At 62.4% G+C, this 57,671-nt stretch carries 45 protein-coding genes and 2 tRNA genes (2 of these 47 running past the window's edge); 5 read left to right on the forward strand and 42 right to left on the reverse strand.

The window, feature by feature from the left end:
• The 14 genes from FG99_RS28540 to FG99_RS28600 all read right to left on the reverse strand — a co-directional run.
• Positions 1–265: the 5' portion of a hypothetical protein gene (locus FG99_RS28540; protein ID WP_172616479.1), read on the reverse strand. Its footprint begins 8 nt before the window's first position; 265 of the gene's 273 nt are visible here — the first part of the coding sequence; the start codon lies at positions 263–265; its stop codon lies beyond the left edge, outside the window.
• A 209-nt stretch (positions 266–474) separates the two neighbouring features.
• Positions 475–801 (reverse strand): LysR substrate-binding domain-containing protein, encoded by a 327-nt coding sequence (locus tag FG99_RS31735; protein ID WP_228757823.1) that lies wholly within the window; start codon positions 799–801, stop codon positions 475–477.
• Positions 802–954: 153 nt separating this feature from the next.
• Positions 955–2,199: an acetyl-CoA hydrolase/transferase family protein gene (locus tag FG99_RS28545; RefSeq protein WP_043273564.1), complete on the reverse strand. Its 1,245-nt coding sequence runs from the start codon at positions 2,197–2,199 to the stop codon at positions 955–957.
• Between the two features lie 63 nt (positions 2,200–2,262).
• Positions 2,263–2,541, reverse strand: a complete 279-nt coding sequence (catC, locus tag FG99_RS28550) for a muconolactone Delta-isomerase (protein WP_043273566.1) — start codon at positions 2,539–2,541, stop codon at positions 2,263–2,265.
• A gap of 16 nt (positions 2,542–2,557) precedes the next feature.
• Positions 2,558–3,856, reverse strand: coding sequence for an MFS transporter (locus FG99_RS28555; RefSeq protein ID WP_043273567.1), 1,299 nt, complete (start codon positions 3,854–3,856; stop codon positions 2,558–2,560).
• A gap of 194 nt (positions 3,857–4,050) precedes the next feature.
• Positions 4,051–4,938 carry an acyl-CoA thioesterase gene (locus FG99_RS28560; RefSeq protein ID WP_043273568.1) on the reverse strand — a complete coding sequence of 296 codons (888 nt, stop codon included), beginning with the start codon at positions 4,936–4,938 and terminating at the stop codon, positions 4,051–4,053.
• Between the two features lie 10 nt (positions 4,939–4,948).
• Positions 4,949–5,653 (reverse strand): 3-oxoacid CoA-transferase subunit B, encoded by a 705-nt coding sequence (locus FG99_RS28565; protein ID WP_043273569.1) that lies wholly within the window; start codon positions 5,651–5,653, stop codon positions 4,949–4,951.
• A 2-nt stretch (positions 5,654–5,655) separates the two neighbouring features.
• A complete protein-coding gene (locus tag FG99_RS28570; RefSeq protein WP_043273570.1) occupies positions 5,656–6,360 on the reverse strand; it encodes a 3-oxoacid CoA-transferase subunit A in 705 nt (234 codons plus the stop codon).
• Positions 6,361–6,543: 183 nt separating this feature from the next.
• Positions 6,544–7,245: an SDR family oxidoreductase gene (locus FG99_RS28575; RefSeq protein ID WP_034075626.1), complete on the reverse strand. Its 702-nt coding sequence runs from the start codon at positions 7,243–7,245 to the stop codon at positions 6,544–6,546.
• A 12-nt stretch (positions 7,246–7,257) separates the two neighbouring features.
• Entirely contained in the window at positions 7,258–8,310 is a 1,053-nt protein-coding gene (locus FG99_RS28580; RefSeq protein ID WP_034075625.1) for a cyclase family protein, read from the reverse strand.
• Positions 8,311–8,434: 124 nt separating this feature from the next.
• Positions 8,435–9,337 (reverse strand): LysR substrate-binding domain-containing protein, encoded by a 903-nt coding sequence (locus FG99_RS28585; RefSeq protein WP_023436188.1) that lies wholly within the window; start codon positions 9,335–9,337, stop codon positions 8,435–8,437.
• Positions 9,338–9,464: 127 nt separating this feature from the next.
• A complete protein-coding gene (locus FG99_RS28590) occupies positions 9,465–10,355 on the reverse strand; it encodes an MBL fold metallo-hydrolase (protein WP_023101136.1) in 891 nt (296 codons plus the stop codon).
• 45 nt (positions 10,356–10,400) lie between these two features.
• Positions 10,401–11,270, reverse strand: coding sequence for an alpha/beta fold hydrolase (locus FG99_RS28595; protein ID WP_023101137.1), 870 nt, complete (start codon positions 11,268–11,270; stop codon positions 10,401–10,403).
• 8 nt (positions 11,271–11,278) lie between these two features.
• On the reverse strand, positions 11,279–12,475 hold the full coding sequence (locus tag FG99_RS28600) for an acetyl-CoA C-acetyltransferase (protein WP_023101138.1): 1,197 nt from the start codon (positions 12,473–12,475) through the stop codon (positions 11,279–11,281).
• A 282-nt stretch (positions 12,476–12,757) separates the two neighbouring features.
• On the opposite strand from FG99_RS28600, the gene FG99_RS28605 reads away from it, so the two are divergent.
• Positions 12,758–13,996, forward strand: coding sequence for an OprD family porin (locus FG99_RS28605; protein WP_023101139.1), 1,239 nt, complete (start codon positions 12,758–12,760; stop codon positions 13,994–13,996).
• A gap of 249 nt (positions 13,997–14,245) precedes the next feature.
• On the opposite strand, the gene FG99_RS28610 is transcribed toward FG99_RS28605, so the two are convergent.
• The 10 genes from FG99_RS28610 to FG99_RS28655 all read right to left on the reverse strand — a co-directional run bounded on the left by FG99_RS28610 (position 14,246) and on the right by FG99_RS28655 (position 23,616).
• The gene (locus tag FG99_RS28610; protein ID WP_034075624.1) at positions 14,246–15,055 is read right to left on the reverse strand and encodes an HpcH/HpaI aldolase/citrate lyase family protein; all 810 of its coding nucleotides are present in this window, start codon (positions 15,053–15,055) and stop codon (positions 14,246–14,248) included.
• A 10-nt stretch (positions 15,056–15,065) separates the two neighbouring features.
• Positions 15,066–16,229, reverse strand: coding sequence for an acyl-CoA dehydrogenase family protein (locus FG99_RS28615; protein WP_023101141.1), 1,164 nt, complete (start codon positions 16,227–16,229; stop codon positions 15,066–15,068).
• Positions 16,230–16,274: 45 nt separating this feature from the next.
• Positions 16,275–17,102, reverse strand: coding sequence for an HTD2 family dehydratase (locus tag FG99_RS28620; RefSeq protein WP_034075623.1), 828 nt, complete (start codon positions 17,100–17,102; stop codon positions 16,275–16,277).
• Between the two features lie 231 nt (positions 17,103–17,333).
• On the reverse strand, positions 17,334–18,701 hold the full coding sequence (locus FG99_RS28625; protein WP_034075622.1) for a sensor histidine kinase: 1,368 nt from the start codon (positions 18,699–18,701) through the stop codon (positions 17,334–17,336).
• Positions 18,698–19,360 carry a response regulator gene (locus FG99_RS28630; RefSeq protein WP_034075621.1) on the reverse strand — a complete coding sequence of 221 codons (663 nt, stop codon included), beginning with the start codon at positions 19,358–19,360 and terminating at the stop codon, positions 18,698–18,700. Before FG99_RS28630 ends, FG99_RS28625 begins: the two co-directional genes overlap by 4 nt.
• 2 nt (positions 19,361–19,362) lie before the next feature.
• Positions 19,363–20,004 (reverse strand): tetratricopeptide repeat protein, encoded by a 642-nt coding sequence (locus FG99_RS28635; protein WP_034075620.1) that lies wholly within the window; start codon positions 20,002–20,004, stop codon positions 19,363–19,365.
• On the reverse strand, positions 20,001–20,807 hold the full coding sequence (locus FG99_RS28640) for an SDR family oxidoreductase (protein ID WP_034075619.1): 807 nt from the start codon (positions 20,805–20,807) through the stop codon (positions 20,001–20,003). The genes FG99_RS28635 and FG99_RS28640 overlap by 4 nt, the downstream gene beginning before the upstream one ends.
• The gene (locus tag FG99_RS28645; RefSeq protein ID WP_034075618.1) at positions 20,794–21,474 is read right to left on the reverse strand and encodes an iron-containing redox enzyme family protein; all 681 of its coding nucleotides are present in this window, start codon (positions 21,472–21,474) and stop codon (positions 20,794–20,796) included. The genes FG99_RS28640 and FG99_RS28645 overlap by 14 nt, the downstream gene beginning before the upstream one ends.
• An 8-nt stretch (positions 21,475–21,482) precedes the next feature.
• Positions 21,483–22,949 carry an AMP-binding protein gene (locus FG99_RS28650; protein WP_034075616.1) on the reverse strand — a complete coding sequence of 489 codons (1,467 nt, stop codon included), beginning with the start codon at positions 22,947–22,949 and terminating at the stop codon, positions 21,483–21,485.
• Positions 22,939–23,616, reverse strand: a complete 678-nt coding sequence (locus tag FG99_RS28655) for a thermostable hemolysin (protein ID WP_043273574.1) — start codon at positions 23,614–23,616, stop codon at positions 22,939–22,941. The genes FG99_RS28650 and FG99_RS28655 overlap by 11 nt, the downstream gene beginning before the upstream one ends.
• Before the next feature lie 205 nt (positions 23,617–23,821).
• On the opposite strand from FG99_RS28655, the gene FG99_RS28660 reads away from it, so the two are divergent.
• Together FG99_RS28660 and FG99_RS32340 are read left to right on the forward strand one after the other, a co-directional pair.
• Positions 23,822–24,442, forward strand: coding sequence for a tyrosine-type recombinase/integrase (locus FG99_RS28660; protein ID WP_043273575.1), 621 nt, complete (start codon positions 23,822–23,824; stop codon positions 24,440–24,442).
• A 255-nt stretch (positions 24,443–24,697) separates the two neighbouring features.
• Positions 24,698–26,338: an LA2681 family HEPN domain-containing protein gene (locus tag FG99_RS32340; protein WP_156060106.1), complete on the forward strand. Its 1,641-nt coding sequence runs from the start codon at positions 24,698–24,700 to the stop codon at positions 26,336–26,338.
• Between the two features lie 908 nt (positions 26,339–27,246).
• Here FG99_RS32340 and FG99_RS28665 read toward each other — a convergent pair.
• The gene (locus FG99_RS28665; protein ID WP_043273577.1) at positions 27,247–28,512 is read right to left on the reverse strand and encodes a tyrosine-type recombinase/integrase; all 1,266 of its coding nucleotides are present in this window, start codon (positions 28,510–28,512) and stop codon (positions 27,247–27,249) included.
• 477 nt (positions 28,513–28,989) lie between these two features.
• On the opposite strand from FG99_RS28665, the gene FG99_RS28670 reads away from it, so the two are divergent.
• A complete protein-coding gene (locus tag FG99_RS28670) occupies positions 28,990–30,132 on the forward strand; it encodes an STY4528 family pathogenicity island replication protein (RefSeq protein WP_023098851.1) in 1,143 nt (380 codons plus the stop codon).
• A 600-nt stretch (positions 30,133–30,732) separates the two neighbouring features.
• Complete coding sequence (locus FG99_RS28675; RefSeq protein ID WP_023098850.1) at positions 30,733–31,596, forward strand: integrase domain-containing protein; 864 nt, start codon at positions 30,733–30,735, stop codon at positions 31,594–31,596.
• Between the two features lie 49 nt (positions 31,597–31,645).
• On the opposite strand, the gene FG99_RS28680 is transcribed toward FG99_RS28675, so the two are convergent.
• The 17 genes from FG99_RS28680 to FG99_RS28760 form a co-directional block, all read right to left on the reverse strand.
• Positions 31,646–33,361, reverse strand: a complete 1,716-nt coding sequence (locus tag FG99_RS28680) for a DUF262 domain-containing protein (RefSeq protein WP_023098849.1) — start codon at positions 33,359–33,361, stop codon at positions 31,646–31,648.
• Between the two features lie 13 nt (positions 33,362–33,374).
• Positions 33,375–34,142 carry an HNH endonuclease gene (locus FG99_RS28685; protein ID WP_023098848.1) on the reverse strand — a complete coding sequence of 256 codons (768 nt, stop codon included), beginning with the start codon at positions 34,140–34,142 and terminating at the stop codon, positions 33,375–33,377.
• Positions 34,143–34,191: 49 nt separating this feature from the next.
• Positions 34,192–36,123 carry a chromosome segregation protein SMC gene (locus tag FG99_RS28690; protein WP_224786699.1) on the reverse strand — a complete coding sequence of 644 codons (1,932 nt, stop codon included), beginning with the start codon at positions 36,121–36,123 and terminating at the stop codon, positions 34,192–34,194.
• Position 36,124: 1 nt separating this feature from the next.
• Positions 36,125–41,113 (reverse strand): Eco57I restriction-modification methylase domain-containing protein, encoded by a 4,989-nt coding sequence (locus FG99_RS28695; RefSeq protein WP_023098846.1) that lies wholly within the window; start codon positions 41,111–41,113, stop codon positions 36,125–36,127.
• A 24-nt stretch (positions 41,114–41,137) separates the two neighbouring features.
• Complete coding sequence (locus FG99_RS28700; protein ID WP_023098845.1) at positions 41,138–43,927, reverse strand: helicase-related protein; 2,790 nt, start codon at positions 43,925–43,927, stop codon at positions 41,138–41,140.
• Positions 43,928–43,933: 6 nt separating this feature from the next.
• Positions 43,934–49,207, reverse strand: coding sequence for a DEAD/DEAH box helicase (locus FG99_RS28705; RefSeq protein ID WP_023098844.1), 5,274 nt, complete (start codon positions 49,205–49,207; stop codon positions 43,934–43,936).
• A 9-nt stretch (positions 49,208–49,216) separates the two neighbouring features.
• On the reverse strand, positions 49,217–50,317 hold the full coding sequence (locus FG99_RS28710) for a Fic family protein (protein WP_023098843.1): 1,101 nt from the start codon (positions 50,315–50,317) through the stop codon (positions 49,217–49,219).
• Between the two features lie 347 nt (positions 50,318–50,664).
• The gene (locus FG99_RS28715; RefSeq protein ID WP_043273579.1) at positions 50,665–51,876 is read right to left on the reverse strand and encodes a tyrosine-type recombinase/integrase; all 1,212 of its coding nucleotides are present in this window, start codon (positions 51,874–51,876) and stop codon (positions 50,665–50,667) included.
• A gap of 196 nt (positions 51,877–52,072) precedes the next feature.
• Positions 52,073–53,173, reverse strand: coding sequence for a redox-regulated ATPase YchF (gene ychF / locus FG99_RS28720; RefSeq protein WP_043273580.1), 1,101 nt, complete (start codon positions 53,171–53,173; stop codon positions 52,073–52,075).
• 24 nt (positions 53,174–53,197) lie between these two features.
• Entirely contained in the window at positions 53,198–53,782 is a 585-nt protein-coding gene (pth, locus tag FG99_RS28725; protein WP_043273581.1) for an aminoacyl-tRNA hydrolase, read from the reverse strand.
• 40 nt (positions 53,783–53,822) lie between these two features.
• Positions 53,823–54,434, reverse strand: coding sequence for a 50S ribosomal protein L25/general stress protein Ctc (locus tag FG99_RS28730; RefSeq protein ID WP_009617434.1), 612 nt, complete (start codon positions 54,432–54,434; stop codon positions 53,823–53,825).
• A gap of 106 nt (positions 54,435–54,540) precedes the next feature.
• Entirely contained in the window at positions 54,541–55,482 is a 942-nt protein-coding gene (locus FG99_RS28735; protein ID WP_024128138.1) for a ribose-phosphate pyrophosphokinase, read from the reverse strand.
• Positions 55,483–55,566: 84 nt separating this feature from the next.
• A tRNA-Gln gene (locus tag FG99_RS28740) sits at positions 55,567–55,641 on the reverse strand.
• A 58-nt stretch (positions 55,642–55,699) separates the two neighbouring features.
• Positions 55,700–55,774: transfer RNA gene (locus tag FG99_RS28745), tRNA-Gln, on the reverse strand.
• A gap of 32 nt (positions 55,775–55,806) precedes the next feature.
• Entirely contained in the window at positions 55,807–56,655 is an 849-nt protein-coding gene (ispE, locus tag FG99_RS28750) for a 4-(cytidine 5'-diphospho)-2-C-methyl-D-erythritol kinase (protein ID WP_043273582.1), read from the reverse strand.
• A 1-nt stretch (position 56,656) separates the two neighbouring features.
• Complete coding sequence (gene lolB, locus FG99_RS28755) at positions 56,657–57,280, reverse strand: lipoprotein insertase outer membrane protein LolB (protein ID WP_043273583.1); 624 nt, start codon at positions 57,278–57,280, stop codon at positions 56,657–56,659.
• An 8-nt stretch (positions 57,281–57,288) separates the two neighbouring features.
• Positions 57,289–57,671, reverse strand: the 3' portion of a protein-coding gene (locus FG99_RS28760) for a tetratricopeptide repeat protein (RefSeq protein WP_043273584.1). The gene runs 1,339 nt beyond the window's last position; 383 of the gene's 1,722 nt are visible here — the last part of the coding sequence; its start codon lies off the right edge, out of view; the stop codon is at positions 57,289–57,291.

Genomic DNA, 57,671 nt, shown 5'->3' on the forward strand with positions numbered 1-57,671 from the left:
GCAGGTTGAAGCGATGACCGCAGATCAGGCAGAGGTTGTTGGCGAGCACGTGACGATCCAACTGGTCGCCGAGCTGGGCACCCAGCGCACAACCGCCGACGCCACCGGTCAGGCCGCCGAGAATGGCGCCGGACAATGAGCCAAGGGTGATGCCCAACGGGCCGGCAATGGCGCCGACTGCTGCGCCGGTCTGGCCGCCAGCAAGAGCGGCTGATGCGCCGCGTGCGGCGCCACCGATCGTGCCGACCAAGGCACCGATCTTCATGGCGGGGTGCAGGGTTGCGATCTTGGGGGAGTTACAACGAGGACACTGCAATGACATGGCTGGAGAGCCTCCATGGTGGGTATGTCATGGCAGTGATGTAGGACTGAAATTATTTCGAATCTAATTGCTGTGTCGTAGAAAGCCCAACGCTGCCGGCCGTGGCCGGCAGCAAGCGGCCAAAAGCGGACGATTGCTGGCAGGTATTCAAGCTATGTCCCCAGGCCCTGGGGAAATAGCTTGGGGTTTGAGAAAGCCTGCTTAAGGTGGGCGTACACCAATCGCACCCGCTTCGATACAGGACCCTGCTGCGGGCGGTATATGAACAGATCCCATGGCGCAGGGGCGAGATCAGCCAAAACAGAAACCAGCTTTCCTGACCGCAGATGGGGCTCAGTCAGATAGGCAGGAATTTGGCCAATGCACATGCCTGCCAGGGTGGCTTCCAATTCCGTGTCAGGATCATTACAGATAAGAGCTGGCTGCCTGCCAACGGCAACCTTCACGGTGAACCGCGGAACCTGGTGTTGTCCCTGCATGGCAAGTGCCGAGGAGGGCAGTTGCCTGGGGGGGGGGCCGGCGTCAAGGCTCGTTTCCGAGCCTCAGCGGACATTCCTTCGAAGCTTCGATTTCTTCATGGCGGATTGCTGGGTCGTAAAAAGCGGAAGTCGACCGTCATGCCCCGCGCGAGCTTAGAGTTGTGCCTCCAGCGCCGCACGGTGTCGCGGGTGGGCGATTTCCAGCATGCATGCCACTCTTTCCCGAATAGTCTTGCCACGTAAGTCGGCGACGCCGAATTCGGTGACGATCAACCCGGCATCACTGCGCGGGATAGTGGCGGGGCCGTTGAGTCGGGCGACGATGCGGCTGCCGCTGCCTGCGGTGGAGGGCAGGGCGATGATGGGCAGGCCGCCTTTGGCGCGAGCAGCGCCGCGCAGGAAGTCCAAGGCGCCACCCACGGCGCCGACGTAGCTGCCGGCGGCGACTTCCGAGTTGATCTGGCCGGTGAGGTCGACCTCCACGGCGGAGTTGATCGCCACGAAGCGGTCCAGGCTGGCGAGCACGTCCGCGTCGTGGGTATAGGCGGTAGAGCGCAACTGGATGGCCGGGTTGTCGTGGGCGTAGTCGTGGATCACCCGGCTGCCCAATAGCACCCCGCCTACGCTGACATGCCGGTCGCGGCTCTTGCAGGCGTTGGTGATCACGCCGGCCTGCATCAGTTGCGCGACGCTGTCGCCCAGGCTGCCCGAATGCACACCCAGGTCTTGATGGGCGCGCAGAGCGCCGAGCACCGCGTCGGGAATGGCGCCGATGCCGATCTGCAAGGTGGCGCCGTCGTCGATCAGCTCGGCTATGTGCGCGGCGATACGGGTGTCCGCTTCGCGGATGCGCGCCGGGGGATTTTCCAGTGGAGGCCGGTCGGTGTGCAGGATGGCGTCGAGGTCTTCCTCGCCCAGTGTGCGTTCGCCGAAGGTGCGTGGCGCCTGCTGGTTCACTTCGGCAATGACCACCCGCGCGTGGTCCAATGCAGGCAGCAGGTATTCGTGGGCGATGCCCAGGCTGTAGCGGCCATTGGCGTCGGCGGGTGCCAGTTGCAGCATCAGCACGTCGATGCGCAGGGCTCCGCTGGCGATCAGCCCGGGCAGTTGCGAATAGTGGCTGGGCAGGATATCGAGCACCCCGGCGTTGCCCAGTTCGCGGTTGGCGCCGGCGCCGCAGTAGGCGAGGAAATCGACCACGTCGGCATGTTCGGGGCCACAGGTCCGGCTGCTGGCGATGCCGAGCATGACGCGGAAGCGGCCGATGCGCGCGCGTTGCTCCATCAGCGCCTGGGTCAGCGGCAGGGGTTCGGCGTTGGCCTGGCCCCAGAGTACGGTATCGCCGGGGCGGATCAGTTCACTGAGGTCGAGCGCGTCCGCTTGCAGCAGCATTGGCATGGCGTGGCCGCATCCTGAAAGTCGTGGGAAGACGGCGGCGGCCCGGAAGAGCCGCCGCCAGAGTCAGGCGATGGAGGAGGGGTGCCTGGCCAGCGGGGTGACCTGTATCGTCATGAAGGGGAACAGCGGAAGGCTGGAGAGCAGAGCGTGCAGCTCGTCGTTGCTCTCTAAGTCGAACACGCTGATGTTCGAGTACTGGCCGACGACGCGCCACAGGTGCGGCCATTTCCCCGAACGCTGGATTTCGGTGGCGCGGGCCTTCTCGGCGGCCTTGATCGCCTCGACTTCCTCGGCCGGGATATCGCGGGGAATGTTCACGTCCATTCTTACGCAGTACAGCATGGTGATTCCTCGGGTGTCAGAGTTTGCTCTGGGACAGTTGGGCGCCGCTGGAGGGCTCGCTTTCGCCGTCGTTCATGACCTTGGCGTCGACATCCTGCAGGCGTACGCCACGGGTTTCGGGCAGCAGCAGCACAGCGGTCACGGACAGTGCGTAGGCCACCAGGCAGAACGTGCCGATGGACTGCGCCAGGCCGATCTTCTCGGAGAGCACGCCGACGCCGGCGATGGACAGCGCGCCCAGGGATTTGCCCAGGTTGTAGGAGAAGCCCATGCAGGTGGTGCGCACATGGGTGGGGAAGAGTTCGCTCAGGAACGGGCCGAGCACCGCGAAGATGCCGGTGGCGAAAGCGCCCACGGGGAAGGCCATGGCCATCAGCAGTTCCGTACTCATCGGCACCAGCATGTAGACCACGGTGAAGATCCAAGCGCCGACGCTGAACAGCAGCAGGGCGGGGCGACGGCCGTAGCGGTCGGCGATCCAGGCGGTGACCATGAAGCCGGCGAAAGCGCCCGCGCACATGATCAGCATGGTGAAGATCACCGGGCCAGGCTTGAGCCCGCGCTCGGAGACCATCAGCGTCGGCAGCCAGGCCATGATGGTGTAGGCGGCGGCCTGCAGGCCGGTGACCAGTACGGCGGCCAGCAGAGTCAGGCGGATCACGGCGGGGCGGAAGGCGGAGAGCATCGAGGCCTTCTCTTCTACCTTGGCGGTGGCCTGCCGGTAGATCTCCGGATCCTTCACGTGGAGGCGGATGAACAGCACGAAGCCAGCCGGAATCACGCCGACCCAGAAGGCCACGCGCCAGGCCAGATCCTGCGGCAGCCAGGCGAGCAGGCCAGTCATGATCACCGCGGCGGCAGCCCAGCCCAGGGCGAAGCCGCTCTGCACGAAGCCCAATGCCTTGCCACGGTGTTCCGGGCGGATGACCTCGGCCATCAGCGCCGCGCCGACCGCCCACTCACCACCGAAACCCAGGCCCTGCAGGGTGCGGATCACCAGCATCTGCTCATAGCTCTGGGTGAAGCCGGCGATGAAGCCGAACAGGGTGAACCAGCAGATGGTGAAGATCAGGATGCGCACACGGCCATAGCGGTCGCTGAGGATGCCGGCGATCCAGCCGCCTAGGGAGGCCGAGAGCAGCGCGGCGGTGCCGACGATGCCGGCCTCGCCCTTGGAGATCTGCCAGACCGCCATCAGCGCCGGCAGCAGGAAGCTGAACATCTGCGCGTCGTAGGTATCCAGCGCCCAGCCGGAGAAGCAGGCCCAGAAGGTCTTGCGCTCCTGCCGGGAGCCGGTTTTGTACCAGTCGAACATGGTGATTACCGTCCTTATTGTTATTGGGTGTCGGTTCGCGGCGCGTGGCCGCGGTTGCAGCGTTTGGGTGGCGCTCGTCGTGCGAGCTGACCGCCAGGCGGGCGGGGGCTCGGTTCGTGAGGCGAGCATGCGGTAGATTGCTTCGCGCGCCCATTTGCCTTTGCGAAAGCCTGCCTTTCGATCGTGCTAAGCGGTCAGTCGGTCCTCGGTGAAGTCAGCAGGTCCTGGGCCATGCTGGCGATCAGGCGGCCGTCGCGGCGGTAGATGTGCGCCAGCGCCAGGCCGCGTCCGGCCAGGCTGCGGGTGGCCTGGCTGACGAACAGCAGCCAGTCGTCGCAGGCCGGTTCGGGGGTGTGGAACCACAGCGTGTGGTTGAGGTTGGCGACGTAGTGCCGTTGCCACAGCTCCCTCGCACCCGCAGGGGGTGTCAGGGCGCCGTTGAACCAGCAGTCGGAGAGATACGCAAGCGCCGCATGGTGCAGGCAACCTTCGGCCGTCAGCGGTTGCAGCAGGCGTACCCAGTAGGCGATTTCGTTCTGCGACGGTGTGCGGCCGAAGTACACCGCGGGATTCACCGGGCGGATATCCAGCAGTGGTTGCCCGGTGAAACGCACCTGCGCCGCCTCGCCCTGGCCGGGGTAGCGCTCGGCCAGTTCGCGCAGGTCCGGCAGGCTTTCCGGGGGCGGGACTTCGCGCTCTAGGCGTGGCGTCGCATCGATGCATTCGCCGGGGTGCTGGAAGGTCGCGTGGGCGCTGAGCACCAGCGCGGTGCCCTGCACGCCGTAGATGTGCCGGCTGGAGAAGCGCCGGCCATCCTGCAGCGCTTCCACCTTGTATTCCAGCGCGTCCTCGGGGCGCGCGCCCTGCAGGAAAGTGGCCTGCAGGGTACTGGGCACGCGGTGCGGCACGGTCTGCGCGGCGGCCCAGAGGGCCTGGCCGAGCAGTTGTCCGGCGTACACGCGGCCGTTGACGTTGCTGTCGTTGACGGTGGCACGGAAGGTGTCCTGTGGGCCGTCTTCCAGGCTCAGCAGCTGTGTCAGATCGCCCTGATCCCAGGCTCTTGCACGGTCGAAGGTGCTCACGGCGGCGTCCTCAGGTGGAGCTGCTCAGCGCCCGCTCGGCGCTCGGGCTCAAGGCCCGCGCAGGGCGGCTGCGCAGCGTGGAGAAGTCCAGCGGGATCGGCGTGACGGCCTGCAGCGCCTCGGCCGTGGTCTCGCCCGCCAGCTCGATGACCTGCACGCCCTCGGCGGTGATCTCCAGTGTGGCGAGGTCGGTGTACACGCGGCTGACGCAGCCGATGCCGGTGAGCGGGTAGGTGCAGTGTTCGATGAGCTTGCACGCTCCGTCCTTCGCCAAGTGCTCCATCATCACGAAGATACGCTTGGCGCCGATGGCCAGATCCATGGCGCCCCCGACGGCAGGGATGGCGTCCGGCGAGCCGGTGTGCCAGTTGGCCAGGTCACCGTTGGCCGCAACCTGGAAGGCGCCGAGCACGCAGATGTCCAGGTGGCCACCGCGCATCATGCCGAAGGAGTCGGCATGGTGGAAAAACGCCGCGCCCGGCGACAGGCAGATGGGCTCCTTGCCGGCGTTGATCATGTCCCAGTCTTCCTCGCCGGGCTTGGCACCGGTCCAGCGGCCGAGCACGCCATTCTCGCTGTGCAGGAAGATGTCCTTGTCCGCCGGCAGGTGGTTGGCCACCAGGGTCGGCAGGCCGATGCCCAGGTTGACGTAGGCACCTTCGGGGATGTCGCGGGCCACGCGGGCGGCCATGGCGTTGCGGGTCTGTTTGTCCATGCTCAACCTGCCTTGCTGCGGTGGACTTCACTGGGGGCGACGGCTCGGGTGCGCTGCACGATCCGTTTGACGAAGATGCCTGGGGTGACCACCTGCTCCGGGTCGATCTCGCCCAGGGCGCAGACACGCCCCACCGAGGCGATGGTGTGGCGCGCGGCCATGGCCATCACCGGGCTGAAGTTGCGCGCGGTCTTGCGGTACACCAGGTTGCCCCAGCGGTCGCCGACCTCGGCGTTGATCAGCGCGTAGTCGACGTGGATCGGGGTTTCGAACACGTAGTGGCGGCCGTCGATCAGGCGGGTTTCCTTGCCTTCGGCGAGCAGCGTGCCGTAGCCGGTGGGGGTGAAGAACCCGCCGATACCGCAGCCGGCGGCGCGCAGGCGCTCGGCGAGGTTGCCCTGGGGGACGATCTCCAGCTCGATTCTGCCGGCACGGTACAGTTCCTCGAACACGTGGGAGCCGACCATGCGCGGGTAGGAACAGAGAATGCGGCGCACGCGGCCGGCCTTGAGCAGAGCGGCCAGGCCGGTATCGCCCTGGCCGGCGTTGTTGCTCACCAGGGTGAGGTCGCACGCGCCCTGGGCGATCAGCGCGTCGATCAGGTCTTCGGGCATCCCGGCACCGCCGAAGCCGCCCACGGCGATGATCGCGCCGTCGGGAATCTCGGCCAGCGCCTGGGCGGCACTGGGGCAAAGCTTGTCGATCATGACTGCGGGTCCTTTTCGTTTTCATCGCGGCCGGATGCGGCCTTTTCCGGCCTTCATCGCGCCTGGAAACCAGCTTGCCAGCGCGCCCTGGGGGTCACAATTTCAATCTGCGGAAGGGGTGTTTAACCGCGGATTAACAAGCTGCTGGCCCGTTGATGAGGCGGGCCAGCGGGGTGATGCAGGTCAGACGGCGGCTACGCCGACGGTCATGCCGCCGCACACGTAGAGCACCTGGCCGGTGACGAAGCCAGCGCGTGCATCGAGGAAGAACGAGGCCGCCTGGGCGATGTCGTCCGGCACGCCCAGGCGCTTGACCGGCACGCTGTCGATGATCGCCCGGGTGCGCGGGCTGTCCGGCGGGTTGGCGCGTTCGAACAGCTCGGTGCGAATGGGGCCGGGGCCGATGGCATTGGCGGTGATGCCATGCCGGCCCAGCTCCAGCGCCCAGACGCGGGTCATGCCCAGCAACCCGGCCTTGGTGGCCGCGTAGGCACTGCGCAGCTCCTTGCCCAGCGCGGCGCGCGAGGACATGTTGAGGATGCGCCCGAAGCCGGCGGCCTTCATGCCCGGCAGCAGCGCCTGCATGCACTGCAGCGAGCAGCGGACGTTCAGCGCCCAGACGCGTTCCAGTTCTTCGAAGCTCTGCTCGTCGGCGGGGTTGGGGCAGACCATGCCGACGTTGTTCACCAGGCGGGTGATCGGGCCATCGGCCAGGACCTGTTCGAGGGCGGCGGCGGTGGCGCGGGTATCGCTCAGGTCGGCGATCAGGCCGTCGCCGATGCGGTCGATGATCACCGGCTCGAAGCCGTCCTCGCGGCAGCGTTGGGCGATGGCCGCGCCGATGCCGGAGGCGCCTCCGGTAATGAGCACGCGTTCTCTGGGCATAATGGAACTCCGTCAGACTGTGGCGATGGGGTTGAGCGGGGCGCCCACGGCGCCGGGCAGGCGCAGTGGCGGGGCGGTGAGCAGGAAGCGGTTGCGGCCATTGGCGCGCAGCCAGTTGGCCAGCGGCGTGAGGTGCCAGAGTTCACCCAGGTGTACTCCCAGCTTGAACAGGCAGTGGTGGTGCAGCGGCATCACCGAGCAGCAATCACCGGCATGGCCGGCGGGGAAGATTTCCACCGAGTAGTTGTCGGCGGCGATGGCCACCAGGTTGCTGTCGGTGATCCAGTTCAGCAGCCGCGAATCATGGCCGTCGAGCACGGCGGCCAGCCGATCCAGTTCCGTCGGGTCGGGGTTGCGGTTCATCCCCAGCAGGGCTTCGGCGTAACCGGTATGCAGGCAGACGATGTCGCCGGCCTCGACTTCCACGTTGTCGGCGTCCATCACCCGCATCAGCTCGTCGTAGCCGATGTGCGTGCGCTCGAGGCCGAAGTGGTGGTGCAGGTCGATCAGCACGCCGCGGCCCTGCACGCAGGTCTCGGCCATGCGCTCGATGCCCAGCGCGTGGGCGCAGGAGGTGCTGTGGGGCTTGATCGGCCCGGCGATACCGCAGTCCTGGAGGTCGCTGGGGCCTTCGATGTCGCCGCCAGCGCTGAAACCGTTGTAGTACAGCGGCTCGGGGACGCCGTCGTCATCGGCGTCGAACAGCGCGCCGACGTGGGAGAGCGCATCCCACTGGGTGGAGTACTGCAGGTGGAGGATCGCCAGATCATCGCTGAGCACGTCGGGGCGGCCTTCCTGGATCCACTGGTACTGGTAGTTCATGTTGACCCCGCCCTTGCGCAACAGCGGGCGCAGGATCGGCGGCAGGCGGTTGACGTTCATCGCGTTGCCGCCCGGGTAGTCCAGCGGCAGGCTGAGGCAGAAGGCCAGCCCCTCGCGCACTTCGGCGATGCCCTGCAGCACCTTCTGCGGCGTCAGCAGGTTCAGCCGGCCCCTCTGGTCGTCGGGGCCGAAGTCGCCCCAGTTCGAGCCCTCGGGGCGTTTCTTCCAACGTTGTTCGGCCATGGGTGGTCCTTGTCATTGTTGGTGGCGGAGCGCCCTGGAACGTGGCGCATCCTTGTGCGACAAGGCTCCCAGACTCGTTTGAGGTGGACAATTGGCCTCTTCGAAAGGGGGACTTAACCTGGGGTTAAGCCGCGCGGTAGCAGTCGATCAGGCTGTCGGCGAAGTCGCGGGCGAAGGCCGAGAGGCCGTCGAAGTCCTGGGCGCAGAGTTGGAAGGTGCGCACCGCCCAGGGGTCGAGCAGCTTGCACGAGCCGATTTTCTGGCTGCCCTTGAGCCGCTCGAAGCCGGCCTGGGGCACGATGGCGATGCCGGCGCCGGCCTCGACCATGCGGAAGATGGCATCGGAGCTGGCGACCTGCACGCGGATGGTCAAGGGGATGTGCAGCGCCGCCGCCGCGCGGCTGAGGAAGACGTGGATGGCGCTGCCTTCGAGCAGGGAGACGAAGGCGTATTGCAGGGCTTGCTTGAAATACACTTCGCCACCTTCGAGGATCGGGTGGCCTTCGGGGGCGATGACCATCAACCGGCTGCTCACCAGCGGCACGCTCTGCAGGCCGTCGGTGACCACGCTGCCGGAGACGATGCCCAGGTCCGCGCTGCCATCGCGGATGCAGCGCACGATGTCGTCGCTCAAGCGCTCGCGCATATCGATGTGCACGTCGGGGTGGGTCTTGAGGTATTCGCCCACCACTGGCGGCAGGTATTCGGTAATGGCCGTGGTGTTGGCCAGCAGGCGCAACTGGCCCTTGAGGCCTTCGGCGTACTGCTGCAGGTCGCCGGTGAGCATCTCCAGCTGGGAAAGAATGATGCGCGCGTGCTGCAGGTAGGTCTTGCCCGCGTTGGTCAGGGTCACGCCCTGTGGCGAGCGCTCCAGCAGACGCATGCCGAGGTTGTCCTCGAGGTTCTTGATGCGGTTGCTGGTGGCTGGCACGGAGAGGAAGGAGCGCTCCGCGCCGCGGGTGAGACTGCTGGTTTCCGCGATGTTGATGAACAGCCGGAAATCCGTGATATCGAAATGCATCGCCATGGTCAGGTACTTCTTGCCAAGTGGTATGCCACGGTACTGGCTGGTGAATGGCCTGCATAGACGGTGTTCGTCGCTCCGGCGCCGCCATGCACGGCCCGCGCCGCATGGGGCGGCGCGGGCAACGGGCTCACCAGTGAGCCGCCTCGAAGCGGAAGCCCTCGCCCTGGCGGCGGATGAAGCCGCAATGGGGCTCGCCGAAGTGCACCGGCAGGATCAGCGCGCCGGAGTCGGCGGCTTCATTGAGGAAGGCCAGGCGCGTCTGCCGGGCGGTGTCTTCCCAGATGCAGTAGCCGGAGTTGATGTCCGGGCGGACGATCTGCACCGGGCTGTGCAGGATGTCGCCGCAGAAGATGCCTTCCTCGTTGCCGGAGCGTACCTTGAAGATTACCTGGCCGGGGCTGTGGCCGGGCGCTGCCTGCACCTGCAGGCAGTCGGCGACTTCCTCGCCGGGGACCATCATCCGCGCAAGGCCGGCATCGACGATGGGCATCACGCTGTCGAAGAAGGATTCGCCGAACACGTCGATGACACCGCCTTCCTTGTTCTTGCCCTGGTGGCAGAAGTCGAAGTCGTCCTTGGGGAAGTGGTAGGTGGCGTTGGGGAAGGTCGGCTCCCAGCGCCCGTCCTTCCAGGTGGTGTTCCAGCCCACATGGTCGGCGTGCAGGTGGGTGATGACCACATGGGTGACTTTCTCCGGCGGCGCGCCGGCTGCAATCATCCACTCGCGCACCAGGCCGTTGAGCATGTTCATCCGCGCGATGCCCGGGCGCGGCTTGAAGTTGCCGACGCCGGTGTCGATCACCACGATCTCGCTGCCCACGTGCACGATCCAGAACTGGATGGTGACGATCAGCTTGTTCATGTGCGGAATCCAGTGGTTCGGCGCCATCAGCTCGCGGTGTTCTTCCAGCACCTGGCTGTCCATCTGTGGGAAGAGGAACGCCGGGTCGTGGGTGGGGCCTGCGTATTCGAGTATGCGGGTGACCTTGATGTCACCGATCTTGCGCGACTGCATCATGGGGCGTGGTTCCTCATTGTCGTTGTTCTGCTATCACGGTGTGCTTCAGGCGGCATGGCCACTGGCGCCGACGCGGTGCTGCGGGTGCTCGATGAACGCCCGGTAGAGCGTCGAGCCGGACAACCCGGCGCACACATAACCGCGCACCAGCGCGGCGACCAGTCGGGGGCTCTGCAGCGGCATGAAATGCCCGGAGGCTACCTGCAAAGGCTCGATCTGTGCAGCGCATCGGGCCAGGCGGTCTATTTCTGACGGGGGCCGCAGGGCGTCGTATTCGCCGGCCACCAGCAGGGTGCGTTGCGGAAGGCGGGGCAGGTCGTTTTCCAGTTCCAGGCCGGCCAGCATGGCGAAAGTTGCGGCGAAGCCCTGGGGATCGGCGGCGCGCCAGCGCAGGCGGAAGGCGTCGAAGCGCCCGGCATCGGTGCGCAGCGGGGCAGGCCAGGTTTTTTCCAGCAGTGCCGGCACCAGTTCGCCCAGGCCTTCTTCACGCAACGCGGCAGCGCGCCGGCGGGTGGCATCGCGAGCCGAAGCGGCGACCCCGCAGGCCGGCGCCAGGCCGATCAGCTGCTGGCAGCGCCCGGGATACCGGGCGGCGAAACGGATGGCGATGGCCGCTCCGACAGCGACGCCCATCAGCGCGACGGGGGTATCGATCCGCAGCGCGTCGAGCAGGGCTGCCAGGTCGGCCACGTGATCGTCGATGGTCAACTCGCCGGGAAATTTTTCCGACAGCCCGGCGCAGCGGGTGTCGTAGCGCAGCAGCGTGAGTTCGCCGGCCAGGGTGGCGCAGAGGTCGTCCCAGCTTTCCAGGCTGCCGCCCATCTCGTGGATGAGTACCAGCACCGGCGTGTCGGGGCGTTCGGCTGGCAGCAACTGGTAGCGCAGGGCGGCCTGGTTGACTTCGATCCAGTTCATGCCCGTCCTCACACCCGTTCGAACAGCGCGGCCATGCCCTGGCCGCCGCCGATGCACAGGGTTTCCAGTCCGTAGCGTGCGCCGCGGCGCTGCATCTCGTGGAGCAGGGTGGTCATGATGCGCACGCCGGTGGCGCCGATCGGATGGCCCAGGGAGATGCCCGAACCGTTGACGTTGACCCGCTCGTCATCCTCCAGGCCCCAGGCCTTGAGCACGGCCAGCGCCTGGGCGGCGAAGGCTTCGTTGACCTCGATCAGGTCCATCTCGGCCAACGTGCGCCGGGTGCGTTGCAGCAGCTTCTCCACCGCCGGCACCGGGCCGATGCCCATGCGCGCGGGGTCGCAGCCGGCTGCCGCCCAGTCCACCAGGCGCGCCAGCGGCTTGAGGTCGTGGCGTCGGGCATAGTCCGGCGAGACCACCAGGCAGGCCGCCGCAGCGTCATTCTGCTGGCTGGAATTGCCCGCCGTGCACACGCCGTCAGGCAGCAGCACGCGCAGGCCGGCCATGCTTTCCAGGCTGGCGTCCTCGCGGATGCCTTCGTCCATCGATACGGTGGTTCGACTGCCACGCCTGCCGGGTACGTCGATCGCTACCACTTCTTCGGCGAAGCGTCCGTCACGCCACGCGGCGGCGGCATTGTGGTGGCTGCGCACGGCGAAGCGGTCGGCTTCCTCGCGGCTGATGCCGTAGTCGCGGGCCAGGTTCTCGGCGGTCTCGGGCATGCCGGAGATGTAGCCGAAGCGCTCGTGCGGCTGCGAGCGCTCGCGGCCGCGCTCCAGGCGGTCGTGGAACTTCACGCTGCCGGCGCGGGCGCCCCAGCGCATGTCGGTGCTGTAGTACTCGATGTTGCTCATGCTCTCCACGCCCACCACCAGCACCGCCTGGGCGTGGCCGGTCTGCACGTGCATCGCCGCGTCGGCCAGTGCCTGCAGGCCGGAACCGCAGCGGCGGTCGAGGGTATAGCCGGGCACTTCCAGCGGCAGGCCGGCGGCCAGCGCGGCATAGCGGCCCATGCAGGGAGCCTCGCTGGAGGCATAGGACTGCGAGACGATCACCTCGTCCAGCGTCGCCGGGGAAATGTCCAGGCGCTGCAGCAGGGCCTGGATGATGCCGGCGGCGAGCTGGTCGGCGGTCAACGGGGCGAGGGCGCCGCCGAACTTGCCGATGGGGGTTCGCAGGGGAGAAACGATCAGCGCGTCGTGCATGGGGTCGGCCTTGTTCTTGGGGGAATGGGCTTGCCAGGGGAATGCCGGCCAGCATGGGCAAGGTGACGCGGGCGGGGCAATTTCGCATCGCAAAAGCCTGCCTTCCGCATTGCTTAAGTCGCCGCGCCCGCCTGGGCTGCGAGGCGCTCTTCGTTTTCGTGAAACGGCTCCTTAAGAAAAACCCAATACCTGTCCGTGCCTTCGCGTTTGCATCCTTCTGCGCACCCCGGCGTTCCCCTTCCGGGTCATTCGAAAACAACAACAACCAACACGGATACCTCCATGCAGAATCCTTCTCTGGCCCGGCTCTGCGGCCTGCTCGCGCTGCCGCCGGCCCTGGCGCTCCCGGCGCTGGCCCATGCCGACTTCATCAAGGACAGCAGCGTCAACCTCGGCCTGCGCAACATCTACTTCAACCGCGACTTCCGCCAGGACAACGCGCCGCAATCCAAGCGTGAGGAATGGGCCCAGGGCTTCATGTTCAGCGCCAAGTCGGGCTACACCGAAGGCACCGTCGGCGTGGGGCTGGAGCTGTACAGCGCGCTGGGCCTGAAGCTCGATTCCTCCGACGCCCGCGCCGGTACCGGCCTGCTGCCCAACCGCTTCGGCGATTCCGGCCCTGGCAGCTACAGCGACCTCTCGGGCGTGGCGAAGATGAAGATCGCCAGGACCGAGCTGAAGGTCGGCGGCTTCACCCCCAAGACGCCGGTGCTGCTCTCCAGCGATGCGCGCCTGCTGCCGCCGATCTACAACGGCGCCACGCTGACCTCCAGCGACATCGACAACCTGACCCTGGACCTGGGCCGTTTCGACAAGGTCAACTTCCGCAACTCCAGTGGCAACCACGACGAGATCATCGCCGGCAACTACAACGTCAGTGGTGATCACTTCGACTACTTCGGCGCTACCTACGCCTTTTCGCCGACGGTCAACCTCGCCTACTGGCGTGCCGAACTGCAGGATGTCTACGAGCAGAACTACCTGGGCTTCCAGGGCAGCCGCAAGGTGGGTGACTGGGTACTGAGCGCCAACCTGGGCTACTTCGATTCCTCGGAGAACGGCGCTGCCCGTGGTGGCGACATCGACAACGGCCTGACCACCGCTATGCTCTCGGCCAACTACGGCGCGCAGACCTTCCGTGTCGGCTACCAGGACAACAGCGGCGATAGCCCCTTCCCGTACCTGCAGGATGCCGACACCTACGGTGCCAACGTGGTGCAGATCCTCGACTTCACCCGCGCGCAGGAAACCTCCTGGCAGGTGCGCCATGACCTGGACTTCAGCGCCTTCGGCATCCCCGGCCTGACCATGATCAACCGCTACATCCGTGGCGACGGCTATGAGATCGGCGGCAAGGCCGGCAAGGAATGGGAGCGCAACCTGGATATCACCTACGTGGTGCAGAGCGGCCCGCTGAAGAATTTCGGCGTGCGCTGGCGCAATGCGACGGTGCGCTCCGATGGCGCCGGCGAGCTGGACGAGAATCGCCTGATCCTCTCTTACACGCTGTCGCTGAAATGAGTTGCGGGGCCGCCTTCCACAAGAAGGCGGCTGCCCGATCCACCGGGCTTGCCCGGTGCGCCCGGACGGCGAGCCAACTCTTGCCGATGCCGGAATCCCTACCCTGAGGTAAACGCACGCCCGGTCTCCACGATGGACCGGGTGTTCGTCTTTGCGCTGCCTGGATATCTGCTCGCAAGCGCATCTGCGGGGTGGCGGCGGTGCAAAAAAAGCCGGCCACGAGGGCCGGCGCAAGCGAGGTCGGTACTGTCAGTCGTGCAGTGCGAGCAGGCGCCGGGCGCGTTCGATCACCGGTGCATCGACCATCTGCCCGTCCAGTTGGAAAGCACCATTGCCTTGGGCCGCGCCGACGATCTTTTGCGCCCAATCCAACTGTTCACGGGTTGGCGCCAGCGCCTGGTGCACGCCGATGACCTGGCGCGGGTGGATGCACAGCATGCCGGCGAAACCGGCATCTCGGGCATCGTGGGCGAAGCGGGCGAGGCCCTCGGGGTTGGCGATCTCGGGAAACACGGTGTCCAGTGGCGCGGCGAGGCCGGCCAGGCGGGTGTGCAGCAACAGCTCGTAGCGTACCTGGTCGAGCAGGCGCGTTGCGACCGGGGTACCCGCGCTGATGCCCAGGTCCAGGCACAGGTCGAGGCCGCCGAAGGTCAGGCGCTGCACGCCGGCAACCCGTGCCATTTCCGGCAACGCCCGCAGGCCCAGGGCGCTCTCGACGATGGGCAGTACCGGTTTGCCGACCGTGGCGGCATTGACCACCTGCTCGACGCTTTCCGACTTGGGAAGCAGCAGGCCGACCACGCCACGATGACGGCACAGGTCGAGGTCCGCATCGTGTTCCCGGTGCCCGGCCATGTTCACCCGTACCCAGACGCCGGCGTCGGGGTGGGCGTCGAGGAAGGCGCGCAGATGTTCGCGCGCCTGGGCCTTGGCGGACGCCTGCACGGCATCCTCCAGGTCGACGATCACGGCATCGGCGCCGCTGGCCAGGGCCTTGGCGAAGCGCTCCGGGCGATCTCCCGGCACGAACAGCGCGCTGCGCAGCTTGTCCAGTTGCATGTGGCCTCCGTCAGAACGAGCGCGGCAGTTCGAGCAGGTGCTCGGCCACGTAGGAGAGGATCAGGTTGGTGGAGATCGGCGCCACCTGGTACAGCCGCGTCTCGCGGAACTTGCGCTCGACGTCGTATTCGTTGGCGAAGCCGAAGCCGCCATGGGTCTGCAGGCAGGCGTTGGCCGCCTCCCAGCTGGCCTTGGCCGCCAGGTACTTGGCCATGTTCGCCGCGGCCCCGGCGTTGCGCCCGGCGTCGTATTCCGCGCAGGCCTTCCAGCGCATCAGGTCGGCCGCTTCCACCTCGATGTGCGCCTCGGCGATGGGGAACTGCACGCCCTGGTTCTGCCCGATGGGGCGGCCGAACACCACGCGGTCGCGGGCATATTGGCTGGCTTTGTCGATGAACCAGCGGCCGTCGCCGATGCATTCGGCGGCGATCAGCGTGCGCTCGGCGTTGAGGCCGTCGAGGATGTAGCGGAAACCCTTGCCCTCCTCGCCGATCAGGCTGCTGGCGGGGATTTCCAGGTTGTCGAAGAACAGCTCGTTGGTCTCGTGGTTGACCATGTTGGCGATGGGCTGCACGGTCAGGCCGTTGCCGATGGCCTCGCGCAGGTCGACCAGGAAGATCGACATGCCCTCGGCCTTCTTCTTCACCTCGGCCAACGGCGTGGTGCGGGCCAGCAGGATCATCAGGTCGGAGTGCTGCACCCGCGAGATCCACACCTTCTGGCCATTGATGACGTATTTGTCGCCCTTGCGCACGGCGGTGGTCTTGATCTTGGTGGTGTCGGTGCCGGTGGTCGGCTCGGTGACGCCCATGGACTGCAGGCGCAGTTCGCCGCTGGCGAGTTTGGGCAGGTAGTAGCGCTTCTGCTCCTCGCTGCCGTTACGCAGCAGGGTGAACATGTTGTACATCTGCCCGTGGATGGTCCCGGAGTTGCCGCCGCAGCGGTTGACCTCCTCGAGGATCACCGAGGCCTCGGCCAGGCCCAGGCCGGAGCCGCCGTATTCCTCGGGGATCATCGCCGACAGCCAGCCGGCCTCGGTCATGGCCTTGACGAAGGCTTCGGGGAAGCCTTTCGCTTCATCGACCTTGCGCCAGTACTCGGCGGGGAACTCCGCACAGAGGGCGCGCACGCCTTCGCGGATGGCATTGAGTTCTTCGTTGTCGTGGTGGTTCATCGCTCTTCCTTTGGGCTGCGTCAGCGGGATGGACGCGGGGCAGGGTCAGTCGAACAGGACTTCGGCGCGCTGGCACACGCCGGTGGAATTGGCGGCCCACAGTTCGGCTACGCCGGGTTCGGTGTGGCGTCCACCCACCTGGAACGGCTCGGGTGCGATTAACGGGCGCACGCCTCGGAAGCTGAAGCGGCGCAGGCGTGCCAGCGGGTTGGCGCGGGCGAAGGCAGCGAGGCTCAGGGTTGCAGTCAGTGGGCCGTGCACCACCAGGCCGGGGTAGCCCTCGGCGCCGGTGACGTAGGGCCAGTCGTAGTGGATGCGGTGGGCGTTGAAGGTCACCGCGGAGTAGCGGAAGAGCAGGGTGGGGTCAGGCGCGATGCGCTCTTCCCAACCCATCTGGGGCGAGGGCTCGCCTGCGCCGAGCTTGGGCGGCGAGGGCTCGCGGTAGACGATGTCCTGCTCCTCGCGCAGGCACAGTTGACGGTCCTGCCAATACTCGTGGGCGAGGGTAACGAACAGCAGCGAACCGGTGCGCCCGGCCTTCTCCTCGATGCGCTCGATACGCGTCTTGCGCCAGGCTTCGGCGCCGATCCGCAAGGGTTCGAGGAAATCCAGCCGGCCGCCTGCCCACATGCGATTGCGCCCGTGGGCCGGTGGCATGAAAGTACCCAGCACCGGGTGGCCGTCCGGGCCCAGACGGTTGCCCGCCACCTGATCGTTGAAGAAGCACCAGTGCCAGAGCCATGGCAGCTCTTCGCCGTGGGCCGGCGCCGATGCATTGAAGGTAGCCGCGATGCGTTGCACGAGGTTGCGGCTAAGTTGGTCGTGAACTTCCTGGGTACGCCCCAGCCATTCCGAGGGATCGAAGTCGGTCATGCCTTGTATCCGCGTTGAGTGAGATGCCTGGCATGATGCTGGCGAGCGCGGAGGTGGAGGAATTCGATTTTGCCGAAGTCCGGTTGAAGCCCAGGCTAATACGTGGCCCGTTATTGTCGGTCCTTTTCTCTCTATAACGCTGCAGATCGCTGTTAATGAGGGAGTGCCCGCTCCTGGCCGATTGCTGCCTCTGGCTAGAGGTCATTACCGACCCGTAGCGGACATCAGTGCTCAGGAAGCAGGAATGACCCTCAGCGTTGCGCGAAGTCCGCCGGAGGGTAGATTGCTCAACTGTACGCTGCCTCCAAGCCGCTCCATGATCATCGCCACAATGGACAGGCCCAGTCCGGCGCCGTTCTCAGATCCTTTGCTGTAGAAGCGTTCGAAGACACGCTCAAGGTCTTCCTCGTCGATGCCTGGCCCCTGATCTTCCACGTTGACTACGATGGCGCTGCCTTCGCGGTGTAGCGTGACGTTGATTCGACCGCCAGTTGGTGAGTGATTTACTGCGTTTGCGACCAGGTTCTGCAGAGCAATGCCCAAAGCCCCTGCATCACTTTGAAGCTGATAGTCGCCCTTGGTGATTTCCAGAGACGGTTCCTGGCCTTGATCCAAAATCCAGGGTGTCATCTCCGCCAATGTCTCTGTCGCCACTGCAGCGACATCCACTGCCACCCAGTTGCGTTGCCCGAGTCGCGGCTCGATTCTCGCCATGGTCAGTAGCTGGTTTACCACTCGACTGAGACGATCCACACCACCAACCAGAAACTCTAGGGCTTTATCTCGCTCAACATCGTTCCTGGCCTCAAGCGCGTTCTGCGCATGCAGCCGAAGGATTGCCAGGGGCGTACGCATCTCATGGGCGGCGTCGGCGATAAATCGATGTTCACGGCGCAGCAGCTCATCAATCTGCCCCAGCAGCCGGTTGAGCGCCGCCTGCATAGGTTCCAGCTCCCGAGGTAGAGGCACGAGTTGCAGTGGCTCCAGTGACTCTGCATGCCGCGCTCGGATGACGCGAGCCATATTCTGCAGCGGTTGCAGGCCCCAGCCGATGGCCAGCCACACCAGTAGCGCTAACGCGAGGCTGCCAATCAGGAAGGGAAACAAGGTGTGGCGGACGATGCGACCGATCAGGTCGTTGCGCACATCGTTGCGTTCACCGACCCAGATCACCAACTGGCGCTCTGGCACGGGAAGCACGAAGCTGCGCCATTGCTGCTCCCCCACCATGATGTTTGAAAAGCCGGGCTTGGTCAGCGGGCGAGTGAAGCTCGGGGCACTGGCGGTATGTACCAAGACTTCACCGTTGATGCGCCACACCTGGAAGGCGAGTTTGCTCTCGTAGGGGTGACCGATGCGATGCTTGCCCGCCTGACTCAGTGCTTCATTGAATGCCAGGTACAAAGCATGGCGATCCTTGTCGTCCAGCGGCATGCTCATGACGCCTTGCAAGAGGCGCGCGTTTTGCGCGAGATGGGCGTCGTAGATCTCGTCGATCTCGTGGCTGCTGTCGTGATAGTTGTAGAGCACAAGCAGGCTGGTACCGACCAGCAATAGCAGCATGACTCGCCAGAGCGTGCGTTGGCGCAACGAACTCATGCTTTGCCTTCCACCAGGTAGCCAATGCCGCGCACGGTGCGGATCAGATCGTTGAAGAGTTTCTTGCGCAGGTGATAGACGTTCACTTCCAGCGTGTTGCTCTCGGGCTCTTCATCCCAGCCGTAAAGGAGCTGAGTGAGCCGCTCACGGGTGAAGACCTTGCCGGGTTGGGACAGCAGTTCATGGAGCAGCCGGTACTCTTTCGGGGTCAGCACGACTGGATGTCCCTGGTAGCTGACTTGTCGAGTGGCCGGGTCGAGTGTCACCCCGGCATGCTCGATCAGCACCTTGGCGCGACCTGCGCTACGTCGAAGTAGCGCACGCAGACGAGCTTTCAGCTCGTTGAGATCGAACGGTTTGACCAGGTAGTCGTCGGCGCCGGCATCGAGACCCGCAATGCGATCCTCGGTCGCGTCACGGGCTGTCAGAATCAGGACGGGCACCGCATCGCCCCCAGCACGCAACCGGCGTAGCACCTCGATGCCATCCAGGCGCGGAAGTCCCAGATCCAGCACGACGAGATCGAATGTCTCCTGCTGCAAGGCGTGCAATGCACTCACCCCGTCCTGCAGCCAGTCGATGGTGTAACCCTCCTGGCGCAATCCGTTGCAGATACCTTCCCCCAGAGCGGGGTCGTCTTCGACTACAAGCAACCGCATGCTTAGTCCTGCTTGTCCTTGATCGTCTTGAGTAAAGCATCGATTTCACCGCGTCGGCCCTGGTCGGCCAGCTCTCGGCCGGGCCGTGGCTGTGCCTGCAGTGCTTTCTGCAAAGCCGCACGCGCTTCGACGTAATGCCCTTGGCGATAGAGATGGTCACCCCAGAAGTAGTTGCTGTCGATGCCACCTGGATTCAACTGCAGAGCCTTGCGCAGCAGCTCATCTGCCTTGTCCGAGTCACCGAACCCGATGGGCCAGCCAGGCACTCGGTCATATAGTGCGCCGAGGCTGGTGTAGGCCGACCCCTGCAAAGCGTTTGGATCGAGAGCCAGGGCCTTCTCCAGGCTGGCCCGGGCAGCCTTGACCTTGCCCAGCGCGCCAAGCCCGCCCGTGGCACCGGCCCAACTGCTGGTGACGATTCCGTGCCAGATCCAGGCTTCAGCAGCCTGGGGCTGCTCGTGGGTGAAGGCCTCTGCGTCGCTCGCCAGCTTTTCGAAAGCGGCTGCGCGTTGTGCTTCGGGCAACTGGTACTGGATTTGCGCCCAACGTTGCTGGATCGCGCTGAGGTGCTGGCTGCCAGCCTGATCCAGCGCCCAGGTAAGCGGAGAGAAGGCAATGAGGCTCGCGAGTATCAGGCGTTTCATTTGCTGTGCTCCTTGGCGTTGGCATCGCTGTAACGGCGGATCAATGGGAGCTGCTTGCGCAACGCGCGGTCAACCACGCCGGGCAGCATGCCGTTGAGGCGCACGAAGAGTTTCTCCGGCCATCCCAGGTACAGCTCGTTGAGTTGGTGTTGCACCGCATCAAGCACTGCCCGCGCGACATCGACCGGATCATCCATCCCTACTTTCAGCGCTTGGTTGAGCGCGGTGGCGGCAGTTGTATTCATCGATGTACGGGTGGCACGTGGCGCTGCGTAGAGAACGTCGACCGTGGTATCGGCCAATTCGCGTCGAAGCGCCTCGGAGAAGCCGCGCAAGGCGAACTTACTGGCGCTATAGGTCGCGTAGCCGGGATAGCCGATGGAGCCGTAGATGGAGCCGACGTTGACCACCAACGCATGAGGCTGCTCGCGCAACAATGGCAGCAGCAGGCGGGTCAGCTGCAGGGGGGCCTTGATGTTGAGATCCAGCAGGTCGTCCAGCGTGTCTTCGTCGATCTGCTCAAGCAGGGCGAAGCGGTTCACGCCTGCGGCGTTGATCAGCACGTTCACGCCGCCCATGGCCCAGGCAGCAGTGGCTACCTCCTGCCGGCCATTCTTGGTACGAAGATCGGCGGAGTGCCAGCGCAACTGATTGGGATAACGGTTCATGAGCACCGCCAGACCGCCAAGGTGCCGGCTGATGGCCAGCACTCGGGCGCCGCCAGCACACAGCTGGCTGGCCAGTTCCAGGCCAATGCCGCCGCTGGCACCGGTCAATACCACAACCGACTCACGCAAGCGCATGTTGCACCTCTGTCTGGTGGGCTCGCGGTAGGCCTCGGAACATCTCGGTGTACAGCTGGTAGACGACCTTGGCGGAATGAATCACCGCTTCTTGATCTTCCGGACGCTCCAGGCGGTTCATCAGCTCGCGATAGGTTGCCATGTGATCCTGGTCGAGCGCGCCGTGGGAGCTCAGGTAGCTGAATGCCGTCGACGGTAGTCCAAGTCCTTGCTGGATACTGCCGGCGGCCTGGGTAGCCAGGGCGATACTGGTACCTTCGAGGACGTTGACCATGCCGAACAGGCCGACGGGATTGTCGCGGGCAATCAAGTCATAGAGGAAGGCCACCATCAGCTCGATCGGCAGGCTGGGGCGGCTGTTACGCACCTGCTCCGCGTCGCCACCGCAGGCTGCAATGTCATTGAGAATCCACTGCTCGTGGCCGTACTCCTCCTCGATGTATTCGCAGACTGCACCGCGCAACCATTCAAGTCGGCTGGGCAGACGAGCGCCGCACGCCATCATCAGTGGCACAGTATGGCGAACGTGGTGATAGGCCTGAGTGAGGAAGGCGATGTAACCCTCCAGGCTGACAACGCCGCCCAGGGCATCGCGAATGACAGGGACGCTGAAAAGTGCCTGGCGTTCCTGAGTGGTGGCTGATTGGAGAGTGTCGAAGAAATTCATGGCAGGCCTCAGGGTTGCGAGAGTTCAGTGATGAGGGGCTGGTGGCGACAGAGGATTTCCTGGCGGCGCGGTCGGCCGTTACTGGTAAGGGTTCCGTCAGCACCGCTAAAGGGGCTGGGTAGGCGTCTCCAGGCATGAACCCGTGCGTAATCGGGTAAGCCGGCGTTGCATTGCTGCACGGCCTGTTCGATGACTTCGTCGCTGATGCCAGGGTCGATGGGCCAGAGCAATGCGAAGTTGCGTGGCAGCCCCTCGCCGTGGACGAAGGCCTGGAGGATTACGCCTGTCTGGGAAAGCTCGGCCTCGATCCACTCGGGATTCACGTTACGACCGAAGCTGGTGATGAACTGGTTCTTCTTGCGGCCAGCCAGGTAGAGGAATCCAGCAGCGTCGAAATGGCCGAGATCGCCGGTTGGCCACCATTCCCCGTCGAAAGAAGGTTCGCCGAGGTAGCCCAGCAGGGTGGAACCGCGAACCAGCACTTCCCCGTCGTCCGCGATACGCACCTGGACGTGCGGTAGGGGACGGCCAACGCTTCCTGGATGCTGATCGCCAGGGCGGTTCAGGCAAACCACGGAGGCGCATTCGGAGAGCCCGTAGCCTTCGAAGACCGGAAGCCCCACTGCTTCGGCGCGCTCCAGCAAGCTGCTCGCGACTTTGGCACCACCTACTGCGACGAATCGCAGGGGGCCAACTTTCATCATGCCGCGCTCGATGGCAGTGACAAGACCAAGCAGGAGCTGTGGCACCAGAATCAGGCTCTCAGCGCCGCTGAGTGCAACGGTGCCGAGGAAGCGTTTCCAGTCGACCTGACTGGCGCCACCGATACCCATCTGCGCTTGCGGATAGAGCGTGATGCTGGCTCCCGCCAGCAGCGCTGCATAAATACCGAGGTTCTCCAGTAAGACGGCCAGCGGAAGCACTGCGAGGTACTTCGTGGGCGCGGTGGGACGGCTCGCCGCTTGGAGTTCCTGTGCAACGCACAGCAGGGAAGAGGCGCTCAGGCATACGCCCTTGGGCGACCCGGTGCTACCGGAGGTGTAGGTGATCTTGGCAGTGCCTGCCGGTAGATCGGCGTCGACAACGGCCGGCCGCTCCCAGAAGCGCTCGCCTGGTGTGAAACCAGCTGCTCGCAGATCTTCTGCGAAGGAGTCGTTGGCGACGGCCAGTGTCGCCTGGGTCTGCATCAAACAATGCAGGCGCTGTGCGGCACTGAAAAAGGGCGGGAGGATGACGCAAGGGCGCTCAGCGAAGAGGGCGGCCAGATCCCAGAAGATCGCTTCGGAGCCGTTCTCCAATGCGAGGGCAAACGACCCTTCGGGTTGTTCTCGCAGCCATGCTTCGCGACGTTCAATTTCAGCCAGAAGCTGGGCATAGGTGACGTTGCCCGTGATTCCGCGTACAGCCACTTTCGACGCATGCTCCGTGGCGTGCGCCTGCAGCACCTCACGAAAGGCATTCAGTTCATGCTGCATGGCCGGCCTCCTGCAGCAGCATCGGGAAACCCATGCGCTTGTACACACCCGTGCGCTCCAGCTCGTCATGGCCGTAACCGATGTTTCCTGCGTAGACCAGTGGATGCTGCGCGTAATAGCTGCCCCAGCTGGCCAGTTCGCCTTTCAGACGACGCGGATCTGCTTCGGCGATGACGGTTGGTTCCAATCCCAATCGGTGGAAGCTGTTGACCAGGGTGGAGGTGCCGGTAAAGGCGACCCACTGCAGGTCGCGCGCAGCCAGCAGCCAGGTCACGGCAGTAATGATTACGCGCGCACTGCCAGCACTCAGGGCAGCAAGGTTGCCCACCTCGACCAACTGCTCACGACCGACGGCACGACCTGCAAGCCGCGACACAACGCCCTCCAGCGGCTCGTCCAGGTAGTGCTCAAGAAACAGCGGCCCATGACTGGCCGGACGAATGCCTGCGGCTGCGATCAAGCGCCCGTGGCTGTCCTGAAGTCCGATGAGCTCCGGCAGATAGTGGTGGACGTCAGCGTGGTGGATGGACTCGAAACGCGCATGGATGAAGGTTTCAAGCTCCTCGCGGTCGGAGTCGCCCTCGCGGCGCAAGGTCAGTCGAGCTTGTCGCTCGGCGACGGAGCCAAAGTGGAATGGAAACAGGCCGCTCCATTCTTGCTGGGTCATGGTGATCCCCCCAGGGGTCGTTCGATGAGGGGAGTATCAGCGGCGAATCTGAAAGTAGTCTGAAGTCGCTGAGAGTCAGCGGCGGTGGAAGCGAAATATCCGACATGAGTGTTTTAAGAGCATCTCCGGCCATAGAGCCTGGTCGAAGAGCCCCTGGAGCTAGGAGCGATGCACCCTAGTCCTTCAATCATGTGGAGGACGAATCATGGCCACACCCACAACGAAAGCTCACGAACCTTGGAACAAGGGCAAACTGGTCGGCCAGAAAGCACCGCTGAGACTCAGGGACATTTGGGCTATCAGAGTGCGACTGGAAATCGCAAACAAGGATCGTGATCTGGCGCTGTTCAATCTCGCCATCGACAGCAAGCTACGAGCCTGCGATTTAACGAAGCTGCGCGTCAGAGACATCGCTCACGGTGATCAAGTATCGACGCGCGCAATCGTCATGCAACAGAAGACCCAGCGGCCAGTGCAGTTCGAAATCACCGCCCAGACGAGAGCGTCAGTTGAAGCTTGGATCCTTGCCGCTCGCCGTCGCAACGACGATTTCCTTTTTCCCAGCCGTGTTCGACATTCAGCGCACCTATCCACGAGGCAGTACGCCCGTATAGTGAAAGCTTGGGTAACGACAATCGGTCTCGACCCCACGCTCTACGGAACCCATACGCTTCGTAGAACCAAAGCATCGCTGATTTATCGCAGAACGAAGAACCTGCGGGCAGTTCAACTGCTGCTAGGCCATACGAAACTGGAGAGCACTGTTCGATACCTCGGGATTGAGGTGGACGACGCTCTAGAAATGGCGGAGCAGACCGAGGTTTGACCTTTTCTACTTTGGCGCCGGGTTTCGAGCCGGCGCCTTCTTGAGTCAGCTAGCGACCCAAAGCTGTCCTTCAAGAAGGGCAGCTAACGGCCAGTAGCGGTCATTGGACGTCTGCAAAACCAGGGGTGATTCAGATTTCGTTAACGGAAGAGGTATTCCCTGCCTTGGTCGATGTTTCTTCACTTGGTAGCGGTATCAGATTAAGCTCAAGGTTTGGCTGAAAGTTAATTCCTCAACTATAGGAGGTCGTACTTAATGGAACAGACTTGCGTTGATCATGATGCCGCGAGGATGGATAAGCTAATTATCGGGCGCAAGTACGATGAAATTAACACCTTTATAGATTTGTTAGTTCGTCGCTCGTACGATAGCTCTGAGTTGCGGGCGCATAATTATTATATTATCGGAAATGGGTATGCTGTACTTACTGATCGGCTGAGGTCCCGTTGGGATGAAAAGTTGGGGCTTCAAGTTAAGTTTTTCAAAAAGGCCCAGTATGAACCAGGGTTCTCTGCACTTGATGATGACTTGAGGAGTCGGGTATATACAAACTTAGCTAATGCTCTTTATGAGCAGGGCCGGTATTTTGAGGCTGTAGTCGAATATGATAGAGCAATAGCCACTTTCAATAACCCTATGGCGTTCCTTTGCAAAGGGCAGGCTCTTCTGGAGATTTCGCGTGGCTTATATGATGAAAGTCACGGCATATACTTCCAGAAAGAAGCTTACCCAATATTAAAATATATTTATGAGTGCAAGGGTGATCTATTCGATGAAGGACATTTAGCAACTGTGGATGCTGCGCAGCATCTGATGGATTTTGTCCGGTATTTCGATGAGAATTTCGACGAGATTTGTGAGAGCTTCCCTCATCTGTCTACCATTCAGGGGAGCGTCGGAAGATCGCAGAAAGAGCGTTTGTATAAACAGTGGTGTTTAAAGAATCGCCTATTCATTAACGACTTGAATGAGATTTCTAACGAGCCAGCTGCGGCCCAGGACGTGATGGGTCTACCCAGCGTGCGTTATTCGATCAACCCCCTGATCGGTGTAGCCGAAAGTTTATGGTTAAGCGGTGGTTTCTCTGAAATTAAACACCAGTATGCGCATGCTAGATTTACTTATTTTGAGGCGATTGAGAGCAAGTACGCAAGAAGAGAGGTTCCGCATTATGCGAGCAATGATCTTTTCCTGACAGATTCTCTGGATTATTGCTTATATCGTCGCGATATCGAGCAGATTAAGATTTGTTTTAGGTTGCTGTATTCTTGCTTTGATAAGTTGGCGGTGCTTCTTTTTAAATATCTGGAGCCAAGCTCTACTGCTAGAGTTCATTTTTCCAATGTCTGGTATGGGGATGGCAAGGCGGTTAAGGACAGATTCTTAGAATCAGATAATCCTTTTCTGTTGGCCTTGTACTGGTTGTCCAGGGAAATAAATGACGATGAAGCCGAAGGGCATGATCATTGGATGGATTCAAATGCAGGAAAGTTGGCGGATATAAGGAATAAAATGGAGCATGGCGGTTTCAAGGTGGTTATTGATGACCTCTATAAAATTACTAAGTCTTTTGAGCTTGAACGCGAAGAAGAAAAACATGCGAAAATTTTAGGTCGCGTGGAGGAGAACAAAAAAATACTCAAGGGCGGAGTTCCGAAGGCAGAGCAAAAAATTATCAAATCAAAAATAGCCGCTGATCTAGCCCTGATTGAGGGGAAGGCTAATTTAAAAGGATATCCTCTTATAATTACAGATAAAGAGTTGCGAGACCAAACATTGAGGCTTATGAAAAAAGTACGGTATGCAATAATTTATACGTCTCTTGCGATTTATCATGAAGAAGAGAGGCGAGATAAATCCGGGATTGCCATGCCTTACGAAATTCCTATTTATTGAGACTTTCAAACTACGCAAAAAGACTTAACACTGGCGCACACGATGCCCGAGAAGCAGTGAGACTAGGCTGAACTGCCGGGGGAGTGAGAAAAATCCGCTGGAGTGCGAGGCAAAGGCAAGCGTGGCGGTGTTCAGGTGATTTATTACCACGTTGCAGCTGCCTAAACGACTGCTTCTGGCTGGTTTAGGTCATCCGCGAACGACCGCAATGGGTCGATTCTTGCCGATCACGACCGTTTGCAACCGGCTAGAAGCAGGCAGTAGACGATAGCCGCCGCCATCTTTACGCTGAGAAGTCACATATCAGCGCACGTCTTAAGGAGCCCTTGTTTTGGTGATTTCCATGGATCGAGATAGCGTGCATGCAGGAGACGATTTGAAGAGTCATGAGACGTCAATCGCCGTCGAGGCCACTGCAACGCTACGTACGCTATTCGAGAAGGTGCAAACCATAGGCTATTTGCCTGGCATCAGTGGCGGCGAGGCTACTTGGATAATTTTTTCATCTGAGAAGCCAATAGGTGTTTTAGCTCAGCAATGGTCAGAGCCAAAACTGACGGTACCTGCCGACAGAATGCTAAGTGAGCACTTCGCAGGAACCGAACCACATCTTTTTTTCAGATACTGGTGCCAGGAAGATCCAGATCAGGTTTTCTACCGAATCAAGATTGGCAACGGACTACCTTTGCGTTATCGGTAGGCAATAGCGCCTCGATCTTGACGTCCGCTAAGGGTCGATTTCTGCCGGTCAAGACATACCCGTGCGCTGGTCACATCCGATGCAAATGGCTGGTCACATCCGATGCAAATGGCTGGTCAAGTCGAATGCAAATGGGTGGTCAAGTCCATGCAATTACTCATCGGAAGCGTCCACCACCTCAGTGCAGGTAAGGTATGTGAGTCTAGGCCTAGGTGTTTACGCTGGATGAGCCCTCGCTATTGGCCTTCCAAGCTTCCAGCATATCCGCCCATTGCTGCATCATTTTAGCCCGGTCGGCTAGATACTCTGCGTGGTTATAGGTGCGCCGAACTACATTCTGCTCGGTATGTGCCAGTTGCCTTTCGATCCAGTCTGCTGAAAACCCCATTTCATTGAGTCTGGTGCTGCCTGTCGTGCGTGTGGCGTGAGGGCTGTATTTTCCTCCCCAGCCCAAGGCGTTGAGCATCTGGCGGAACGATGCAGACACCATTGGTCGGGTACGCACATCTCGGTGCGGAAAGACGTGAACGTACTTACCGGTGATGCCATGAAGGGCCTGGAGCATCTCTACTGCCTGCTTGGGGAGCGGAATCGTGTGTTCCTTTCGCTTTTTCATCCGCTCGGCAGGGATGCGCCAGATAGCCTTGTCGAAGTCAAATTCCGACCATTGGGCTTCCACTGCTTCGTTTGGCCTGCACAGCGTCAGCCACATGAGGCGGAAGGCGCAGAGGGTTTCATGGCGCCCGCCGTGGGATTCAACGTCTCGCAAAAGTTGGCCAATTTCCTCTGTCGAAAGTGCCCGCTTGTGCTGTGTTTTGTTTGGGGGCAATGCTTTTCGAACAGGGTGTACGGGATCGCTGCTGGCTCGGAGAGTGGCTATCGCCAGTTCGAAGACGCCAGACATGGTCCGTTTGGCTTCAGCTGCGACCGACGGGCCGTTGTCCTGGGCTACCCCCTTCAGCACCTCAAGGATGTGAGCGGGGGTTATTGCTTTGATCGGCATTTCGCCAATTCTTGGGAAAACGGTCCGCTCCAGCATCTTGAGCCGCTTGGACTTGGTGATTTCCTCCCAGTCTTTCAGTGTCAGCCATTCCTTGGCGACAGCCTCAAAAGTGATAGCTCTCTCATGAGCTTTCTTGATTCGCTCTTGTTGACGGTGATGTGCTGGATTGATCCCTTGTACGACGAGCGCGCGTGCTTTGACGCGCTCATCGCGTGCTTCGGAAAGCGTGAATCGTCGGCCATTTCGCCGTTCTTGGGCTTGGTCGGGGGGTTCCGCTTTCGGAGCGATCACGTAGTCGCCAATCGCGAAGACGCTTTCCTTTCTGGTGTCGCCATCGCTCAGTTCGAAGCGATAGCGCCAGGCCTTGACGCCATTGGGCTTCACCTCCAGGTACAAGCCGTTTCCGTCCGTGAGCTTGTATGGCTTTTCCTTGGGTTTAGCGGTTCGGCACTGAGTATCGGTGAGAGGCATGATTGCTTCCTTCGCCCTATACCCGGTTCTCTTGCCGGGTATGAATTCGCTGTACCCGGCAGCGTACCCGGCTGTGGTGTGGATCGCAACGCGCACTTGTAGATTTTGGTAGACATGAAAAACCCCTTGATACCGCTGGTATCAAGGGGTTTTGTGTTCACCAATGTCTACTGAAATCTATATTTCGATTTAGACGTTGATCACACGTTTAAACGTTGATCGGTCGGCAAAGGGCCGTAAATGCTAGGTTTCACGAGGAAATCGGGCCACGGCCTTTGCGAGAATTGCTGGAAGTACCCCCAGTTGTACCCCCATAGGGGTATCGGGATGATAAATCAGTCTGGATGCCGGTGCCAGCGCTGCGCCTACCGGATAAAACGGGTATGACGCAGACCGCATTGTTGGCTGACGCCCGGAACGGTACGCGATGAGATGCAGGAGAACTGGCCGCTGTGGCCCAGACCTCGGAGAACTCTCATGGCAGACCATCACACCCGCCACATCCCGCTGGGGCAAGATGCCCTGTTCACCACGCCCGCCTCGCTCATGCTCGATGCTCGCCTCACGCCGCTGGAGCGCAATGGCTGGCAGGTGCTGCGCATGCTGCGCTCTGCGGAAGGCATCAGCCCGCTGGCGAATCTGGGGCAGTTGCGCCGCTATCTCACCTCCACCCCGCTGGGGCAGAGGGCCGGGTACGAGACGGCCCGGCGCGTTCTCGTGGTGCTTCGGCTGACGGGGTGGATCAGTCTGGTCGGCCAGCAACGCGACCCTCTGACGGGGCATGTGCTCAGCGAGCTGTATCAGGTTCACGAAAGCGCCCTGCACTTCCAGCAGGCCTGCACGCTCGATGCCAGTCTGCCCGCGCTTCTGCAATCTTCCATCGGCCACGAAAACAACCAGGTGGATCGGGTGGCTGTCCACATTCGGGCAACGCTGGCACAGGCACCTGAAGCTGCCTCCATTGCGACCCACGATCAGCGTCACGATGACGATGATTTGCCCCCTACGCCGCCGTCGCAGGCGAGCGAAGCAGCAGACCCACTGCCATTGTCTGGCGATTCCGCTGGCAACACGCTTGTTCCGCAACAGACCGGACACGCTCGCCACATGACGGCTGAGCAGGGCGGTACGTATAAGACGTATATGTATAAAAAAGAACGTACGTACCGCGCGCGCGAAAGCGACGGCGATTCGGCATCGCAATCGGTGAGCTTGCCGCCTTGCCTGAGTAATGCCCAGGCAGATCAGCAAAAAGACGTGCAGGCCGCCTTGCGGCGGCTGCCGCCGCAGCATCGCCAGGAAGTACTCGACGAGTTGCAGGCACGCAGCCAGAGCGGCACCGTGCGCAATGTCGTGGCCTACTTCTTCGCCTTGGTGAAGCGCGTTTTTGCGGGCGAGTTCCGTCTGTGGGCAGGACGCAAGGAGGCGTCTGCCGCGAACCGGCCTACAACTCCGCCGCGCACCGAAGCCCGCCCGGAACCGACTGCGCCACCGGCATCGCGTGAAACCGCCCTGGCGCACATCGCCAACATCCGCAAGATGCTGAACGTCCCGACGAACGCTGGGGACATCGCAGCACAGGTAATGCAGGTCAGGGGATGGCAGCCCCATCCTGCGTAGCAAATGCTGCCGCGAAACGGGTCGTCACTGCACTCCGCAGTGACGACCCGCGCCACACCACCAACAATGCGGGCAAAAGCCAGTTCCTATTGCGTGCGGCCTACATGATGATGGCCGCCCTACATTGATCGGGCAGTTGCCAAGACCGATGGGCTTCGTACATCGGCCCCCCATCAGCGCAGGTTCCTGCAAGCGCTGGCCCGACAGGGTGGAGCCACCCCAGGTATGCCCAGGCTCCGACCGCATACCGGCCCTACCCAGGGCGGAGCCTTCTTCGTCTGTTTGAACTCATCCCTATCGCGCCGCCTGGCGCACTGTCCTTTGCAGCAATTGCCTGTGCGCGACGCACAGGGCTCCCGTTGCATTTCTCATCCCACTCACTTCATAGGAGGACTCGTCCACGTTCACATCACTTTCGTCTTGTAGTACCTCCGTCCGGGCTTCCAGCAGGGAGCAAGACGGACGCCTCATTCGAGGCTCTGGTGTCTCCTGAACACCATGCCCTTGCCCTCACGGGATCTCGCCTTGGCGAGCTGGCACCAACACTAACCACTGAATTTCAGGACAACGCAGTACGGCGCTTTGCTTGGAGGCCGGAAGATGGACGACTTGACCTACTCCCTGCGACAGCTCTGCCAGCGCAACCGTGACGGCAGCTACACCACGCAGGCCGACCGGATGCGTTCGCTGTCGCTGGCCGCGCGGCAACTGCGCGAGGCCGGTTTCCGGCAGATGAAGGCGTCGTCACTCAAGGGCAAGCACGCCCAGGCGCTGCTGGATCGCTGGCAGGAAGAAGGCTTGTCGTCCGGTACCATCAAGAATCGGCTCTCTCACTTGCGCTGGTGGGCCGAGAAGATCGGCAAGGCCGGCATCCTGCCAGCGGACAACACGCAACTCGGCGTGGCCGAGCGCCGCTATGTGACCAACGTCAGCAAGGCCCAAGAACTGGGCACAGGTCTTGAACAGGTCACCGACGCGCACGTACGCATGAGCCTTCAGCTACAGGCCGCCTTCGGATTGCGTCGGGAGGAAGCGATCAAGTTCCAGCCCAGTTACGCGGATCGGGGCGACCACATCGCCCTCAAGGGATCGTGGACCAAGGGCGGTCGGGAGCGAACTGTGCCCATCACAACGACAGAGCAACGCGAGGCGCTCCACGCAGCACACCGCCTGGCGGGCACAGGATCACTGATCCCGGCAAACAAGACCTACATCCAGCAGCGGAACGTCTACGATGGACAGTGCAAGGCGGCGAGTCTGAGTCATATGCATGGCCTTCGCCATCAGTACGCGCAAAGCCGTTATGAGACGTTGACGGGGAGGCCGCCGCCAGCAGCAGGTGGACCATTAGTCACGGAGTTAAGTCCAACGCAGCGCATAGAAGACCGCCATGCTCGTCAGACCATCAGCCGTGAGTTGGGACACGAGCGCGTTCAAATCACTGCCATCTACCTCGGTAGCTAGATCAGGCAGTATGAGGCCCCCTGGCCTACATACACAGCCGTCCACCGGCTTAATCTGCAGGACCAACAAACGTATTCAGCGCCGTTGCAATCCTCTTGCGTCGCTCAAGCAAGAAATCCTTGTAGCTTTCCACTTCCAGCAGCGATGCCTCAACCGGGATGCACTGTGCTGCGAATGCTGGCTCGCCAAGCCGGTCCACCAGTGGGGGCAGGTAAACCGCCGGGGCCTTGTCGCTGATCGCGCGATTCGTCTTGCCGCCGATGAAGGCCAGATTGGCGATGTCATCCGCCTCGCGGGCAGTGAAGCTGGTCTTCAGTACGGCTTTGGGAAAGATGTGATGGAACTGCAAGCGATGCTGGGCGCCCGAATGATCTAGAGCAATGGCCAGATGGCTGCGCCAATCTTTCGCACCGGCAGCGCGGAAAGCCAGGAACATGGTCTTGAACAGCGCGCTGCGCTGGTTGCGGCCTTCCAGCTCCTCCGCGGTAATGTCCAGGCGGCCGAACTGCAGGCGCAGCCGGTCGATCAGCTCGCTCACCGCTCCGCCCTGACGAATATTTGCCAAATCCTGATCCAGAATGGTTTCGCTGGAGCCTCGGGAGAAGCGGCCTTTGGCATTGGCCATCAGCGCCCAGTAGCGCAGTTGGCGGGCCTCATCGTTGCTCAGCGCATAGTTGCGGCTATGCCCGAAATACGCCAGCACCACCAGCAGGAAAGGCGACGACAACAGTGCCGGGCTATCGATGCCAAGATTGCTGCGCAGGAAGTTGAGCGCGAACTCCATGCCATCGCAAGCTTCTTTCCATGCCTTCTGCAGCTTCTCCACATTCAGGCTACCCACGATCTGAAAACGTGATTGACCGGTGGCAAACGCCATCAGATTCTTCAAGTGCAAACCGAGATCAAGGTCAAAGCCCGTCTTGGCGCATGCCTTCTGGAAATCCTGGAACGTCTGCAGCGAGTGCCGCCACTTGGCGGTGATCTGAGCCAGAGCCAAGTCGGAACTGCGCAGCTTGGCTCCCAGTGAATTGACCCGGACGAAGATTTCCGTGACCTCATCGTAGGAAAGCGTGCGTTCCAGCACGTCCATCCGATAAACGTACTTGCGGATGCCACGTAGCCGGGCCAGGCGCTGACTGTACTTCTCGTACCGCGGATCGTCAAAACCACTGATACCGGCACGTTTGAGGAACGGCGCATCGTTGTCGGTCTTGAATACTTCCGACACTTTCACCCAATGCGGCAACTGCTCCAGCTTCCTCGTGGCCACCACGAACGTCATCTTGTTGAAGCGCTTGAGCAGTTCGTCCTCGGTCGAGTCCGTCTCATCGCCAATCAGTTCGCTATCGTCGTCAGCATCGTCCTCGTCGTCGCCGTTCTCTTCTACTTCGGTCACGACCGCCAACTGGTCGGAATGCTCCAAGTTGAACAGCAAGTCGATAGGCCGACGACGGCCGCGCACCGATACTGGCTCGCCGCGAATGACGGCAGAGAGCGATGTCAGACGCTGCTGACCATCCAGCAGGAGCCGGGTGCTCTGGTAGGGATTCGTGTTCTGGCTGACCGCGAAATCCTGCAGAGGCACAGTTTCATCCGTTTCCCAAAGCAGGATTGCGCCTGATGGATAGCCGCGATACAGCGAATCCAGCAGATCGCGCACTCGCGTGGAGCGCCACACATACTGGCGCTGCATCTCTGGCAAACGCAGTTCGCCCCGCTCGATCATTGATACCAGTTCTTCAACGCTTGCTTCGGCCTTGGCCATGTTTTTCCTTCGATCAGGCACCGAGCAGGAAGCGCTCGCGGTGCCACTGTAAATAATGCCGGTGCTCGCTGGCCAGCCAGCGCAACGTCATTCCCGAATGAATGCCAAGCCCAGGCAGATCGCTTTGGGACAGGCGGGTGCTGGTCAGCAGATGCCCGGTATCGTCGAAGCTGATCAGAAAGCGATCGAACAGCGCATCGAGATTGGCCACCAACAGAAAGCCGTTGAAGGCATCCAGCCGCTCGGCATCGTCGGCACATTCAGCCCAGGGTTTGGCATGGCTGGCACGCAGCGCTTCAGTCACAGCGACGCCGGTCACTGCGCAGGCACCACCCCAGTAGGTCAGCAAGGCATCGCGGTAACGCGCCTGCCCCACGCGCTGACGCACCAGGCGTTCGACTTCCGTGCCCCTGGCTTCGGCAGATATCGTCTCGACAGCTTGCGCCACGGCCGTGTGGTAGTCGCTCACTGCCTGATTCGGCAAGGCCTGCGACAGACTGGCCGTGCGGCGCAGGAGAGCCGCCAAATCGGGCAGGGTCAGCACACAAAACACGTCATCAGCTCCGGCCCGCGGTTGGAAACTGCGCAACAGTTCCGGCAGCAGCGCGGGCGTAGCCGGTTGAAGGCGCAAGCCGAAGCCATCGGCCGATGCCGTCACTACCGCCTGGCTGCGATGGCGGGCCGAAGCCAGTATCACCGCATCGCCAGCCGACGACAGCACGTGTTCGAAGCCGTTGTCGTGGCCGGTTTTTTCGATGAGGGCGCGTTGCAGCGGGTTCATTCAACCAACTCTCGGCCCAGTCTTCGGAAACTCATTCCTGTCTCACCTTTTACAAATCTCTTTTTAAGAGACGATCGGCAGCTGGCGAACCGCGAAGCTGCAAAGCAAGCCAAGGTGCTTGTGCATACTCTTTCGGAGGCGGGGTAGTAGTCGTCACGATGTACTGAAACAAGGGGGCCGATCCAAATCCTTCCAGTTCATGCACAAGATGAAATAGACCGTGGTACAAAGCGAGCCCAAGGTCGGCTTCACGTGGGCTGTCATGGATCAGGAAAGCCGGAAGCCTCGTGTCACCATCGATACTCATGCACAGGGTCGCGAGATCGAAAGCCACGACTTTCAGCGAATCGATCGCAGATGTCGAACGATCACCACCCATCTGGACAACCAGGCTCAGCCCGTTTCCGGTCAATCGGATTTCGCCACTGGCTTCAGGTCCGACCAAGCGTCGGATGATCGGGTCGAACTTCTGGGCAAGCTTCGAGAAAACCGTCGCGTTCTGGTTTTGCAGCGCCGCGATCCGCTCCCGCACTTGCTCTATCTCGGTTTGATGCCTATCCAGGCGGGCTTCGGTAGTTTGCTGCTGTTCGAACAGCGAGGCCAGGCGCTCGACATCGTCCACGGCCTTGCGTGCGGCATACCACGCCCCATCGCGCTGTTCGCGAAGCTTCAGCAGGTTCTGGTAATGCTCTTCCCTGCGCGTTGCATCCTGTTTCGCCAACGCCAGCTCAGGTCGCAACTGCTTCAGTAGCGATTGGGCTGATTCCAGACGCTCCTGTTCATCCTTGAGCGTTTTTCTGCCGTTCTCCAACCTAGCCTTGCAAGCCTCCAGATCTGGAACCTTGTGTGACAACCCGCATTGACTCGCCAGCACGCGGTCAATGGGCACCTCGCAGATGGGACAAGGATAGTTTTCTGCTTCCTTGAGCGAGTAGGCCAATGTTGGATATTCGCCCTTGATCGCGGATATCGCCCGCTCGATGGCTGGTATCACAGCCTCTTGCCTTCCGATATCAGCCTGGATTCTTGCCACCTCCGCTTGGGCCTTTTCGTGCGCCTGCCGCACGGAATCTATATCCAGAGTCGCGCCCGCCCCGCTGGACTGGGTTTCCGCTGCCAACCGCTCCTGCGCCGCCCGGCGCAGGATTTCGACGCCCAGAGCCCCCTGCGCAAGCTCATCGTCCGCAACGCCAAGCACTTCCAAAAGCTGCTTTCTCAGCTTGCGGATTTCCCAGGCACGATGGCCTATTTCCTGCTCCTGGCTGCGGCTCGACTCGCTCATCGCGGCGATGTCGACGCGGAGCGTCTGTTCGGAGGGATCGATGGCGTTCAACAGGGCTCGCAGTGCCTCCAGCCTCTCGGTTCGATTCAACCCCCGCGCCGGCGACTCCGAGTCGGATAGTGAGGACCGCCATTCAAGAACATGGTCGAATCTGCATTCCTGGTCCCTGCTCAACAGCGCCAGCGCAATCTGCCAGGCCTGATGCCCTTGTTTCTTGCCAGCGATCAGATCTCTGACGCCTGGTGTCAGCAGATTCTCTTCGATGGCGTTGAGCAACGGAGACAGGCCGGTGGCCGGCATTTCGCTGAGAACAAGCTCATCGAGATTGCCATCCAGTACTGCGAAATGCCGCCGCCGGATACCCAAGGGTCGAAGGACGGCCCAACAGGCGCCATCCAGCACGACTTCCATGCCAACCCATCCGTTGGGAAACGCCGAACCGATTCCGTCGCGCTGATCTTCGGGAGCAAACTTGTCCTCGCCCAGGCAATAGCGCAGCAGCCTGCAGAACAAAGTCTTGCCTCCGCCATGACCGATGCCATTGTCGTCCGGCGTCCAGACGATGTTCAGGCCTGGACGTAATGGAACATCCCGCAAGGGCGGCTCTCCAGGTTTCTCCCATATCACCAGCCGCCTCACCCATAAACGTGGCTCATGCATCTGTGCCGGCGGAGTAAGGCATAGCTGTTGCTGGAACATGTCAGGCTGCGGCTTCAATCCATCCCCCTATCTCGTCAGGCAATTCGCGAATGACACGATCGAAGTCTTGCCCTCGCGCTTGCAGGAAAACAAGAATCATCTGGGCGCGTCCTTCGGCCCATTCGGCAGCAGGCACATCCAGTTCGGCACCTTTGGCCCAAGTCCCCGCTCCAAGATCTTCAATCAGGTAGCCACTGCTTCGCAGGAAGCGCACAGCCCCGCCCCAAGCCTGATTTGCACGCGGGATGAAGCTCAACACCGCCCCGGGCAGCGGCCTGGCTTCTTCGCCTACCAGGCGTTGCCAATCCAGAGCATCCTGCGCATCCAGCAAAGGCGTCATCAGCCTGGGCTCAAGCGCCAAGACGGCGGCGAGACGTACATGGCGCACTGGCCATGGGGCCTGCGCAGCCTTGAGCAAGGCGGCCAGGGCCACCCCCGTCTCCGCACCTTCATTCTGTTGTGGTCGTGCCCAGATTCCATCAGGCAGGGACGCTCGATCGACGACCTGCCGAGCCGTGGCTTCAGCCTGAACAGGCAATGCGTCTTCTACCTGGAAACCTCGCTTGAAGGCTTCCAACACCAGATGCTGGGTGCGGTACTGCACATGATCGCGACGGGTTTCGCCATCGACACTGGCCAATCGAAGGGGCGTGACTGACGTCTCCCTGTACGCCCCGAAATCCCGCAGCTCATTGTTTCGGAGCACGCGGAAGGTTTCGCTGGGGTAGTCGGCGCCCATGACGTCGGCGGGGTCGAGGATATAGCGCAGTTCTTCCTCGGTGAGGCCGTAGAGTTTGGCGTAGTAGGCGTCGAGTTCGGCGCGCAGGGTGGCGCGGCGGTCGGGGTCGAAGGCGAAGGGCGGGCCTTCGTAGCCCAGATCTCTGGCCCAAGCGGCAAGGTCATGGGTGGTGTAGGTCAGTTCCAGTACGCGCGGCACGATGAAAGCGAGGTCGGCCTCGGTGTAGCGGTCTGGCGGCAATACGGGAAGCTGTTTGTAGATGAAGTAATTCATGTGCGTGCCGCCTGTCTTGTGCCGCGCCACAAAGTCAAATACCAGCGCAGACAGGTTGGCGAGCAGCGCAGCGAATCGTGCACGGTTTCCTCCGTCGGGGAACAGCATCAATGGCATCTGATTGCCAACGCCAGCCAACGGCACCACCGACGCAATGACCGTCCGCTCATTGGTCGCATTGGTAATATCCCGCCACCCCATCAACCACTGCGGGCAGGCGACCTGCAACCAGCGTTCGGCCAGGGCGAGCACGGCGGGTTCGTCCGCCAAGGGCGTCTCCGATGCAGGCAGATGGCCGTAGTCGGCGGCGAGCGCCAGCACGGCGCTCTCGGCTTCAGGGTCAGTGGCGTACCAGGCCGTGGCGTTGCGGGCACCGGGCGTGTAGGGCTGCACCTTGGCTTCGCCTTCGGCGGGCAGGTAGTCGTCGTTCAGGGGTTGCAGGCTTTCTGGGCTGTTGCCGACGAGACCCAACGACGTGGGCGCGATGGTTTGCGCATAGGGGTGGCGGACGACAAAGGCTTTCCAGGCGGGGTATGTGCCCATGCCCGGATGGGCGCGGCGCTGTTCGGCTAGGTGCCGACCGAACAGCAACTGGGTCACGCCGAGCACGGTGGCCTGTGCGTTGCCGTCCTTGAGAGCCTTCAGCAAGCCATCGGGCAAACGGGCGACGCGCAGCCAGACTTCGCGGGCTTGTACCCAGTAGCGCGGGGTGACGGTGAAATCCGGGTTGGATTTTTCGGCTAGCGTGACATCGCGGCTGTTGCCGTCCGCCGTGTAGGTAGCCCAGCGGTGGTCGAACTGGTGGATGAGCTTGGCTTCGTAGAGCGGCAGATGGTCGGCGGCTGGCTCGTCCTTGAACAGGTGGCTTGCGCTGGTCATGTTGAAGAGACCTTGCGCGAAAGTAATACCCCACGGGTTTTGCGTGGGTTCCACCTCCTTGGCTTGCTTGCCCTCGTCTGCGGTGACGGCATCGCGCATCAGCACCGGGGCGGCGCGGTAGAGCTTCTTGGTCAGTTCCGAATCGCGCTCGCTGCGGAATACCGGGCAGGTGAGCGTGTTGGGGTTGATGAGGAGGAATTCCTCGGGCGTGAGGGTGAAGCGACGGCGCGGGTCGGCCAGTTGGCTGACCTGGGTGGCGAAGCAGACGAACTCGGCCCGTTCCGCTGCGCCCAGAGTGAGCAGGCAGAACTTCATCCGGCTATCGACAGCAGGAAACAGCTTTTCGCGGTTCTCGATGTCGTACAGGCTGACCAGCCACCGGTTCTGTGTGATATGGCCGAAGTACGCCTTGGTGCTGTCGTCAGTAGCAATGCCGGTAGGCACGATGAAGCCGGCGCGACCACTGTCGGCATGGATTTGTAGAATAGTTTCGGCAAACAAGGGATAGGTGTTGAGCTTGCCAACAGCCGTCAGCGGAAAGCGTCCCGATTCCCGGTAGAAGTTGTTGGCGGCCGCAATCCGTTGGCTTTCCTTGACAAACTCATCCCACAGACGCGGATCGGTTTCAGGCAGTGCAGCAATGGCTTGTTTGCGCGCATCGCCCGCCAGTTCCGCGATGCGCTGGGCACGCGTGGCGAAGAACTCCTCTTCGCCCATCTGCGACACCTCCCACGGCGGATTGCCCAGCACGCAATCGAAGCCGCCTTGCGCAAACACCTGCGGGAAGGCCAGCGGCCAGTGGAACACGCGGGCCTGCTTGCAGGCGGCGCGCGCGGCGGCGATGGGGGCGGCGTGCTCGGTCTGGGCGCGTTGCGGGTCGGTCAGCAGCGCATGCAAGGTGATGCTGGTGGGCACGGTGTCGGCGGTGTCCTGCACCTTGGGCAGCAGGTAGGCACCCACCAACGCATCGGCCGTGTGGGCCAGCGAGCTGTTAGCGGAGTCCTCCAGAAAGTGGCGCCAGGCGTGTTCCTTGGCGGCCACCTGCTCGGGGGTATCGGCGGGCAGGGTTTCGATGGCACGTAAGGCTTCGAGGCCGCTTCGGTTGTCCACGCCCAGCAGCATCTGGCGGCCTTGCAGATCCTTGGCGATCTGCTTGAGGCCGGAGGCGTTGGCTTTGGCCAGCTCCTTGCAGACGTCCTTGTCATCGCCGCTCAAGGGTTTGAAGGCATCCTTGGCGATGCCTTGTTCCAGCGCGTTCATGTCGGTCAGGCCCAACAGGGCGTCGCCCACTTGCAGGTGGTGGTCGAGAAAGCCCAGTGGGCGGCCTTCTTCGTAGCCTTCCAGCCACAAGGCCATGCGCGCCAGTTCGATGGCCATGGGGTTGCGGTCCACGCCGTAGATGCAGCGGGCCACCACTTCGCGCAGGGCGTGGCGGTAGTCCTGCGGCTGGATGGCGCCTTCCTGCCCGCCTTCTAGGCTGCGCAACTGGGCGAGCTTTTCCGCCAAGCGGCGGGCGGCGGCGAGCAGGAAGTGGCCGCTGCCGCAGGCCGGGTCGATAACGCGGATGGCCAGCAGTGCCTCTGTAGGGTTGGTCGACTGCGCGGCCAGGCGCTGTTCGATGACGGGATCGAGCGCGCTTTTGATCAGCTCCTGCACCAGACTGTCGGGGGTGTAGTAGCTACCGGTGAGCTTGCGGGCGTTGCCAGCGGTGCTGCCTTCCTCGGTACGGCCGACAAAGCCGAACGTGCGCGCGGGCAGGTCGATGGCAGGCACCAGCTCCAGCAAGCTTTCGTAGACACTACCCAGTTCCTCCGGGCCCATATTGCGGTAGTCCACTGGGATGAGGCTGCTGCCCTTGCCTTGCGCGACCACTGCCCAGCGCAGGTGTTGCAAGGCGGTGAGCAGGTGGGCGTTGTCCAGGCTGGCGACATCCAGATCGGGGCATTGTTCGGGCGCGAACAGGCCGCCCAGCGCGGGCAGGGCCAGGCGCGGCTCGCCCTGTGCCAGACCACGGAAGACGATGCGGATGGCTTGCCACTGGTCGTCGTGGCGAGTGCGGGCACGGCGCTTGAGGCACAGCTCGCGCAGGCGGGCCAGGGCGTAGCCTTCGGCATAGGCGCGGCGGGCAACCTGTGCTTCGGCGCTGTCGTCCTGCGGGTGCAGCACGCCGCGCTCTTCCACGGTGAAAACGAAGATGAGCCGGTAGATCAGGCGCAGCAGTTGTTGGAAATAGTCATCCTTGCTGAGCGTGCCGTCGTTCAGGGCGGCGCGTAGGGCGTGGTTGGCAGGGTGTTGCAGGAAACCTGCGCCGAAGGTCAGCAGGGCCTGCTCGACGCCGTTGCGCAGGCCATCGCGCACCCGAGTGCCTTCCTGCTGGCCTTCGCTGCGCCATTGTTCCCAGATGCACGCCGTAGCGCCCTGGCCGGGGCGGGATGCGCGGCTGGCGTGCAGTAGACGCCAGACGTTGGCGAATTCGGCATAGCGCTGGCCGCCGAGCAGATCGGCCAGATCGACTTCGAGAAAGCTGGGGCGGGTGAGCGAGGCTGCGTCGCGCAGCAGCCGCAGCTGTCTGCCGTTGCTGACGATGCCCCATTGCAGCGGTTCGCTGGCGTTGAGCAATTCCTGCATGGCCTGGAACGGGGCTTTCTTACGGTTGCCGCCGCCTTGCACGGCAAACCGCGCGTCAGCCTCGTCCAGGCCCAGAGAGTGTGGTGCCACCAAGACGGGCAAGGTACCAGCCATGAGGCTGACCGGGTAACGCAGTTCACCCACTTGCTGTGCTGCCGCGGCTTGCGAGGTGGCGTAGCCAAAGGTATCGCGCAGCAGTTCGTGGACGAAGGCGGTGGTGAGCTGCGCGGCATCGACGTCGGCGCGTTCCATCTGCGCGGCGAAGTGCTGCCATTGGGCGCAGGCGATCTGGAAAGCGCGGCTGTATTCGTCCTTGAGCTTGACGCCCTTGGGGGTACCGTAGTCGGCCTCGCTCTGGGCGCTGGCGCGGCCCTGAGCGGCTTTTTCCAGTTGATCGGGCAGGAATACCCCCCCTTCGAGCTTGAGGGTGGGCAGGTTCAGCGTGGCCTGGGCCTTGCGGATGCGTTTCATGGTTGTTCTTCTCCAGGCCGAGGCTTATAGCGAGTCAGGCAGCAGCACGTACACGCCCATCACATCGACCGGCAGGCAGGGGCTGACGCTGTACTGGCCGACGTCACGGGTGGCTTCGCGCACGCGCTGGTGGTCGGCCAGCAGGGCATCAGCCCGCTGTTGGGCCACCGCTTGCAGTTGCTGCGGGTGCGCGACGAGAAAGTCGAGCGCAGTGCGGATTTCGCGCTGTGCCGCCTCTGGCGGCAGGTTACCGCTGGGCGTGCATTCGAGCAGGCGACTCACGCCATCGTCGGCCAGCCATTGGGGAGCGTTGCGGCCCTTCACAGCCAGAGCAACGGTTTCTTCCGCCATCATCTGGAAGGGTTCGCGACGGCGTACGTAGCTGAGCTGGTGGCGCAGGCGCAGAAGATAGAGGGTGGTGACGACCTCCACGTCATTGGTAAGAGTGGCAGCACAACGGGCGGCCAGCGGACGTTCGCCGCTGAGTGCATCTTCCAGCAGGTGCTGGGCGAGCAGGCCGACCAGCGGATGACTGCGGTGCAGTTCGCTGAAGTCGATGAGCTGGGGTTTGTCGATGCCCTCGTCGGCCAAGCGTTGGCGCAGGGCTTCGGGGAGGTGCTGCGGCAAGAAGCGTGCAGTCTGCTTGCGACCGATTTCCAGCGGTGACCCTAAACGCACGCAAGCGCTTTGCAGGAAACGCTGCACGTCATCCTGGGTACCCAAGGCCTGCTGCTGTTTGTGCCATTCGGGCAGCACCTCGTCTGGCTTGATGCGGCGCTGGGCGAACACGGTGCGATTGGCCTTGGCTTTTTCCAGCGCGTCGCGCCATTGGGCTTGCAGAGGAGCGAGCAATTGCTCCGGCTCACCGAAGTCGAATGCGACCTGCGGCGATGAGGTGCGACTGTCGCTGCGTTTCATCAATGCCGCCTTGACCAGGGCCTGATTGATGCGGGCAGTGTCCTCGGGCATGGGAACGAGCACGCCGAGCTCCTTCTGAATGGCCTCGCCCTTCTTGATGATGACATTGAGCACGAAACCATCTACCGGGTTGTCTTGCCCGTAGAGCATGGTGCAGCGCACCTCATCGGCCTGCTGGCCGAAACGATCGACGCGGCCTTCGCGCTGTTCATGGCGGGTGGGGTTCCAGGCCAAGTCGTAGTGGACGACAGCGGTGAATAGATGTTGCAGGTTGATGCCTTCGGAGAGGCAGTCGGTAGCGACCAGGATCCGTTGCTCGGTATCCTCCATGTCGTCCACGCGCTCGCGGCGTTCTTCGGGTGTGAGTTCGCCGGTGACGGCATCAACGGTGGCCTTGGGGAAAGCGGCCTTGATGTGTTCGGCCACGTAATGGGCGGTGGCGATGTAGCGGCAGAACACCACAGGATGGTAGCCCTCCTTTACCAGCAGGCCGATATGCCGGATGAGCGCCGCCAGCTTGGGATCACCGGCCTTGCCGGAAAGACGTTGCGCGTCGGCGATCAGGGCTTGCAGGCGCGGCGCGGCGTCCTGCACCTGGGCAGGCGGCTCCAGATCGCTGCCTGAAAGGTCGTCGGCCTCACCATCGTGCAGGCGCTCATCACTGAGCAGGTCGTCATCCGGCAGGGTGCCTTCCAGCCGCGTGGTCAGTGCCTTGACGGCGGCAGCGGGCGACGACGCCACGCAGCGCAGCAATGCCAGGGTGGCGTACCAGATGAGGCGAGCGCCGCCTTGCTGTTCTTGCTGCTCAACGGTTTCAGCCAGTTCGCGGCAGTAATCCTGCACGGCGTCGAAAAACGCGCCCCATTCGCCGCTGAGCTGGTAGGTGAGCTCGGTTTTCATGCGACGGGGAAAACCTCGTCCGTCATGGGTCTCGGCCTGCCATTCAACGATATCCTTGCGACGGCGCTGAACGAAGTGGCGGGCCAGTTCCTGACGCAGCGGGTCGGAGGCCGTCATGCGGCCTTGTAATGCGGCAAAGCGTGGATCGAGCAGCGACAGCAGGTTGTAGAAGGCGGTTTCGTCACCGGAGTGGGGGGTGGCGGTCAGCAGGATCAGGTGTCGCTGCGCGTCACGGGCAAGGCGTTGCAGCAGTTCGAAGCGCAATTGCTTGCCCGCGCCGCTGCTGGCGCAGGTGTGGGCCTCGTCAACGATGATGCATTCGGGGGCAGTGGCGAGAAACTGTTCGCGGTGGCGTTCGCTCTTGATGTAGTCCAGGCTGACGACCACCACGGGATGATGGTCGAACAGGCGCACACCATGCGGAAGATCACGTTCGATGCGGGAGGCCGAAGCCGAAGTCAGCGCCACGGCCTGAAGGTTGAAGCGGATTTCCAACTCACTTTGCCATTGCTCGACAAGGTGCGGCGGGCAGAGGATGGCCAGGCGGGCGATTTCGCCGCGATCCATGAGTTCGCGTGCAATCAGACCGGCTTCAATGGTCTTGCCGATACCCACGTCGTCGGCGATCAACAAACGCACCGTGGACAGGCGCAGCGCCATCAGTAGCGGCACAAGCTGGTAACCGCGTGGCTCCACGGCAATATTGCCGAAGGAGCGGAACGGGCCGGCCCCGGCGCGCAGAGTCAGGCGCAAGGCATCGCGCAGCAACAGCGCGGCGGCGTGGCTTCCCGCGCGTGCGGGGTCGGGCCAGTCGAAGGTGGCAGGTTCGACGGGATGCAGTTCCAGCTCGGGGATCAGGGCGATACTTTCGTCATCGGCCCCGCTCAATGGGCGCAAGCGCAACCAGTCGCGGCGGGAGTCGCTCTGCACCACCCATTCGCGGCCACGGGCACGCACCAAGTTGCCGGGCAGGAAGTCGTGTTCGAGGATCGTCATGCGCCTTTATTCCTTAGAACCGAACACATCGGCGTGCGCGGCGAATTGTTGTGGCCAGCGTGAAGCATCCGAAAAATCGAGTACCTGCCAGCCTTTGTCCTGCAATACGCTGGTGGTCTGCTGATCCACCGCGGACAGAAACACCAAAACACGAGATGCCTTGTACTGGGCCGCTGCGGTGGCTGCGCCATTGTTGACGGAGACGTTGACCGCATCAGGTTGCACGGCCCCTGCCTGGCGGAGCGCGGACAGCCAAGCATCAAGTGGCTCGTAAGCTGAAGTCGTCGAGGCAACGGTGGCCGGGCTGCTCGTTACGGGCTGTACCTGGGCATTGGCCAGCGCGACCAGCAGCTTGAGCGCATCCGCATTGCGGCGGTTGATGTGTTCGTGGTCCGGCTGGTTGAAGTAGGACAGTAGGCACTGGTAGCAGCCGGCTTCACACTGATGATTGCCAAGTGCATCGGTCTGTTCCAGCGACGGCAGATCGTCCAGCGTCCAAATGCCGCTCTGCGGTTTGCGATAGTGAATCAGTTGCAGGGCATTGCTGGCTACGAGTGCAAGGTCGTCGCGATTGTTTGCCAGACGCGTGAGCACACCCGCACCGCCTTCCGCCGCTTCGTAAAACAGCAAGGCGCGGCGCTCGTCGGACTTTGGCAGTGGCTCGACCACCAGTTCGGATTCCTCGATCTGGAAGGTCATTTCGATGCCGCGCTTAAGCGCGGCCTGCAATGTGGCCATGGCCTCCAGAGGCAAGGCATGTACGGGAGCGAAGATCAGCAGATTGCGATGATCTTCCACAAAGGGAACGATGCGTTGGTTGGGCACCTTCTCCAGCAAAGCATCGTCGCCGCCCTGGTCGTCTTCCGCATCCGGTGCATCCTGCTTGCTCCAGGTGCCCGTGATGGGGTTGATGTAGAAGCCCAGTTGCTCCTTGTCTTTGCGCCTGCGCCAGCCGCGGTTGATGCGCCAGATTTGCGCAGCGGGCGCGTAGGTGAGCTCGCCCAGCACGTCCTCGCCTTGTTGAATCGTGGCCTTCTGCTGCTGGATACGGCCATCGGGGCCGGGCAGGAAGCGGTAGGTGGTTTGCAGCTCGAAGCCCTGACGCTGGCGCTCCTCGTCGTTGATGGAGATGCGCTCGGTGGCCACAGTTTCTACGGTTTCGATACGGTAGAGTTCGCGCACCCAATCGTGCTCGGTGAGCAAGGCATCACAGTTCTCGCAGCGATTGACCAGCGGCTGTTCGCCGCCCGGCTCGCCGAGATGGCCGTAGCCACACTGGCTACACACTAGAGAGGCAATAGTTGCCAATTGGCTGTTGCCGGAAATGTGGTCTGTATTGCCTACGTTGAGTTTGGCACGCACCACGCGGTACATGCGGCCCTGGTGATAAATGAGGCTGCGGGGGCCGAATTCGGACAGGGCCAGGAAGCGCGGCCGGCTGACCATGCTGCCTTCGTCATCCTTGCCATTGACGGCCTGGCCGCCACGGGCGGGAATCCATGCCATCAGCGGCAGGCGCGGGAAGTTGTAGCCTGGCAGGAAGCCTTGGCTGGCCAAGTAGCGATAGGTATAGAAGTCATTGTTCTGGCCGTTGCCGGATTTGAGCAATACGGCGTACTGGCGCGCGGCGTCGCCGTAGCGGCGCTGGGCATTTTGGCGCTCAGTGTGCGAGGCGGTATGGCTCTTGACGATGCGATCAGCCATATCCATCTGCTGACGGGTGGCATCGAACAGCACGCGCCAGCGCTCCAGCGCCCCAGAGAACGCTTGCGCCGCATTGACGATGACCTGGCGCACATAGTCTGGAGTGAACCAGGCGCTGCCTTCAAGCTCGCCCTCAAGCTGGTCGATGACCCGGTCGGCACTGGCCAAGGCCCGCTGCTGGACAGCCTGCGCCCGGAGCGCTTCGTGCAAGGGCTGTTTCAGTGGTTTGCCGGACTGGTCAAGATCCAGCATGGGCGCAATGCTGTCGTCCAGCGGCACCTGGGTGCTGGCCAGCCAGACCGCTTGCAGATGGCTGTCGATGAGATCGCGGTTGCTCAGGTCGAGGGTTGGCGCTCGCACTACGCCATGCACCATTTGCTCTGCATTGTGGAAGAACCACTGGTCATGCGGACTGAGTGCCGCGCAGTAGGTGATGACTAGCGCCTGCTGACCCGAGCGACCCGCACGGCCGCTGCGCTGGGCGTAGTTGGCTGGGGTCGGCGGCACATTGCGCAGGTACACGGTGTTGAGCGCGGAGATATCCACGCCAAGCTCCATCGTGGGGGAGCAGAACATCACCGGCAGACGTTCCAACGGCGCTTCGTGGGCCGGGTTCTGCGCCCAATCCTGCCTGTCTTTTTCGGTGTAGCGAAAACGCTGCTCCAGCAGTTGCCGGCGTGGCGCATCCACCTGGGCCGTGTGTTCCTGGGCCTCGAAGTCGAACAGCGGATGCGAGGGCCGACGCAGCAGGTCGGCAATGCCGAGGTACAGGGTGCGGAAATACTGGTTGATTCGATTACTATCAGTTTGCGGCTGATCGGCAATCAGGCACCAGTCCAGAGCAGCCGCGTTCAGGCGCCAGCCTGCGAGCTGGGCGTCGATAGGTTGGCGCTGCACATAGCCATAGTCCTTGGCGGACTCCAGCAGCGCTTCGATCAGCTTAGCCCACTCGACATCTTTCCACTGCGCGACCTCGCTGGCGCAGGCGCTGTTGCGCCAGAAGGCGGCCGTCTTTATTTGCCGTAGCAGACGGGAGCGTGGACCACCTGTCACCAAGTCGGTGCGCGGCTTGCCCTTGTATTCCGGGCGCTTGCCGAGGATGAGATAGCGGCCGGTATCGAGTTTCTCGTCGGGAGCGAAGGCCCAACGTTCATTCAGGTAGGTGTGGGCGCTGGTGCGTGCCTTGTCCTGCTCGACCGGGTCGAGGTAACGACTTTCCAGGCACAGATGGCGGCGCAAGGCGTCGAACAGTAGTTCGAACAAAACTGTCCGCTGCACTGCCGTCAATTTGGTCAAGGTGCTGTTTGCAGCAAAGATGCTGGCGTCAGCGCAAAAGGCATCTAGGTCTCGATACCGAATCTGCAACAGGCCGAGTTGATCCAGATTCGGATTATTGAAGCGCCAGCCACGCCGCAGATCACGCAGTAGCCGGTAGGCGATGATGAAGCGCAATGTGCGTTGCGCTTCTTGTCGGGCCAGTCCCATGAGCTTGGGGGTGCGCAGATACTCCACCAAGGTCGCTTCATCGACCCCTTGAAAGCCGAGGGCCTTGAATACGCTTTCGGCCAAGTGTTCTTCATCGAGTTGGCCGCCGCTGCCCTGTAGTGCGCCGATCAAGCCGGCACGCAGCGTCAGCAGGAAAATGAAGTCGTTGAAATGCCCCGCCTGCAGAGCGGCATCCTGGCGGTTGTCGGTAAACCCAAGCAACTTGCGTGGGTCAGGCTGCCCTGGCGCAGGTTCGGAAAGTGCGAACAATTGCTGCAAGGCCGCCAGGGCAATCATGGTAGTGGCCGAAGAGCGGCCTTCGCCGGACAGGCTGGAGAGGCGGTTGGCATCCTTGCCGTGGGCTTCGTGTGTCGTGCCGCAGTTCAGGCAGAAGCGGAACTTTCCCGGAATGAACCAGAACTCCGCCCCCGAGCCCGTTTGCCCTTTGGCATCGACCGTGACCATATAGGGAACGGCATTCTTGTAGGCTGGCTTGATTTTGGGTTCGCTACGGCTGAGGTCGATCCAGGTTTCCGGCAGGTCTTCGAGCAGGCCACCGTATTGCTGCCCGGGCACCAGAGGACACAGGAAGCCATAGCTGGCGTCGTCTTCTGCCGCGATATCGTCGATTTCACGTGAGCTGAAGCTGACCGGTTGCTGTGCGTGCCAGACAGGTAGGTATTCCTGGCCGCAATCGCGGCAGAAGTGAGTCGGGTAAAGCAGCACATTCTCTTGCTGTCGCCCCGGCGCGAAACGCTGAGCATCGAGCGTGACATGGCGCTTACCTCGCGCCTCCAGCGTGGTGAGTACCTTGCCGGGACCGCTGATGAACTGGTGCAGCTTGAACGCGAAAGGCGGCCTGCCCTGGGGCGTGCGCACATCATGGGCAGCCACTAGAAAGCGCTGCAGGGCGGTGCGAGCGGCTTCAGGCTGGCAACCCGCGTCTTCGGCGAGACGGCGGCTGGCCTCTTCCAACATCATGGGGCTCGCCCGCCTGGGAGGCTCGTCGGCAGGTAGTTCGATACCCAGGTTCAACTCCACCCAGATGGATAACGGATCATTGCGAAAGGCGTCGAAGTCAGCCCAGATATCCTGCTTTCGCGTAATGGCCGCCGGTAGTTCTGTGCGGATGGCGTTGACGTCCTTGAGCGGGTTGGTGACGCGCTCCAAGGTCTCGCCGATGACGTCATGCTCGCTGATCTGGGTGCCAAAAAGTTTGCTAGCCACGTCGGCTACCACGCGGTTGCGGTCGGCTTGGCTACCTGTGCTGGACATGGTGGCCGACGTGCCGATGCAGACCAGTTGCTCGGCTTTCAAGCGCTCTCGCAGGCGCCGCACTAGCAAGGCAACGTCCGCCCCTTGACGGCCACGATAGGTATGCAACTCATCCAGCACCAGGAACTCAAGTCCCTCGCAGTGTTCCACCACACGCCGATCCACTTCGTCGAAGCGCGTGAGGATGTACTCCAGCATCATGAAGTTAGTGAGCAGGATATCGGGCGGGTCATCCGCGATGGCGCTGCGTTCCGCCTTGCTTTCCTGGCCGGTGTAGCGCTTGACGGTGAAGGGACGAAGCTCTGGCGCATAGCCATGCAGAAACTTGTCGAGTTCTTCCAGCTGGCTGTTGGCCAGAGCATTCATCGGATAGATGACAATGGCACTGGTACGTGCTTTGCCATCAGATTGCTTGGCCTTGAGAATGCGGTCGATGATCGGGATGAAAAAGGACAGGGACTTCCCCGACCCCGTTCCGGTCGTGACCACATAGCTTTGGCGTTCCTGGCCTTTGGCCAAGGCTTCCATCTGGTGCTTGTAAAGATGCAGGGGTTCTGGCGAACCTTCAGACTTCCCGACCTGGAAGATCTCTGCGCAGGCAGCATGCAAGACCCCCTGCGCCACCAGTTTCTGCACCGTGCCCTGGCGTTGGTAATTCGGGTTGATCTGCACCAGCGGCTCAGGCCAATAGCGGCCTTGCGCATATTGATGTTCGACCTCGGCTTGGATATCAGGCGCAGCGATGCGAACGAAACTGCGGGAAAAGCTGCCGTATCGTTCGATGAGCTGGTCGCGGAATTGGAAAACGTTATCCATGGAGAGTCCTCACTGATCCATCTTGTGGCCAATCGCCAGAACCGCTGTACTACCGGAGGTGCCTGCTGTGATGCGCTTCCATTTCGCACCTCGCCCCTTGCCAGTCGATTCGATCAACTCCTCTGATTTCATCGCTCGCAGCACTAGTCGAACCATGTCCCGGCTCACGCCCGGACAGGCTTCTTCAATCTCGGAAATCGAGAACGGCTGGGTGCGCCCCAGAACTTCCGTCCGCACTCGGTCGCCTTTGCTGCCACGTCCCCGTTCGATGGTGCCGACACGCTCCTCGAACTCACGGTAGGCCCGTAGTAAGGCACCCCAGAAGTAGTCGAGCCAGGGTTTGACGTCGTGCTGCCCCTGGTGCCAGCCCTGCGAGCTGGCTTCCAGCGTCTCGTAATAACCTTCCTTGGTGTCCTCGAAGACGCGTTCCAAACTGATGTAGCGACCCACGGCATAGTCGAAGTGGTAGAGCAGCAGCAGGGTCAGCAAACGGGACATGCGACCGTTGCCGTCCGGGAAGGGGTGGATGCACAGGAAGTCGAGCATCGCCAGCGGCACCAGTACGAGGGGGTCGGCCAGGTGCTGATCCAGCGCGGTGGCGTAGCGCCCGGCCAGATCGGTCATAGCCATGGGTGTGAGGTGCGCAGCGACCGGCTGGAAGCGTAGACGTGACGTGCCGTCCGGGTGACGCTCGATGATGTCGTTATTGGTGGCCTTCCAGCGTCCGCCCGCCTGCGGCATATAGCGGTACAGCAGGGTGTGCAGTTGCAGCACCACTCCCTCACTGAAGGGCATGTGCGCGGCGGACTCGTGGATCAGCGCCAGGGCATCACGGTAGCCGGCGATCTCCTGTTCGGAGCGGCTCTTTGGTGTTGCGTTGCGGATGACCAGAGACTTCAGCCGCGAGGGCGCTACGACAACACCTTCCAGCCGGTTAGACGACTCGGTGGACTCCACCACCGCGATCTGGCGCAGGCCCTTGAGGGCTTCGGGCGACTGCGCGGCGTAGAGTTGCTGCTTCCCCTGGTACTCGCCCAGTGTGCGCAACGTGGCGGCCTGAGTGCCATCGAAGCGAAGCGCGGCAAGGTACTCGGGTGTGAGCGAGTGCATGGAAATGTAAGCCCAGGCTGTGTAAATGGGGTAATCATAGCCTTTAAATGGGGCATTGTCTCTAAAAATACCTCATTAACAGTATTTGACTACCCCATTTCCTGAACATTGGACCGGTCGCGAGGGGCTGGCATGGCCGACCAAGAAGGAAATGAGCGACATGAGCCTCAAAAGGGGCAATCAATTCAAAATTACCCCATTTATTCCATTGTTTACCCCATTCCCAGCACCCAGCCTTAAGCAAAGGCAAATGGCAAGGGAACGGCACTCAAGGGACAACGGCCCTATCCAGAAAAGGAAAAGGCCGCTCCTGTCCATTCGTTCTACAACACCCGGTCAAATCGCCCCTATGCCGTGCCGCTGCCCTCCGCCGCACCCAGATAGTCCGCCCAGTCCTGCAACAGCGTCCTTCTCTGATCCAGCAACAGCGCCTTGTTGTAGGTCGCCCGCACCTTGTTGCTTTCCACGTGGGCAAGCTGCCGCTCAATCGCATCAGGCCGGTATCCGTTCTCATTGGCCCAGGTCGAAAAGGTCGTCCGCCAGCAATGCGGCGTCGTGCCCCGGCCCAGGTTCATGTCGCGCATCGCGTAGGTTAGCCGGTTGGGCGTAGTGAAGCCCTTGCCACTACGGTGTGGGAACAGATAGCGGCCACCGCCCGTGATGCACTGCAAATCCTCCAGCACTGCTACGGCCTGCGTGGACAACGGGCTGACATGGTCACGCCGCGCTTTCATCTTCGCCGCAGGCCGACGCCACAGAGCATCCTCAAAGTCGAACTCGTCCCACTCGGCATCCGCCGCTTCCCCTGGACGGCAAGCCGTCAGAGCAATCAACCGCAGACACAAAGAGGTTTCCGGATAGCCCCGGTAGCCGCGCAACTCCTGATAGAACTTCTGGATTTGCTCTCGCGTCATCGCCGCCTTGCTCTCGCTGAACGGCACACGCAGCAGCCCACGAAGACTGGGTATAGGATTGGCCTCGACCAGACCCCGCACTACCGCGAATTCGAAGATGGCCGAAAGATCGCCTTTGACGTGAATCGCGGCCCATGCACCGTGGGCCTTGCACTCCTCCAGCAACGGGCGGATCTGCTTCACGCCAATGTCGCTCATCGGCATCCCATCGAATTTGGGTGACAGGTATTTCCTGATACGGGACTCTTTCGTGCGGTAGGAACTGAGCGCAAAGACTGGCTTGATCTCGGCCAGGTACGCCTGCGCCACCTTGGCGAACGAGCTTTCCTTTGCGCGCTTGCGTTCCTCCAGCACTTCCAAGTTGCGCTGCTTGACCTGCTGCCGTTCATGGGCAGGATGGATACCTTGCTTGACGAGGATTCGCGCTTTCTCGCGGGCCGCACGCGCCTCAGCAAGGCTTACTTGAGGAAAGCCGCCAATGGCAAAGAGGTTCTCCTTACCTTGCAGGCGGTACTTCCACCGCCAGAGCTTGCCGCCGGTGGGCTTTACCAGTAGGAACAGGCCCCCGCCGTCTGATAGTTTCCAGTCTCGATCAGTCGATTTGGCCGACCTGACCTTGAGGTCGGTGAGTAGGTTTTCGGGCATCGTTGGACTCCACTGCGGGGAAAAGTACCCCCACGGTTGAACACGAGTACCCCCAACGCTACCCCCGAATTTTCCGGACCTCGATGAACAATAGGAACGCTCAGCAGACCGTATTGTTTACGTAACCCATTGATTTCAAATGGGCCAACCTGTCCACCAAGCGCTACTGAGCGCCACCGAGATCCAGCAAAAATCGTCAGACGTTGAAGCGGAAGTGCATCACGTCGCCGTCCTTGACGATGTAGTCCTTGCCTTCCAGGCGCCATTTGCCGGCTTCCTTGGCGCCGGCTTCGCCCTTGTACTGGATGAAGTCGTCGTAGGCCACGACTTCGGCGCGGATGAAGCCTTTTTCGAAGTCGGTGTGGATCACCGCGGCGGCCTGCGGGGCGGTGGCGCCGATGCGCACGGTCCAGGCGCGGACTTCCTTCACCCCGGCGGTGAAGTAGGTCTGCAGGTTGAGCAGTTCGTAGCCGGCGCGGATCACGCGGTTCAGGCCCGGCTCTTCCATGCCCATGGACTCGAGGAACATCTGCTTCTCCTCGTCGTCGTCCAGTTCGGCGATTTCTGCTTCGATCTTGTTGCACACCGGCACCACGACCGCGCCTTCTTCTTCGGCGATGGCGCGCACGGCGTCCAGGTGCGGGTTGTTCTCGAAGCCTTCCTCGGCGACGTTGGCGATGTACATCACCGGCTTGCTGGTCAGCAGGTGGAAGCCGCGCACCAGGCGCTTCTCTTCGTCAGCCATGTCCTTGACCAGGCTGCGCGCGGGCTTGCCGGCGGTGAAGTGGGCGATGAGCTTTTCCAGCAGGGCCTTCTGCGCGATGGCTTCCTTGTCGCCGCCCTTGGCGTTGCGGGCGACCTTCTGCAGTTGCTTCTCGCAGCTGTCGAGGTCGGCGAAGATCAGTTCGAGGTCGATGATCTCGATGTCGCGCTTGGGGTCGACGCTGTTGCTGACGTGGATGACGTTGTCGTCCTCGAAGCAGCGCACCACGTGGGCGATGGCGTCGGTCTCGCGGATGTTGGCGAGGAACTTGTTGCCCAGGCCCTCGCCCTTGGAGGCGCCCGCCACCAGGCCGGCGATGTCGACGAACTCCATGGTGGTGGGGATCACCCGCTCGGGCTTGACGATCGCCGCCAGGGCGTCGAGGCGCGCGTCGGGCATGGGCACGATGCCGCTGTTCGGCTCGATGGTGCAGAAGGGGAAGTTCTCTGCCGCGATACCCGATTTGGTCAGGGCGTTGAACAGGGTGGATTTGCCGACGTTGGGCAAGCCGACGATGCCGCAGTTGAAGCCCATGCTGTGTACCTCTGGCGAGACGGGTCAGGCCTTCGGGCTGTGCAGCTTGTGCATCGCGCGGGTCCAGTCGCCTGCGAGCATTTCCGGCAGCACGCCGAGGGCGGAATCGATGCTGGCGTCCAGCAGCTCCTGCTCGCTGCGCGGGGCGCGGCCGAGGACGAAGCCGGAGACCAGGCTGCTGTGCCCCGGATGGCCGATGCCAAGCCGCAGGCGATGGAAGCCGTTCTGGTTGCCGAGCTGGGCGATGATGTCGCGCAGCCCGTTGTGCCCGCCATGGCCGCCGCCCTTCTTGAGCTTGGCGGTGCCGGGGGGCATGTCGAGTTCGTCGTGGGCCACCAGGATGGCTTCGACCGGGATGCGGAAGAACCCGGCGAGCGCCGCCACGGCCTGGCCGCTGCGGTTCATGTAGGTGGTGGGGATGAGCAGACGAACGTCGCGGCCCTGGTGGCTGAACTTGCCGACCAGGCCGAAATACTTCTTGTCGGGGCTCAGGCTGACGCGTTCGCGGTCGGCCAGGCGCTCGACGAAAAGGGCCCCCGCGTTATGCCGGGTCTGTTCGTATTCCGGGCCTGGGTTGCCCAGGCCAACGATCAGTTGCACGGCGGTCACGACGGGGGCCCTTTCCTTGAGGCGGGAGGCTAGCGAGCGATTACTCGGCCGCGCCTTCCTCGCCTTCTTCCTTGACTACGCGGGAAGCGTGGATGTTGGCCACGGCCAGGTCGTTGCCATGGGCCAGCTGAACCAGTTCCACGCCTTTCGGCAGCTTGAGGTCGGACAGGTGAACGATCTGACCGACTTCGACTTTCGCCAGGTCGACTTCGATGAATTCCGGCAGGTCTTTCGGCAGGCAGGAAACTTCGACTTCGGAAATGACGTGGGAAACTTCACCGCCGCCTTGCTTGACGCCAACTGCGGTTTCCTCGTTGAGGAAGTGCAGCGGAACGTGAGCGGTCAGCTTGTGGTCGGCGACGACGCGCAGGAAGTCGGCGTGCATGACGAAGCCTTTGGCCGGATGGCGCTGCAGGGCCTTGATCAGCACGGTTTCCTTGGCGCCATCGACGTTCAGGGCGATGACGTGGCTGAAGGCAGCCTCGTTTTCCAGCAGTTTGGCGATTTCACGCAGTTCCAGGGTCACGGAAACCGGGGCTTTCTCGCCACCGTAGATGACCGCGGGAACCAGGCCGGCGTTACGACGCAGGCGGCGGCTCGCACCTTTCCCCAGGTCGGAACGCGCTTGGGCATTCAGAACAAAGTCAACCATTACTCTATCTCCACAATGAAAAGATCGCCCGAGCGCTTGCGACCAGCGTTCGGGCGAATCTTCAATTGCCCCGCCGTGGCGGGGCGCTTTCGTCAGGCCCTGTTCCTCAGCGGAACATGGCGCTGATCGATTCTTCGTTGCTGATCCGGCGCATGGCTTCGGCCACGACCGGAGCGATGTCCAGCTGGCGGATGCGGCCACAGGCCTGGGCAGCGGCGGACAGCGGGATGGTGTTGGTCACCACCAGCTCGTCCAGTACGGAACCCTCGATGTTCTCGATGGCACGGCCCGACAGCACCGGATGGGTGCAGTAGGCGATGACCTTGGCGGCGCCGTGCTCTTTCAGAGCCTTGGCGGCGTGGCCGAGGGTGCCGGCGGTATCGACCATGTCGTCGACCAGTACGCAGGTACGGCCTTCGACATCACCGATGATGTGCATGACTTCGGACTGGTTGGCCTTCGGACGACGCTTGTCGATGATGGCAAGGTCGACGCCCAGGGACTTGGCGACGGCGCGAGCGCGCACCACGCCACCGATGTCCGGGGAGACGATCATCAGGTTCTCGAAGCGCTGGTCCTCGATGTCGTCGACCAGTACGGGCGAGCCGTAGATGTTGTCGACGGGGATATCGAAGAAGCCCTGGATCTGGTCGGCGTGCAGGTCGACGGTGAGGACGCGGTTGACGCCCACCACGGTCAGCATGTCGGCGACGACCTTCGCGCTGATGGCCACGCGGGCGGAACGCGGGCGGCGATCCTGGCGGGCATAGCCGAAGTAGGGGATGACCGCGGTGATACGAGTGGCCGAGGAGCGGCGGAAGGCATCGGCCATCACCACCAGTTCCATCAGGTTGTCGTTGGTCGGAGCGCAGGTCGGCTGGATCAGGAAGACGTCCTTGCCGCGGACGTTCTCGTTGATTTCGACACTGATTTCGCCATCGGAGAACTTGCCGACGGAAACATCACCGAGGGGAATGTGCAGTTGACGCACGACTCGGCGTGCCAGGTCGGGGTTGGCGTTCCCCGTGAAGACCATCATCTTGGACACGCGCAGTACCTGCCGGCTGAGGGTGGGCCTGATGAACCAAAAAGCTGTTCAAAGGCCGTGGCTTTTGAACAGCTTTTTTGTATATGGCAGGGGCGGCTGGATTCGAACCAACGCATGGCAGGATCAAAACCTGCTGCCTTACCGCTTGGCGACGCCCCTATGAATTTTGCTGTGCAGCGCTTCGGTTACCGTCGTACGCAAACCCCCGTGGGGTTAATGGCAGGGGCGGCTGGATTCGAACCAACGCATGGCAGGATCAAAACCTGCTGCCTTACCGCTTGGCGACGCCCCTGTATCGTACAACCGAATGCTCTGCATCCCTTCTCAGGTCAGCTCTTGAAGCTTGCGATGCAACAGGGAGATGTTGCGACCCCGTGCGACGAAGCTTGGCAGAGTGGCCGGAAGTTGGCGGCGAACTTTATCAGCATCGCCCTGGTTTGGGAAGCTCCCAAACACACAAGCTCCGGTTCCGGTCAGTCTGGCCGATGTGAATTTGTTCAACGACATCAGCGCGTTACGTACAGCTGGGTAACGTTTCTCGACGACCGTCTGACAGTCGTTTCGACCGTCCACCCCGAGAAGGCTGCGAACTTTAATGGGCGCGGTATCCCGTGTCAACTCGGGATCGGAGAAAACTTCTGCTGTGCTGACAAAGACTTGCGGTACGGCGACGAGGAACCAGGGCTCCTCCAGCTCGACCGGCGTGAGCTTCTCGCCGACCCCTTCGGCGAAGGCCGCGCGGCCGCGCACGAACACCGGCACGTCGGCGCCCAGGCCCAGGCCCAGGGCCGCCAGGTGGTCTTCGTCCCAGCCCAGTTGCCAGAGGTGGTTGAGGCCGACCAGGGTGGTGGCCGCATCCGAGCTGCCGCCGCCGATGCCGCCGCCCATGGGCAGATGCTTGTCCAGCCAGATGTCGGCGCCCAGCCGGCAACCGGACTGTTCCTGCAGTTGGCGTGCGGCGCGGACGATCAGGTTGCTGTCGTGGGGCACGCCGGGGATCTCGGTGTGCAGGCGGATCTGCCCGTCCTCGCGCGGGGCGAAGTGCAGCTCGTCGGCGTGGTCGAGGAACTGGAACAGCGTCTGCAGCTCGTGGTAGCCGTCGGCGCGGCGCCCGAGGATGTGCAGGAACAGGTTGAGCTTGGCCGGGGCCGGCAGGGTCAGGCGTTCGCGCATGTCAGCGGGCCTGGCCGAGCAGGCGCGGTTGCCAGCTCTTGATCACCAGGGTGACGTCGAGGTTCTCGCCGTGCAGCTTCAGGCGCTCGGGCAGCCAGTAGCCGTCCTGCTGGGCGTAGCTGCTGTATTCCACGTCCCAGCCGTCCTGCTCCAGGCGCGCCAGGCGGCTGTCGCTGTCGAGGGTCAGGCGGCTCTTGCTGTCCGGCGCCGGCAGGCCGCGGATCCACCAGAGCAGGTGGGACACCGGCAGGCGCCAGCCCATCTGCTGTTCCAGCAGGGCCTCGGGGGACTCGGCCTGGAAGCGGCCCTGCCCGGCGACTTCGAGGGTCACCGCGCCTTCGCGCCCGGTCAGGCGCGCCGCGCCGCGGCCCAGCGGGCCGGACAGGCGGATGTCGTAGTAGCCCTGGCGTTGCAGCCAGAACAGGGTGCCGCTGCCGGAGTCCCGGGGCGCGCGGATGCCGACCTTGCCGTCGATCTGCCAGCCGTCGAGGGCGGCGACGCGTTCCTTGTGGGTCTTCCAGCTGTTGGCGTTGCCCTGGCCTTGCAGGGCTTCCTGGGTGGTGAAGCCGGCGCAGCCGCTGAGCAGGAGCAGGGCGGCGGCGCCAAGGACGTGAATCAGACGCATGGGAAATCTCAGGGGGTCTTGGACCCGGTCAGGCGCAGCAGGGTGTCGCGCAGCACCGGGCTGTCGGGCTGGTTCTGCAGGGCGGTGCTCCAGACTTCGCGGGCCTCGCGCTGCTTGCCGCGGGCCCAGAGCACTTCGCCCAGGTGGGCGGCCACTTCGTGGTCGGGGAACTTCTCCAGGGCCTGGCGCAGGTAGGTCTCGGCCTGGTCGAGGTTGCCCAGGCGGTAGTTGACCCAGCCCAGGCTGTCGAGGATGGCCGGGTCGTCCGGGTTCAGCTGGTGGGCCTTCTGGATCAGTTCGCGGGCCTCGTCGTAGCGCGTGGTGCGGTCGGCCAGGGTGTAGCCCAGGGCGTTGAGCGCCATGGCGTTGTCCGGCTCGCGCTGGATGATCA

The sequence above is a fragment of the Pseudomonas sp. AAC genome, assembly GCF_000725445.1.
Classification (GTDB): domain Bacteria; phylum Pseudomonadota; class Gammaproteobacteria; order Pseudomonadales; family Pseudomonadaceae; genus Pseudomonas; species Pseudomonas citronellolis.

What these genes read in the sequence shown, in the direction of transcription:
- FG99_RS28675 (WP_023098850.1), top strand. Translation starts at nt 30,733, where the DNA reads ATGGACGACTTGACCTACTCCCTGCGACAGCTCTGCCAGCGCAACCGT.
- FG99_RS28680 (WP_023098849.1), bottom strand. Translation starts at nt 33,361, where the DNA reads ATGGCCAAGGCCGAAGCAAGCGTTGAAGAACTGGTATCAATGATCGAG.
- FG99_RS28605 (WP_023101139.1), top strand. Translation starts at nt 12,758, where the DNA reads ATGCAGAATCCTTCTCTGGCCCGGCTCTGCGGCCTGCTCGCGCTGCCG.
- FG99_RS28555 (WP_043273567.1), bottom strand. Translation starts at nt 3,856, where the DNA reads ATGTTCGACTGGTACAAAACCGGCTCCCGGCAGGAGCGCAAGACCTTC.
- FG99_RS28595 (WP_023101137.1), bottom strand. Translation starts at nt 11,270, where the DNA reads ATGAACTGGATCGAAGTCAACCAGGCCGCCCTGCGCTACCAGTTGCTG.
- catC (WP_043273566.1), bottom strand. Translation starts at nt 2,541, where the DNA reads ATGCTGTACTGCGTAAGAATGGACGTGAACATTCCCCGCGATATCCCG.
- FG99_RS28650 (WP_034075616.1), bottom strand. Translation starts at nt 22,949, where the DNA reads ATGCAGCATGAACTGAATGCCTTTCGTGAGGTGCTGCAGGCGCACGCC.
- FG99_RS28600 (WP_023101138.1), bottom strand. Translation starts at nt 12,475, where the DNA reads ATGCACGACGCGCTGATCGTTTCTCCCCTGCGAACCCCCATCGGCAAG.
- FG99_RS28655 (WP_043273574.1), bottom strand. Translation starts at nt 23,616, where the DNA reads ATGACCCAGCAAGAATGGAGCGGCCTGTTTCCATTCCACTTTGGCTCC.
- FG99_RS28645 (WP_034075618.1), bottom strand. Translation starts at nt 21,474, where the DNA reads ATGAATTTCTTCGACACTCTCCAATCAGCCACCACTCAGGAACGCCAG.
- FG99_RS28730 (WP_009617434.1), bottom strand. Translation starts at nt 54,434, where the DNA reads ATGGTTGACTTTGTTCTGAATGCCCAAGCGCGTTCCGACCTGGGGAAA.
- FG99_RS28585 (WP_023436188.1), bottom strand. Translation starts at nt 9,337, where the DNA reads ATGGCGATGCATTTCGATATCACGGATTTCCGGCTGTTCATCAACATC.
- FG99_RS28695 (WP_023098846.1), bottom strand. Translation starts at nt 41,113, where the DNA reads ATGAAACGCATCCGCAAGGCCCAGGCCACGCTGAACCTGCCCACCCTC.
- FG99_RS28620 (WP_034075623.1), bottom strand. Translation starts at nt 17,102, where the DNA reads ATGACCGACTTCGATCCCTCGGAATGGCTGGGGCGTACCCAGGAAGTT.
- ychF (WP_043273580.1), bottom strand. Translation starts at nt 53,173, where the DNA reads ATGGGCTTCAACTGCGGCATCGTCGGCTTGCCCAACGTCGGCAAATCC.
- FG99_RS28710 (WP_023098843.1), bottom strand. Translation starts at nt 50,317, where the DNA reads ATGCACTCGCTCACACCCGAGTACCTTGCCGCGCTTCGCTTCGATGGC.
- FG99_RS28640 (WP_034075619.1), bottom strand. Translation starts at nt 20,807, where the DNA reads ATGCGCTTGCGTGAGTCGGTTGTGGTATTGACCGGTGCCAGCGGCGGC.
- FG99_RS31735 (WP_228757823.1), bottom strand. Translation starts at nt 801, where the DNA reads ATGCAGGGACAACACCAGGTTCCGCGGTTCACCGTGAAGGTTGCCGTT.
- ispE (WP_043273582.1), bottom strand. Translation starts at nt 56,655, where the DNA reads ATGCGCGAACGCCTGACCCTGCCGGCCCCGGCCAAGCTCAACCTGTTC.
- FG99_RS28690 (WP_224786699.1), bottom strand. Translation starts at nt 36,123, where the DNA reads ATGTTCCAGCAACAGCTATGCCTTACTCCGCCGGCACAGATGCATGAG.
- FG99_RS28635 (WP_034075620.1), bottom strand. Translation starts at nt 20,004, where the DNA reads ATGAAACGCCTGATACTCGCGAGCCTCATTGCCTTCTCTCCGCTTACC.
- FG99_RS28615 (WP_023101141.1), bottom strand. Translation starts at nt 16,229, where the DNA reads ATGAACCACCACGACAACGAAGAACTCAATGCCATCCGCGAAGGCGTG.
- FG99_RS28705 (WP_023098844.1), bottom strand. Translation starts at nt 49,207, where the DNA reads ATGGATAACGTTTTCCAATTCCGCGACCAGCTCATCGAACGATACGGC.
- FG99_RS28685 (WP_023098848.1), bottom strand. Translation starts at nt 34,142, where the DNA reads ATGAACCCGCTGCAACGCGCCCTCATCGAAAAAACCGGCCACGACAAC.
- FG99_RS28625 (WP_034075622.1), bottom strand. Translation starts at nt 18,701, where the DNA reads ATGAGTTCGTTGCGCCAACGCACGCTCTGGCGAGTCATGCTGCTATTG.
- FG99_RS28700 (WP_023098845.1), bottom strand. Translation starts at nt 43,927, where the DNA reads ATGACGATCCTCGAACACGACTTCCTGCCCGGCAACTTGGTGCGTGCC.
- FG99_RS28545 (WP_043273564.1), bottom strand. Translation starts at nt 2,199, where the DNA reads ATGCCAATGCTGCTGCAAGCGGACGCGCTCGACCTCAGTGAACTGATC.
- FG99_RS28715 (WP_043273579.1), bottom strand. Translation starts at nt 51,876, where the DNA reads ATGCCCGAAAACCTACTCACCGACCTCAAGGTCAGGTCGGCCAAATCG.
- FG99_RS28570 (WP_043273570.1), bottom strand. Translation starts at nt 6,360, where the DNA reads ATGATCGACAAGCTTTGCCCCAGTGCCGCCCAGGCGCTGGCCGAGATT.
- lolB (WP_043273583.1), bottom strand. Translation starts at nt 57,280, where the DNA reads ATGCGTCTGATTCACGTCCTTGGCGCCGCCGCCCTGCTCCTGCTCAGC.
- FG99_RS32340 (WP_156060106.1), top strand. Translation starts at nt 24,698, where the DNA reads ATGGAACAGACTTGCGTTGATCATGATGCCGCGAGGATGGATAAGCTA.
- FG99_RS28630 (WP_034075621.1), bottom strand. Translation starts at nt 19,360, where the DNA reads ATGCGGTTGCTTGTAGTCGAAGACGACCCCGCTCTGGGGGAAGGTATC.
- FG99_RS28580 (WP_034075625.1), bottom strand. Translation starts at nt 8,310, where the DNA reads ATGGCCGAACAACGTTGGAAGAAACGCCCCGAGGGCTCGAACTGGGGC.
- FG99_RS28575 (WP_034075626.1), bottom strand. Translation starts at nt 7,245, where the DNA reads ATGCCCAGAGAACGCGTGCTCATTACCGGAGGCGCCTCCGGCATCGGC.
- FG99_RS28565 (WP_043273569.1), bottom strand. Translation starts at nt 5,653, where the DNA reads ATGGACAAACAGACCCGCAACGCCATGGCCGCCCGCGTGGCCCGCGAC.
- FG99_RS28590 (WP_023101136.1), bottom strand. Translation starts at nt 10,355, where the DNA reads ATGATGCAGTCGCGCAAGATCGGTGACATCAAGGTCACCCGCATACTC.
- FG99_RS28665 (WP_043273577.1), bottom strand. Translation starts at nt 28,512, where the DNA reads ATGCCTCTCACCGATACTCAGTGCCGAACCGCTAAACCCAAGGAAAAG.
- FG99_RS28670 (WP_023098851.1), top strand. Translation starts at nt 28,990, where the DNA reads ATGGCAGACCATCACACCCGCCACATCCCGCTGGGGCAAGATGCCCTG.
- FG99_RS28660 (WP_043273575.1), top strand. Translation starts at nt 23,822, where the DNA reads ATGGCCACACCCACAACGAAAGCTCACGAACCTTGGAACAAGGGCAAA.
- FG99_RS28610 (WP_034075624.1), bottom strand. Translation starts at nt 15,055, where the DNA reads ATGCAACTGGACAAGCTGCGCAGCGCGCTGTTCGTGCCGGGAGATCGC.